The following is a 56,352-nucleotide window of genomic DNA, read 5'->3' on the forward strand; positions in this document are numbered from 1 at the left end:
TGAAGGAGCGCTATGCCCAGCAGACCTTCGGTGCGCATTTTGCGCAAGTGGCCGTCAACGGCTACACCGGCGAAATCCGCGTGCGACGCCTGCTGGCGGTCTGTGCGGCCGGACGCATTCTCAACCCGAAGACTGCCAGAAGCCAGATCATCGGCGGCATGGTGATGGGTGTCGGCGCCGCGCTGATGGAAGAGATGGCGGTCGATCGCCGCTTGGGCTTTTTCGTCAATCACGACCTGGCTGGTTATGAAGTGCCCGTGCATGCCGATATTCCGCATCTGGAGGCGCATTTCATCGACGAGGTCGATCCCACCATGTCGCCGCTCAAGGCGAAAGGCGTCGGCGAATTGGGGCTGACAGGTGTAGCGCCGGCCATCGCAAACGCCATCTACAACGCCACCGGCATTCGTGTCCGTGAGTATCCGATCACCTTGGACAAGTTGCTGGCGCAGCTTCCGCTTCCAGCGGAATGAGCGAGCTGCGGCCAGGCGATCCGCGGGCTTCATAGGCGTGTCTGCAGACTATTCACTGCGCAGCCAATGGTAACGATCCGGCCAATTGTCTCGTGCCCGCGTCCATGGATCAGCGTGTCTTACCTCTACCTCGGTTTGCAGGCTCGCCGCCCGCGCGCACTTTCTTGCGCTTTTTTCGCCAAAATAGTTCATCGGCGCATGCATCCCTTGGCGAGAATGGCAACATTCGTGTTCGCCGCATGAGACATGCCCGTGTGACCGTATGAGCATGTACTCATATGCAGCCGCTCTGTCACTGCTCTGCCATTGCGAGGCCGCACATGTCGCTCAACACGCTTTCGACCGGGAGTGCCGCCGGTCTGTTTCTACCTCTCACGGATGACGCGTCGTCGCCGGAGGCGCCCGGATCCGATTCGGCCATGAATGATTCCGATCTGTTGCTGGCGATGGACAACCTGTTCTTGCAGCAGATTTACAGCTTGATTGCCGCCACCTACGGCAACACGCCAATCAATGGGCCAGGCAACGACATTCCGGGGTTGCCCACGCCTTCAGCGGACGACATTCAAGCCAACCAGCCGATCGAGAAACGCACGTCCTGGCCGACGCTGCCGACCCCGTTCGACCCCAAGGACATCAAGGGGGCCACCGCGCCACCCGCCATGCCGGGGTCATCGGTGACCTGGGACGGCGGCACGCTCACGCAGTCGCAGCTTCAGATCGTCTCTACGCTCAATCAGCATCGCGACAAGATGCCGATCGAGTTCGCCAAGCTCGACGAAAAGATCAACGATCCATCCACCCCGCCGGACCTGAAAAAAGCGCTGCAAGGCCTGCAACAGGATCCTGGGCTGTTCTTCGCGATGGCATCGCAGGGCCACGGCAAGCACCACGGCGACGACCAGGGCAAGTGCAACGGCAAACTCATCGCAGACAACCTCTACGACTTTGCCGACCGCCATCCGCAGGTGAGTGAGCTGGGCGGGAAGAACGCGACCTACAACCCCGAAAAGTTGAAGGGATCGACTCCGCCGCCTGCGGCAGAAGGTTCATCGGTGACATGGGACGGCGGCACGCTCACGCAGTCCCAGCTTGAGATCGTCTCCACGCTCAATCAGCATCGCGACATGATGCCGATCGAGTTCGGCAAGCTCGACGAAAAGATCAACGATCCATCCACTCCACCCGACCTGAAAAAGGCGCTGCAAGGCCTGCAACAGGACCCTGGCCTGTTCTTCGCGATGGCATCGCAGGGGCACGGCAAGCACCACCACGACGACCAGGGTAAATGCAACGGCACGCTCATTGCCGCCAACCTCTATGACTTTGCCGACCGCCATCCGCAGGTGACTGAGCTGGGCGGAAAGAACGCGACCTATAATCCCGAAAAAATGAAGGGGCGCGACCTGCCACCTGCGGTGGACGGCTCGTCGGTCACCTGGAAAGACGGGACGCTCACCCAGAACGAATTGGAAATCGTCACCACGCTCGATCGCCACAAGGACCAATTGCCGGTCGCCTGGGCCGATCTCGACGCGAAGATCAACGATCCTGCGACGCCGCCGGATCTGAAGAAGGCATTGACCGAACTGCAGAAGGATCCGCGGCTGTTCTTTGCCATTGGCTCGCAGGGCGATGGCAAGTGTGGCGGCAAGATCACCGCCGGCGATCTCAGCAAGTTCTCGGCCGGCCACGCGCAGGTCGCGGAATACGCCAACAAGCAAGCCAAGGGCTACACGCAAAACTATGTGGCGTCGGACAGCCCGGACAAGACCCAGCCAACGGTCATGACCGAAAGCGACGCGATGCGCGAACTCTATCGCTACTCGGACTATCTGCCGAAGGATCTGAACCAGGACGCCTTCAAGCACTTGGTCGAAGGCGACAGCAAGACCAAGAAGTGCCCGCCGCAGGTCATCGCCGCCGCGCAGTACTTTCGTGAGCACCCGGACCAGTGGAAGGCGCTGGCGGGGGACTCGGGTTCGATGAGTACGCCGGATTTTCTCCAGAAATCCGCATCGCAGATGCACCTGACCGCCCCCGAGCTGAAAACGCTCGACACCATCAACACGCACCAGGATGCGTTCTTCGGCGACGGCAAAGAGGTGACCCGCGACAAGCTCGACACGATCGTCAAGGACGATAAAGCCGACCCCGCCGTGCGCGACGCCGCCAAACAGTTGTTGGGCGACCCGCTGCTGTTCGGCTTGTTGAACAATTCGATCACTGGCTACAAGAAGCCCCACAGCTTCTTCGGCGGTGGCCATGTCGTCGACTCAGGCAAGATCAGCAACAAGGATTTTCAGCAGTTCTACGATCATATGACGGCGGCCAACAAGGCCGTGGAGAAATCGCCCACGCACGCGGCAACATCGCCCGACCAGAAGAAGGCGGTCGCGGACATGTTGATGGGCAAAGCCGATCAACCCGAGATCAAGCAGAAGAAAAAGGACATCGGCACCTTCGGCAAGGGACTGCATGAGTTCCTCAAGTGGGACAGCAAGATCTTGGACTGGGCCTCCGTGGGACTCAGTGCACTGAACGGCATCCCCATCATCGGCGAGATTGCGGATGTAGGAGCGGTGGCATTGGAGAGCGAAGCGCAGGCAGCACAGGTTCTCGACACTGCACTGCAAGGCGGCGACATGAAACTGGCGTGGGAACTCGCCGGCATCAACATGGCTGGGGCGCTGGTGGGTGCCGCCGGTGGACCCACGGCCAGACTCGCAGCCAAGGGGGTCGCCAAAGGGGTGGCCGAGGGCGCAGCCAAGGGGGTGACCAAGGGCGCAGGCGAGGGCGCGGCCAAGGGTGCAGGCGAAGGTGCGACCAAGGGTGCAACCGAGGGCGCGACCAAGGGCGCAGGCGAGGGTGCGACCAAAGGCGCAGGCGAGGGTGCGACCAAGGGCGCAGGCGAGGGCGCAGTCAAAGGAGAAGGCAAGGGGGCAACCAAGCGGCAAAAGCGCATTGATGGGGTTAAAGGATATTTAGTAGGCAACGACATTAATCGATCGACGGACATGCTCAAGGCGCCTGTGTTGGCGGGCTTGCATTATGAAGAGGTGCGGTTGGATAAAGAGAAGAAAAACGGCGAAATCCGCCAGAAGCTGGAGGACGCGGGCGGAGTGCCGTTGGGGAAGCAGATTATCCCGAAGGACGTTGCGGACAACTTCGAGGCGGACACGAAGGAAAACCTCCGGAATTTGCGGGGCGGGCGGCGCAGGTAATGATCGCCTCTGTTCGGCATTCGCTGTGAGAGGAGCGCAGGCGATCGCCATGATCGCCTGATGCGATCCTGGTACTTTGAACGCCAATGTGCCTTGCCGGCTGCTGCTTGCGACCGGCAGGCATTACCGCAGCGGCCCCGGGCTGGGGGTGCTCGCGAGAGCTCTAGAGGTGGCGAGCGTCGCAATGACGCTGCATCGAAACGTGAGAGGCTAGCTCGCTGGGCGAATCTCCGCTTGGGTTATCCGAAAAGCGGAAAGCGGACTGCGGATCATCCCGCCTGATGGTCATAAGAGGACGAGTCGTCATGCCAGACATCTTTGTCCAGCGCGATCTACGCGCTATTGCGGGGTGATGTATGAGGAGCGGCCATGCCTATTGGTGGCATTCGGTACGCTGCATGATGCGGGCATCGGAGGCCAGGGGCGGCTCAGCGTGCGAAACCACTGTCTCCTGGTCAAGCATAAACTCGTGTATGCAAGCGCAGCGGCAATTTGATTATCGATCGATCAGCGCCACTGGCGTAGCCTGCCCGAAGGGCATTATCCTTGCCTACCTGATAAGGTGAACGGCCGGATCAATGCAGGGCTGAGCGCTTCGGCTGCAGCCCTGCAGCAGGGTGTGGCAGAGGATTTTTACCAGTTGCCTGCGAACAGCTACGGACTACTGGGGATCACTGACGGGACCACGTTTGAACACTTGACACATTATTGCTATTGAAATAATTCAATAACTCCTCTCTCGTTCGCACTTCTGTTACATGGCTGACCTGGCGATCCCAGATGACCAGCTTTTCACCTTGGCGCATCGCAGCAACCAGGTGTCCGATGCCTGAATGACGCTCCATGCCGATCGCAATCTTTTCGTAATCTGGAAGCTGATGCAGTGCACTGGCAAGGTCTTCCGGCGATCCGCGCTGGTGTTTGACACTGCCATTTTCGAATTTGCTGATTGCCCAGGTAAATTGGTCGGGCGTCATGCCATGTTGGCTAATGTATTGAATATTGTCTGGTGTCAGGCCCAGCCCGTTGACCACATGCGCCTCAGGAAGCCCGGTCAGTGCCGCAATCGTATGAAGGCCGCAATCGTTGCAGGTGCCTGCGTGGAATGGCGGCATGCCAAGTGGCCGCATTTGCTGAGCCTGTGCGGACGATTGAGCAGGCTTGGGAGCGGTGCGATATCTCTTCGGAGCGGAACGTCCCTGGAGTTGTGCAAGCGGTCCATCGGTTTTTGTGGTTGGCCTGCTTTGCCTTTCGTCGCTCGGTGAATTCACTACATGGTTATTGTAGGAACGTGCTGTCTGGGGTGCGGAAGAAACCTTCATGAATACCACTCGCTTGTATTGATGAAATAGGGTGAAGCGCAACGCTCGATAGCGAATCCACGCCTGATGTTTCGGGTGGCCGCTATGGGCGGAAACAATGCAGCACGCTGACCCATTTTTGCGACCTGCATCGCGAAGTCGAGCATATCGATGCGAATGTCAGGGGTGTAAGCGACTTAATTCCGGACCCGTGGTGTGCAACGTGATCTCGCATTGCTTCGGAGTGCGGTGCACTTGATCCAGGTCTCGGTTGCACGTTTTTCGGCAGGACATCTTCGCGCACGGCAAGAGTCTTTCGCAGGGCTTTACCCAGGTATGCGTCCCGTACCGGAGACTTTGTCCTACCGGAATGGTGTATCGGTACTCATCGCCTACTTTCTCGAGGATTTCGGACAATGTCGGAATTGGGAAAACTCCACACAGCGAACGACGCATTTTTCACCAGCCTGGCGCTCCGTCTTGGGTTGCCCGACGAGCTTGCGCAGCGACTTGGCGAGGGTGAAACCATCCTTGGGCCTGCGGGTATGCTGTGCCGTGTCCACACGCAGATGCAGCAGGGCGAAATGACGGCCTTTCCGGAAGTCATCCTGCCACTGGCCGCACGCGAGCTCGGCGGCGATGAGGTGGTAACGCTGCTGGCACTGCAGGAACAATTACTGACGCACTACGGATGGCGGCTCACGCTCTCGGATCTTGGGCTGCTGTGTGTCTGCCCGCTGTTGCTCGAGCGCACGCCCGATGCCGTGGCCACCGCGCTGGAGCGCGGGCAAGTGGTCGCCCGTGTGGTGCTGGATGCGCTGGTGACGCAGGCCGGCAACCCGGCCGAGGTGGCCTCATGAAGCTCACCAGCGACATTGGGGCCTCTTCCAGCAGCCGCGCAACCTCGCCTGCCCCCACACACCCAACGCAGGCCGAGGAGGCCGCTGCAGCACCGCAGACGCGGCCTCCAACCGGGCCGCTCGCGGGCTTACGCTCTCCGGGTCCGATGTTACGCGGTCGTCGCGCAGCGTTTCCACGTCGCGCGACGACCGACGCAAGTCATGCCGAGTCCTCGCATGGCGCATCCCATCGCTCGGAGTCCTCGCAGTCGTCGCATTCTTCGGAGCTGACGGATGCAGCGTTTTACACTCCGCCGCTAAGCCCCGGGTCCTCGGTCAGCGATGTGTCGGACGCGCCTGCCGTTGCAGTGACCTATGCGCAGCGCAGTGCGTCGACAGCCGCTGACTTGAAGGGGCAGTTACGCGCACGCCTGGATGCAGTGCCATTTGCAGCGCCGTCGGAGGAGCAGGAGGCGCTGCAGGCCGCGTATCTGGAATGGGCGGACGCGCGCGTGGATGAACGCATCACCGCGTTCGGACCGGATGCCGGATACCAGATCGTCGGCGATATGAAGACGGCAGGCGCAAAGGCAGCGTGGCCGATCGCCTACGAGTGTCTCAGGGCCTTCGTCATCGGCTCGATGCGGACTCCGTTCGGTCTTGCCGCAGGCGCCGCCTACGACAACTCGCGCCCGCCCGGATCGGAGACGCTGAGTACGTCAACGCTGTCCGGTGCGGTGGCGGGCGTGGTGTCCTATGCCAGCGATACGTTGCTGATCCCGGCAATGGATCGGCGCGCGCGCGTTGCGAACTTGCCGCGTTTTCAGACCATCGACCCGAAAATCCTGGTGCCCGATCCGCCGCCGGCCGTGCTGGAAATCACCGACGGAACCAAGCGTTTCACGCGCCCGGGCGAGGGCAACGCACCCACGCTTGCCGAGCTCAAGGCGCAGACCTACGACCTCCGCCAGGGCATCACCCAGTGGCAATCGACGTTGGACGACAAGTCCCTGGACACCTTGTTGCTCAAGCCGACGATCAACGCAGGATTCAACGCGGCGCGGCGAACCTCCGACGACCCGGGCACGCGCACGCCGGCCGGCCAACTGGGGTTGAGCGCGCTCGCCATTGGCGGGGCAGGGGTGGTGCAGAAGGCGATGCTCGAAACCGGCAAGGCGGTGGCGCGCACCGGCCAGATGAGCGTGCCCGACCTGCTTGGCGGACAGCAGCGGCTGAATCTGTTTTCGCTGGCATTGCCGGACAAGACGCGTCGGCCGGCGCAATGGTCCGACGCTGTGCGGTTCCCCCCCAATTATCTGCTGGAGACCGGGAAAGAAGGCCTGGCGTTGGCCAGGCAAGCCTTGAGCACCACCAACGCGATCACCACTGCGCTACGCGATGTGCTGGGCCGTCACATGCTCAGCAACGTGCTGGCCAATTTCGCCTCGCTCGGGGCCGGCCGCCTGATCGCTGCGCCGTTGCGCGGCGGCAACGAAAACGGCAGCGTTGTGGGCGAGGCCGCCAATTCCACCGCCACGGTCGTGCAGCAGGCGGTGCAGACCCTGTTCAACGATACGGTGTGGAATGCGCTGAAGGCCAAGAACGGCGCCAATACCACCCAGGCGACGCGACTGGATCAGGAACGTGCCGTCACCGCGGCCAATCATCAACGCACCATCGAACGCACGCTTCAGGCGCTGGCCGAGCCCATCGACGAGGCGATCGCGCTGTTTTCGGCGCCGACACCGGCGCAGATTGCGCGCGCCCTGGAAGAGGGAGAGCGGCTTGCGCCTGCACCGGGGCCGCAGGCGGGGAGGTTGCGCGAAGCCCTGGAGACATTGCGCGCGGAAATCGGCACGCAGTCCCCCTCGATTGCGACCATCGACACGGTGCGCGATGCGCTGCACACCGGGCAGAAGGCGATGTTCAGCGGAGTGCCACGCAACGACCTGACCGCGACACTGGATACCGAGTTAACGACGCTCAGGGACGCGTTGCACGAGAGCGAGAAACTGCGCCAGTGGGAAAGCGGCCGACCGTGAGCGATCGATCGCGCGGGTGATCCGCTCGCGGATTGCACGCTGCAAGGACAGACGCAGCCGCCGTTGCGTCTGTCGCTTGCTGATGCTCCCGGTGCCGGCCTGGCGCGCGGCTTACCTGCGAGCAGTGGGAGTGGAACGGGGCGCTGCGGCGCGCGGTACCGCTTCGTACGCCGGCCATTGACCGACCGTGCGCATGGCCTCGGCGATGCGGTTGCGCTGGCGCTTGACGATGAAATCCACGCCACGTTCTTCGGTCAGTTTCGCCTTCTCGCGGACCAGCAGCAAGGTCGGCTCCCACACGGCGGGCTGCTGCAGCAAGGCATCGAAGGCCGTACGCTCGGCGAGTGCACGCGCGTGGTCACCCGCGTCCTGCGCCACCAGTGCAAGTGCCCGGTGCACGTCCAGCAACGGCGCAGCGGCGCTGCGTAACGCCTCGTCGGCAAACAGTGCGGCCAGCGCGTTGCCATCGGCAAAACGCATGGCCTGCTGCATGAAATGCTCCAGTTGCAGCTCTGCCAGCACCGGTTGCAAGGTCTGGTCGACATCGTTGCCCAGTTTGACCAGGCCGTAGTCGGCCCAGCGCTCCCACTGGGTGCGGACCAGGCGTTCGAACGCTGCGAATTGCGCGAAGTCGGTTGCGCGGTCGCTGCGGGCCGCATCGATTTCGCCGCCGAACTGGAACAGCGTGCAGAACGCGGTGGCCACGTCCGCGCTCACTTCGGTGACATAGCCGGCTTCGATTGCCGAGACCGTGGTGCTGGCTGCAGGCGTCGCCGATGCACCTTCGCGGCGCTGCTGGGCAAGTGCCAGTTGTACGCCGGCCGTCAGGCGTGCGGCCGCTTCCACCCGGCGTGCGGCGGTGGTGTCGCAATACTGCGTGGTCATGTAGCCGGCCACGGTCGTCGACGTCCAGCCGAGGTCCTGGCGCGCTTTGATGCCGAGCCCGAGCGAGCCGCCCGCACGACGGCCGTGTGTATCGCCTGCGCGCAGGCCGGCGCTGACGCTGGCGCTGCATTCGGTTCCCTGGCTGACGCGTGCGGCCTGGTCGATCAGCCCGACGCTGGCCTCCGGATGCTCGGCCAGCAACGCATGCATCCAGTCCGCGCCGTGTGGCTGCTCTGGATGATCGGATGCTGCGCGGCGCACCAGATGCCCCAGCATGCGCAAAAACGCCTGCAACAGTGCCGGCTCGCGGCCCTTGCCCAGTCGGGGGATACGGATCTGCAGGCCGTCTTCCACACCGACCTCGCGCCGATAGCGCCAGTCCACGGCGGCCGACACGCCGGCTGCCGCGTAGGCACTGTCCACAGCGATGCCATAGCCGGCAGTCAGGCCCGCACCGAGCTGGCGCTGCGTCGCTGATTGGCGACTGATCTGCAGGTATAGACCGGTACGTCCCATGTAGAACTCTAGCGAGGCATCGCGATTGCACTGCATGCTGGCGATCAGTCGCGCGCCCAGGCCGAACGCAGATCCTGCAACGGCAGCTGCCGCCGAAAGCGGTGCGAGATTGGCGCCCCAGGTCCGTTGGCAGGTCATCCGCCAGCGGTCGCGCCATTCCAGATGCGAGAGCATGTCGCGCAGCAGGTCCAGCAACGCCTCGGGGTGGGCCAGGGCGCCGGCACCGGTCTGCTTCGCCAACTGCAAGGTCTTGTCGATGGCGGTGTCGAAATGCGCCAGGCAGTCATCCGCATGTGCGAGCCACACCGCGGCCTGTGGCGAGGCATTGCTCGGTTGCAGCTGGGCTGCCTGCTCTGCGTGCTCCGCCCGCACGGTAGACAGGCAGGTGCGCAACAGATCGAACGCGGCTGGCGCGGTGCAGCGGCCGCTTCGCACCTGCTCCCAGGCACGCTGCAATCCTTCCGGTGGCGCTGCCTGTACCGCTGCACCGCCCGGGGTGCAGGATGCCTGTGCCTGATGGTGGTCGTGCAGCACCGCCGCACGTTCGGCGATGCGCGCCAGGGTGGCGGCATCGAAGACCATGCCGCTGCGGTCCACGTCCTCATCGACCCACTGCAGCAACTCAGCAGCCGCCTGCCAGTGCAACTCGGCCTGCGATGGCACACAGCCCTGCAGCCGGGCGGCATGCAATGCGCCCAGGTAGCCGATCAAGGCAGCGCCGGCGTGTTCCAGGGTCAGGTTGGCGCGTCGACGCGGTGTCGGCAGTGCGGTGGCCGATGCGACCTCCAGCCCCTCCGACAAGGCATGCAGCGGATTGGGAGCGCTCGCGTGTGCGCCTGCAGGATGGGGCGAGGTGGCCGTGCGCACCGCCTCGCCGAAGGCCTGCAGGTGGGCGTTTGCGCGCGCATACGCCGAGTCGGGAGCACGCGACTCGTAGCCGTTGCGCAGCGCATGGTAGGCCGCGCGTTCGTCGCTGCTGCAGGTCTGCAGCGCCTGCGCCGGGTCGGCCGCGTGCAGGGCACTTCCGGCCGCGCGCCGTGCATCGCTCAGCCAGCACCGCGTGGCGGCATCGTCTACAGGCGTGGCGCGCAGCAGCGCATCGGCCCGTAATGCGATGCGCGCGATGTCCTGGCGGCCCGGGTCGGCGGCACGCTCGTGGCGTGCCTGGATCAACTGGCCGAGCACCTGGCGGCCGCGCGGCACGCGCGCCAGGGTCTCCAGCCAGCGCGTCGTCGCCGCCTCGATCGCTGCGCGTGGAATCCCGGCGTGCTCGCCCATCGTCGCGCCCTGTCGGGCATCGTGCTGTTGCGGATCGGCAGGGATCAGCGCGCTCCAGGTGCCGTTGTGGACATGGTCGAAGGTGGCAAGCAGTAGCGCCGCCGCGTCAGCGCGGTTGTCGCCGAGCACACCGGCCACTGCCGAGCGCAGCGCGCCAAGCGCGATGGCCACGATGCCCGCTGCAGGCACCGCCTGGTCGCCGAAACGCGTGGTGGAGAGCCCGCTCGCCCATGTCGACAAGCGGCTGCGCAATGCAGTGGCCGCAGCCGCATCGGTTGCGCTGGATGCGGTCTGCGCGATCTGCGCGGCAATCAGCGCGTCCGACGCGGCACTTAGCGCCTGGCTGGCGCGCAGATCGTCGGCCGCTGCGGTGTCGACCTCCTGCGCGAGCGAGTGCGTCAGGCCCGCCAGCGCCGGCAGCAGTGCACGCAGCTCGTCGGCGTGCGCAGCGGTCTCGAACAGGTCGCCAGCCACGATGTGCGCAGACTGCAGCGCCTGCGCCAGGGTGGTGTCGAGGCTGGCGGCGCGCACGTGCAGGCGCTGCAGCGAGGCCTGCTGTTTCTCGCGCAGGGCGGACAGATGGCGCGCGTGCTCGTGCAGCTTGCGGATGCGATCCAGCTCGGCTTCGTGCTTGAGCATGTCGCGCAGGCGCGGTCGACGATCGCTTGCCGCAGGCGCGGGCATGGCCGTCAGTTGGTCCAACTGCTGCTGCAGCTGTTGCTCGGTGTGCGCCAGGCGCTCGCTGCAATCGGCGATGTGTTTGCGTAGCAGCGCGTTCCAGGTGGCCAGCACCTGTTGGCGTTTGCGGGTCTCGTTGGCACGGTCGGCCAGGCGCGGTGCGCGTCTGGCATGTAAACCGGTGTCCTGCTCCAGGCGATCGAGATGCAGCTGCACCAGGCGCTGTAGCGCTGCGGCCTTGCGCACGGCGATCCGTGCATCGCTCAGCCGTTGCGAGGCGGAGAATGCCGCTGTCTGCAAGGGAGCCAGTGCGTGCCAGTCGCCTGGCGCTGCCCGAGCGGGTGGTGCAGGCTGCGCAGACGTGCCCTGGTAGCGCAGCAGGCGCGTGTGGTCGGGAGTGGCCTGCCCGGCGATGCCCACCGCCGTGCCGGCGAGCCGGGCGAGCCTCTGCAACGACTTGCGCACGCCGCGCAGCCTGCCTGTCTCGCGCGGCGCAGGCGTGCCCTGTCCGCTGTCGGCAGCAGCTGCGGTGTAGCGATGTACCCGTGCGGCCACATCCATTTCTGCAGCACGTGCCTCGGACTCGGCCGCGGGCCCATCCAGTTGATGCAGTCGGTGATGGGCCTGCTTGTGCGGCGCCGGCGTGCCGGCATGCGCCTCGCCATGGCTGTTGCCAGGCAGCCCGAGTGTCACGGTGGCGGAGCGGATACGGGTCAAGGTCGATCTCTCGCGTGTGGCGGTTCGCGTCCGACTGTGCTCGCTGCTGCTGTAAAGCCGCACAGGGCGAGCGGCCCGTTTGCACATGGCAGCAGTGTCTGCTTACCGCGACGCAGTGCGTGCCGCGCAGGCGTCGCAGCGATGATGGTCGGTCTGCGGTCATCGCCTACGACGGCGGGCACTGACGCCCGGCAGATGCGGCAACCATGCATCTGCCGGGCGCGATCGACGCGCGGCGACGGTGCAGCGCGCGCGATCAGCCGCTGTAGGGCTTGTGGCCGATACGTGTCGCACCTATCGCCTGGGAAGCGTCCAGCACAATCGCCTCGTTGGGCGCATCGGTCTTCAGGTTTGCCAGCGTCACCGTCGCGCCGGGCGCGTCGGTCCGGAACACCGCTTCCTTGACCTGGTTGAACTCGCAATTCTCGACCTGAAGGTGCGAGTCGATATCGGCATGCCCACCGTTGGTGCGGAAGACCTTGCTGGCACCCTCGACGGTGTCGCCCGACATCACCACGTCGGCAGCGCCGTTGTCCTGCACGACCTTGTCTGCGGCGTTCTTGAACGTGCAATTGATGATCTCGACCTTCGGCCGGCCGACGACCTCGGGGCTGCAACCGGCAATCCCCGCATCATGCTCACGGTTGCCCTGCCCATCGATGGTGACGGCATCCTCGCTGACATCCTCGTTGACGCAGTTGACCATCTTGCCGCTGGCCATGAAATGCACACCGTCGCCGCCGCCCGTCATGTGGACATTGCAGAGACTGCCGCCGTCCTCGACGATGAACAGCGGTTGCTGGTGCTCGTCCTGATCGCCTTTGCCCAGGCAAGGGCCGCCGACGTATAGCTGGTTCTTGCCGTCGAACACCTCGCCCTTGTGCACCACGATGGGCTTGTTCTGGATGCCGGGTGGCGCAGTGACGACCTTGCCGGGAGGCAGTGGCGCCTGCGTGCCGGTCGGGCCTGGCGTGCCGTGAGCACCGTCGGTGGGCGTGGGTGTGGGAGTCGCCGAGTGACCCGGGTTGCTGGGCGATGCGCCGTTGCCGGTTCCCGTTCCGGAGGTGTTGCTGCCGTTGCCACCGTTGTTGCCATTGCCATTGCCATTGCCGGCACCGCTGCCGCTGCCGTGTTGCCCGCCGGGGTTGGTGGAACACGGCGGGTTCGATGGCGGCATAGACGGTGTCGGATTGGGGGTGGTCGTTGGTTGACCATCACTGGACGGCTGATCCTGTGGCTGCATCATGTCGCTGAGCAGGCGTTGCATGCAGTACGCCAGCATGCTCATGATCACCGCGGTGAGGGCTTGCTGCTCCGAAGGGGAGAATGAGGACGGCTGTAAGCTCGCAGTGCTATGTGAGGGAATGGCGAGATTCATTGGCGAGTGTCCTTGCAAGAGATGAATGGCGGACGAAATCCTGCGGTGGGAAATAACCGCGCGACAGCGTAGCGATGCGATACGGCGCAGCGGATGCGCAAGGCGCCGGCAGCGTGCTGCGCAGTCGTGCATGTCTGGCTAACACCATCGGCATGCAAGCAACGCCGGGCACCTCACGCGCGTAGCCACAGATAGTTTCCCGTTGCGATTCCTTCGAACATTTCGTCGTGTGCAATGAAGATGTTGTTGTTCCAGTAACGGCCATGCTCGGCGTAATGGGCGAGCAGATCGCAGATCCAGGCACCGTCGACGTCGTCGTCCAGCGGAACGCGCACGACCAGCACGATCACGCCGGCATCGTTCAATCCGAGTTGCGCCTGGTCCTGCGCATATACCGACAGGTTGGCTTCCAGCAACAGCCGGAAGACCGTCAGGGTCCGTCCCGCAGGAGCAAGGCCGTAGGAGATGCGTAGGTAAAGCGCTTCTTCCTGCGCTTCCTCCTCGGACTGTGGCTCCGGCATGTGCAGATAGACCTCGAATCCGTCTATCTGGATCGTGCGGTGCTCGATCAACTCCTGCACATCCGGCAGGCCAAGCACATCGCACAGTTCCGCAGCCAGGGTTTCGAATCGTGCCGAAGCCATTGCCTAACCGCTGTCGGTTGCGCAGACCCGTCTGGGCGGGCCTGCGCAGGTGATGAACCATTTTTGTCTTAACGCGTCGCGTCTTTCATCGTCTCCCCGAATTTTCTGATTACATTGTTCAACGAGGCATTCAAGTTCAATGCGTTCATCTCGCGGCTGACATAGTTGTTGCTTTTGATGGTCGTTGAGACTGAGTCGCCCACACCGCCCATGAAGGAGTTTGCCTGGCTGGACTGACCCATGCTGCTTATTTCACTATCAAACTTGTCCTTGAACGTGTTGCTCAGAAGGTCCTTGGCTGATCCGCCTCTGTTGATGCCTTCAAGAAGTGACATGTTGATCTCCTATTTCTTTTGAGAAGCGCCGTTGGCGCGGGAAACCCTGCTTGCTTCACTAGCAGGGATTGGGTCAGGCAGCCGCCGCGATGTGCGAGACCAGCGCATGGGCGGCATTGAAGCCTTCGTGCAGTGTCGAAAGCCGGGTGCGATCTGCAGCGTCGGTTGCGGCCATCCACTGCACCTGCACCTGCTGTCTTGTGTTATCCAGCGCATCGACAATCCTTGCCAGGCGCTCGCCGCTGGCATCTTCGGATTTGACCTTGATCAAGGCACCCATGTCATGGGCGATGCTTTCAGTAATGGATTCAAACATGACCGATCCTCGTTGGATTAACTCAGTAAGTGGTGGAGGTCAGGTGCTTGGTGCCGTCCGGGGTCTCCACGTAATGCAGTCCGTCGACAAGCAAGGCGGCGTCGTAGTTGGCAGGTGTTTTCACGGACGGATCCTGCTGGGCGATGTCCACGTGCAGCTTGCGGATTTCCGGGCCCAGATCGCTGCGCAGGTCGGCGATCCGCCGGATCGCGCGCTCTGCGTTGTCGCTGCTGCCGGCAATGGAGAAAACGCCCTGGCCGTCGTAACGCACGCTCAGGTCGCGGTCGGCCAAGGTATCGCGGAGGGTTGCCAGTACCTCATCCACCACCACCACATCGACGGTGACCGCATGTTGATACCGATGCAGTTGTGCGCGCAGGCGCGCTGCATCCGCGCTGCTTGTCACCAGGCCCTCGACCCGCACGCGCGACCCGACCTGCTCCACGCGCGCTTCGCGCAAGCCAAGCTGTTTGAGCACGAATCGCACCTGATTGAGCTGGTTGTCCTGGCTGCGTGGGGGAGCCGCATCGGAGAGGAAGGCCGGGAGCAGGGAGGGCAACAGTGCCGCCGCGGCCAGCGCTAGCATGGCGCCCACCACTGCACGCAGTGCGTTGCGCCTGGACCTGCGTGGCAAAGGCGCTGCCGGCGTCGCGGCGGGCGACAGTAGCTGCTCCAGCAGCGCAACATCGTCCGGCCAATCGGCCGCAGCGTCGCCGATGCAGAGCACCAACGGACCAAAGCGCACCGGATGCAGCGCAACAAACGCTGTCGTCGGCAACGCGTCGCTGCGATAACGCACTTGACCATCTGCATCCACCTCGATGATGAGCGAACAATCAGGCCAATCTTCGATCCGGATTTCGGCTTGGGGATCGGCGCCCAACGTATAGCTGCCTGGCTGCAAATCTAATCGTGCGCCGGCATGGATTCCCGTCAGCACGCGAAGTTGCATGGTCATGCGCGAATCTCCTGAGCGGTCCGCTCCTGGTGCTCAATCAGCAGTGTGTTCAAACGTGTGATGGCGCCGACACGATCAAGGCGTTTACGTGGTTTTTCCGCGTTGAGCAGCACCAACGGAAGCAGTAGATGGAAGTTGCGCAGCGCTGGCGATGGCTCCGGTTGCGCCGCCACCAGCTCCACCAGAAGCTTCCGTAACGCCTGCAGGTTTTCCGCAGCTGTGCTCGCGGTGCCGGAGCGCAGATGCTCGCGCATCAACCTCCAGACCATGGCCGTCAACTGTGCTGCGGCAGGATGGGCAATGCCGATCGCGCGCAGTTCGACAAGCGCAACGGCAAGCGCGCGTCGCCTGACCGTCGGGTCGGCGGCGCGTGTCGTCGCGTAGCGGTCGAGAACGCCGTCGACACTCGCACGCACACTGTTGTCCAGGTGCACCGACGAAGCGCTTTGCCCTCTTCCCGCCTGCGGATCGCCGGCCTGCGCATTGCCGCCCTCGCCATGCTGATCATCCTGGCGTTGCCCCTGGCCCTGTGGCTGAGCGATTGCGATGCTGACACGGCCGCGCAGCGCCGAGACGCGTGCCGCTTCGGCTTCTTCCAGTTCGGTGGCGTCGCGTTCGTCGTCCATGCCATCCAGCGAGCGCATGCCGCGTCGCCGCTTGCGTGGCGGAGCGGGGCGCAGACGGGGGGCATGATGTGCCGAGTCCGCAGGCGACTGCACGCCAGCCTGCGGCGCATCGGCGTGGTGGTGCGGTGCGCCGGGCGCGCTCGGCAGCGACGGCGGCACAGCGCCTGGCGAAATGCGCCGGATCATGGAAAGGCCGCCTGCATCAGCGCCTGACCGAACTGCATGATCGCCGAGGCGCCCCAGGGCGCAGTGACTGCAATGGCAGCCACCACCACTACCAGCTTGAGCGCGAACGAAATCGAGGCATCCTGCAGCGACATCACTGCCTGGATGAAGGCGATCAGCAGCCCGGCCACTGCGGCCACGCCGACCACCGGCAACGACACCTTGAGGCACAGCAACAAGGCTTCGGAAGTGAATCGCACCAGATCGTCGTGGTCCATGGCGTCACCGATAACTCAGGACCAGGCCGTGGATCAGCATGGACCAGCCATCCAGCGCCACGAACAACAGCAGTTTGAACGGAATGGCCACGTTGGTCGGCGTCACCTGCGAAAGGCCCATCGCCATCAATGCATTGGCCACCACCAGATCGATCACGATGAAGACCAGATACAGCAGGAACCCGATGCGGAACGCCTCGGTCAGCTCGCTCAGCGTGAATGCCGGTGCCAGCACGAGGAGGTCGTCCGGCTTGAGCGTATCGGCCTTGTCCTTGGGCCAAATCTGCTGCGCCGAGCGGATGAAAAAGGCTTTCTCGCGCTCGCGGGTGTGCTTGAGCAGGAACTGCCGAAACGGTTCGCGGCAGGCATCGAGCAATACCACCACACGGCTGTTGTCGGCACCGGGACTGTAATTCTGCGCGGCCTTGAACGCCTCCATGCCCACCGGCGCCATCACAAAGCACGACACCAGCAACGCGACGCCGTTGAGCACCATGTTCGGCGGCACCTGCTGCACGCCGATGGCATTGCGCAGCAAGCCGAGCACGACCACGATCTTGGTGTAGGAGGTGACCACCATCGCTGCGAAGGGCAGCAGCCCCAGCATGATGACCACCAGCAGCAGCGAGCCGACATCAGGCATCTGCATGCGCAGTCTCCGACATGCTGAGGATCTGCACGCCGAGATGTTCGCCCACCGCCAGCAATCTGCCGATGCCGATGGTCTGGCCGTAGACGACCAGGCGGATGTCGGCCTGATCCACCGGCACCGACAGTTCGAGGATCTGGCCGGGCTGCAAGCCCGACAGCACTGACAGAGACAGCGCAAGCTGGTCCACTTCCAGCTGTACGGGCAGTTCCAGTGCCGCCACATCGGTGGCGGACGATGAGGAGTCGGACGCGGGCATATCGTGCTGCATGGTGGGGGCGGTCTCCAGAATCATCTGTTGCAGGGTCAGGCGTACCGGAGCGCGCAACACGGCGCCTCCAGGGATGCCCCAGAGCAGCTCGCCGCTGCGCACGGGAGCCGTGGCAAGCGCGTGCAGCAGGACATCGCCCGGGCGCAGCGATTGCAGCAACGCCGCCGTTGCCGCGCGCTGGCCGATACGCAGGCGCGTGGTCACCCGCAGTGCGCTCAGCCAGGCCGGCAGTGGCGATGGCTGAGCCAGCGCAGCGCTTGCCGTTTGCAGCGCGGCAAGCAGCAGCGGGCTGGCGGTTTCTGCGATCGCGTCGATGCCTCCCAGCGTGATGCCGATATCGAGGCGATCGACTGCATCCGCACAGCGCTCGAAGGCGACCACCTCGGCAGCGCCCAGTCCCAGTGGTGTCAGGGCGCGCAGATCATCGCTTAACAGCACACCGGCGATCGCCACGCGCAGGGCGTCATCGGCTTCGTTCAACAGCAGCGCCAGGCCGTCGCGTGCAGCGATCCGCAACTCCAGGTTGCCGCTGTCGAACTGCAACTGCAGGCGCGCGGCATCCGCAGCCCGGATGCCACGGCGTTGCGCGGTGTAGCCGCAACGCTGTGCGGCACGCGGATCGCACAGCACTCTGCCCAGCTGCGCACGCACGGCGGGCACGTGGGTCAGCGCCTGCGACAAGTCGCGTGCCGGCGACGTCAGGCTCGGCTCTGTTGACAACACGGCGTCCCTCGCTATGGCTGGTCTGCTGCAGATGCAGCGCTAGACGACCTCGATGCTGATCTGAAGCGTGTCGCTGAGCGCAGCCTTCAATGCAGTATCCAAACGTTTTCTTCCATTCAAAAGTACCTCGCGTTTCTCCGGCGAGCCGCTGTCGAAGCGAAGCGATAGCTGGTCTGGCGAAAGCCGCAAGAACAGCGTGGTCTGCGGCAGGATGTCGTGGTTGATCTCCAGCCACGCTTCCCAGATACCTGCGCCGCGTACCGGCGTGGCATTGCAAAACTCGGCCACCCGCAGCGCGATGTGGTTGATGGCCAGCTGCGCGCGTTGGGTGCGGATCCACTCGGTGGCGATCTGCCGACCCAGTGCGTCGCCGTCATCGCCTCGGGCGATCTGTCGACGATTGCCGTCATCCAGGCAGGGCGTTGCGCTTGGAGGTGCGCTTGGCAGCGGCGCAGGGCCGTGATCGTCGCTGGCAGCATCCACCACTTCCGGCAGCGTCGGATCGTCGTCGCCATCCTCCGGCAAGACCGTGTCCGGCAATCCGGCCAACACGCTGCTCAGGCGTCGGCGCAGTTGCAGGAAGCTGACACGTTGCGTGGCACGCGCCGGCGCTGCCGCTGCGTGCGGCTGCAGCGGTGCGCCGGCAATCGGCAGGATGCGCACATGGCGGACCGGTGGCTTGCGCATCAGGCCACCACTCTGCCGATCGGCTGCAGCTGCACCTCTGCGCCCAGTTCCTGGAACGAATACACCTCCAGCCAGTTCAGGCGTGCCTCGATCATGCGGCGCACATAACGCCGCACGTCCATCGAGGCGACCACTGCCAGCGGATGCCGCGCCTGATCTTCGACGATGCGTTCCACCTGTTCGAGGAGCTGATTGGCCTGCTCCGGTGGCAGGGCCAGGAAATTGCCGGCCGGCGTGGCGCGAATCGACTGCCGGATCAACTGTTCCACCGCGTGATCGAGCATCACCGCAGGCAGCTGTCCGGTGCCTGCGGTCGCGGTGTGCGCAAGATAGCGGCCGAGATCGCAGCGCACATACTCGGTCAGCATCAGCAGATCCTTTTCCTTCGGTCCCCACACCACCAGGCTCTCCAGGATGCTCTTGATGTTGCGCACCGGGATGCGTTCTTCCAGCAGCCGCCGCAACACATCGGCGATGCGCTGGGCGGGCATGGCCTTGTTGACCTCTGCAACCAGCCCGGGATAGTCCGCGCCCACCTGTTCCAGCATCCACTGCGTTTCCTGGATGCCGACGAACAGATGCGCGCGTGCATGCAACGGTGCGATGGCTTGTTGGGCCAGCGCTTTCGGCATGTCCGCCGTATCGCTCAACGCGCTGCGGGTTTCCGGCACATCGTGGATCAACACTTCGTATTGCATGTCCTGCAGTGACTCGCTCTGCCAGATCGCAATGCCCGGAAACGGCAGGCCCAACAGCTCCACCAATTGCCGGCGCTCGCTTTCGATCGCCTGATCCAGCAGTGCCGGGTCGAGCCGCGCAGCCAGTTGCGGCGACAGCCGCATCGACAGGGGCGAGGCGAAATCCGGCGCGCTCTTGCGGATATGCGGCGCATCGCCCTTGGCGCCCTTGCGGCTGGTCGATGGCAGCGTGGGCTGATCGGTACCGCTGACATCGCGCTGCTTGCGCCAGATCGTATAGCCGCCTGCGCCCACGGCCGCCGCCAGCAACAGGAACAGCAGTGCGGGAAATCCCGGAACGAACGCAAAGCAGGCCAGCAAGACGCTGGCTGCCAGCAAGGCGCGGGCATTGCTGGTGAGCTGGCGGCCGATGTCGAGCCCGAGCGAGCTGATCTTGGCCTCGTTCTCGTTGGCCACGCGGGTGATCATGACGCCGGCCGCCACCGAGATCAGCAGCGAGGCGATCTGCGACACCATTGCATCGCCGACCGACAGGATCGCAAAGCGGTTGGCCGCCTCGCCTGCGCTCATGCCGTGGTAGGTCACGCCCACCACGATGCCGGCCAGGATGTTCACCATGGTGATCACCAGGCCGGCGATGGCGTCGCCCTTGACGAATTTCATGGCGCCATCCATGCCGCCGTGCAGTTGACTCTCGATGGCCAGCCGCGCGCGTTTGCGGCGTGCTTCGTCCGCGGTCAGGTTGCCGCCACGCAGGTCGGCATCGATGCTCATCTGCTTGCCGGGCATCGCATCCAGGGTGAAGCGCGCACCGACTTCCGCCACGCGCTCGGAGCCCTTGGCGATCACGATGAACTGCACCGTGGTGATGATCAGAAACACCACCAGGCCCACCACCAGGTTGCCGCCGACCACCAGCTCGCCGAAGCTCTCGATGATGTGGCCGGCCTCGGCATGCAGCAGGATCGATTTTGTCGATGCGATGTTCAACGACAGCCGCAGCAGTGTGGTGAACAGCAGCAACGAGGGAAACGACGACAGCGAGATCGAGTCGGGCACATACATCGTGACCATCAGCAACACCACGCTCAAGGTGATGTTGATGCCCAGCAGCGTATCGATGAGCGGGGTGGGCAGCGGCAGGATCATCAAGCCGATGACCGCCACCACCAAGGCGGCGATCGCCACCTCACCGGTGTATGAGAAATACCGTGTCAGGCGCATGCCATCTCCTAGCAGGGCAGCGGACCGCTGCCGTCATCGTTGTCGCGGCCCAGCTCATCGACCCAGCGCAGCACCACTGCCACCGTTTCGAACAGCGATTCGGGAACCGCCTCGCCCAGTTCGACCGCATGCAGCGCACGCGCCAACGGCGGGTTCGCCACGATCGGGATGCCCTGGTTGTGCGCATAGGCACGCAGTTCCAGCGCACCGTCGTCCACGCCCTTGGCAACCACTTGCGGCAAACCGAAACCGTCCGGCTCGTAGGCGAGCGCGACGGCGTAATGGGTCGGGTTGACCACCATCACCTTGGCCTTGGCAACGCGCTCGCGCGGGTCGCCGAAGACCAGTTCCTTGGCGAATTCCTTGCGCTTTCCCTTCACTTCCGGGTCGCCTTCGCTCTCCTTGTGTTCGCGCTTCTGCTCGTCCTTGCTCATGCGCTTGTCGCGAATGAACAGCCAATGCTGCACGCTCCAATCCGCCGCGCCGACCAGCACGAACACCAGCACCGCCAGGGCGCACAGAACGCCCAGTGCGCGCCAGCCGATCTGGGCGATGTCGGCCGTTGGTTGGTAGGCTAGCCCGATGATGGTCGGCATGAGTGCACGAAGGCCATACCACAGCACCACGCCGATCACGGCCGCCTTGATGCCCAGCTTCAGCAGGTTGATGAGACTGCGTAACGAAAAGAGTTTTTTGACGCCGTTGACGGGGTTGAGCGAATCGAATTTGGGCGTGACCGGTTTGAGCGAGGCATTGAGCCCGGTCTGCACAAAGGTGCCGATCAATCCTGCGGCCAGGCAGGCCGCCACGAAGGGCAGCGTCAGCAACACACCCTGGATGCCGATGCGACCGAGCGCACGGTGCAAGGCGGTGGCATCGCGCGTATTGGCGGTGAAATCGAAACCGATCGACATCAATGCACGCAGGTGTTCGACAAAATAGCTGCCTGTCAGTTTCAGCACCAACAGTGCGGCCAGCAGCACCGCGGCGGCAGTGACATCCGGGCTGATCGGGACTTCCCCATCCCTGCGCGCATCCTGCAGTTTCTTTTCGGTCGGCTTCTCGGTCTTTTCATCCGACATGGCGATCTCCGGCCGCTGTTGCTGCACGCCGATTCTGGGCGAGCCGTTGCCGGACGATCCGCTTCCAAGGCGAACGTGTGCATGGGTGTACGAAGCACGATGTGTTTGTTCGCGATGGTATTCCGATGTTCGCTTCTGAAAAGTCTTCGTTGGCGCCGACGCGTACGTTACGCACGCATGCTGTCCACAGCCATTGAATGACGAGGTGCGGTATGGAAAAGATTGAATGTTCCGGTTCGGTTGTGAGTGGGCTGATCAACCTGATCACGGTGGGGCTGACCCACGAAAAACTCGAAGAGTCCGCAGCGGTACTGGCCGCCGTGCGGGTGCTGCGGCCCGAGCTGAAGGCGCTGGATACCTTCGATGCCTGGATTGCGATCAAGCGCGGCAGTTATCTGGAGGGCGCGCGCCTGCTGCGTGAGCTGGAGGCCGATGCGGGCTCCAAGCCGTTGTGCAAGGCCTTGTACGCGTGCTGCCTGTTTGCGGTGGGCGACCCGTCGTGGCATGGCATTGCAGACGGTCTGATCGAAGAGAACGCCGATGCCGACGCCGTTGGCCTGGTCAAGGCGCTGTCAGGACGCTACACCCCCGCACCCGCGCCGCTGGAAGTGGCGGCCGAATCCGCCGCGCCGATGGAAGTTCCCAACGCCCAGTATCTGCGCGCCTGACCCGGACCCCCACCCAGCCTGCGGAACATGTCATGACGCTCATTCCTCCTGTCGCACCGATCACTGCCAGTACCGGCCTGACCACGCCAGCAGCGTCGCCGACGGCGGCGCCGAACCAGACGCTTGTCAATCGCTTCCAGGCGCTGATGCAGTCCTCCAGCCCGTTGCCGCCAGCCATGCAGCGTGTCGGCGAGCCGAGCATGATGAGCCGGATGGTCGACGTGCAAAACGATGGCGTGCGCAGCATGACCGAGCATATCGATGCCTTCAGCACGCAGGCGCCGACCATGGGGCTGAATGACCTGGTTGCGCAACAGATGAAGTTGATGAATGAGGTGACGATGGTCGGCTTCAACCTCAATGTCAGCGCTGGGGTAGCGGAGTCGGGCAAGAACGCCGTGCAGACACTGTTCAAGAACCAATAGCATGCGAAAGCTCAGATATCTGGTGGTGTTGCTGCTCGCACTGCTGCTGTCTGGCTGCGACCAGCAGCTCTATTCCGGGCTGACCGAGAACGACGCCAACGACATGCTGGCCGTGCTGCTGACGGCCGGTGTGGATGCAGAAAAGCTCACGCCCGATGACGGCAAGACCTGGGCGGTCAACGCGCCGCACGATCAGGTGGCGTACGCGTTGAACGTGCTGCGCACGCATGGCATGCCGCGTGAGCGGCACGCTAATCTCGGCGAGATGTTCAAGAAAGACGGCCTGATCTCCACACCCACCGAAGAACGCGTGCGCTTCATCTACGGCGTGTCGCAGCAGCTGTCGCAGACCTTGTCGAATATCGACGGCGTGATCGCGGCCGATGTGCAGATCGTGCTTCCCAACAACGACCCGCTGTCCACCTCGGTCAAACCCTCCAGCGCTGCGGTGTTCATCAAGTTTCGCGTCGGCAGCGATCTGACCAGCCTGGTGCCCAGCATCAAGACGCTGGTGATGCACAGCGTGGAAGGACTGACCTACGAAAACGTCAGCGTCACGCTGGTGCCGGGCGGGGCGGAGAGCGATGCGCAGCTTTCTGTGGCGGCGCCTCCGCGCGCGTGGCCGTGGCCGTGGCTGGCCGGATGCGCGCTGGCGCTGTGCGTGGCGGTCGGTGCGGCAGCGCTGTATTGGTGGCCGAGCGCCGATGCACGCCGCTGGGGCGGCTGGCAGCGCCTGCGCGCGTTGTCCAGAAAACATGCTGGGTGAGGCCGGCGGATGGACAAGGCACGCATCGACAACGCGGCACTGTGGCTCCAGCGATGGACGGCGGCCGTGTCCGTGCTGGCGCAATCGCTGGATGCAGAGCGGGTGGCGCACTGGCTGGGTCCGGTCGTTGCGTTGGGTTGGGAACGGGCACCGGCGCAGCGCCGTGTGCGCGTGATCCAGGCCTGGTCGGGATGCTCGCGAATGCAGGTTTCGGCGCTGGATCCGCTGGCCAATCGGTTGGTCGTGCTCGCGCCCGATCTGCTCGCCAAGGTGTTGATGAGCCGCGCAGTGTTTTCGCGCGCACTGGCGCTGCGCCGCTGTATCGAACGCGAGCGCCTGACCTGGTTCGAGCAGCGTGTCGGACCGGCGGTGCTTGAGCATGTGCGCCATCGCGCAGTCACCGGCATGACAGTGCCGCTGTTGCCGCGCGATGCCGAGCACGCGGCATGGATCGGCGATGGCTGGCGTCGAATGGAGGCCGATGGCGCCTGGCCAGACCCCTGCATCGCCAAGGTGCTGGCGCTGTCCTTGCCATTGGGTGCTGCCAAGGTGGCGCCCATCGCGGCAGATGGCGCGAGCGCTGCGTTTCTGCAGGCGCTGCCTACCTTGTTGCCGGAGCTGCCATGCGTCTTTGGCTGAGGTCCACACCGGAGGCAGTCGGCCTGGACTGCGAGGTCATCCCACGCGAGGCCTTGGCCTGTGTGCTGGAACTGGACGCAGCGACTGCACAGGTGCGCGCGCGATGCGCGCAAACGCTGGCGGACGCCCAGACGCGGGCGCAGGCGCTGATCGACGACGCCCAACAACAGGCCGAGACGATCCTCCAGGATGCCCAGGACAAGGCCGGGCGCAGTGCACGCCTGGGCTATGCCGCCGGGCTGCGCCGTCAGCTCGACGCGTGGAACGAGCGCGGCGTGCGGCATGCCTTCGCGGCCGAGGACGCCGCGCAGCGCGCCCGCGCGCGTCTGGCCGAGATCGTCGCGCACGCCTGCGAACAGGTCCTCCACGGGCACGACCCCGCTGCGCTGTACGCGCGCGCCGCACAGGCGCTGGACGGCGCCCTGGACGAGGCGAAAGCGCTGCGGGTGAGCGTGCATCCCGATGCGCTGGACGACGCACGGCGCGCCTTCGATGCGGCCGCCGCGGCCGCAGGCTGGGCCATGCCGGTGGAACTGTGCGGCGATGCGACGCTGGCCTTGGGTGCCTGCGTGTGCGAATGGGATACCGGCGTGTTCGAGACCGATCTGCGCGATCAGCTGCGCAGCCTCCAGCGGGTCATCCGCCGCGTCCTGGCCGCGCCACAGGCGGTGCCGGATGTCTGCTGAGATGCCGGTGCTGGAGGCAACGCTCGAGCGCGAACTAGCCGCGCTGGCCTTCGGTCGTCGCTACGGCAAGGTGGTCGAGGTGATCGGCACCATGCTCAAGGTCGCCGGGGTGCAGGTCAGCCTGGGCGAGGTGTGCGAGTTGCGCCAGCGCGACGGCACGCTGTTGCAACGTGCCGAGGTGGTGGGTTTCAGCCATCATCTCGCCTTGCTGGCGCCGTTTGGCGAGCTGGTGGGCCTGTCACGCGAGACGCGCGTGATCGGATTGGGGCGCCCCTTGGCGGTGCCGGTCGGGGAGGCGCTGCTGGGACGCGTGCTTGATGGCCTGGGTGAGCCGGCGGACGGCCAGGGGCCGCTCGCCGGCGACGGCTGGGTGCAGATCCAGGCACAGGCGCCGGATCCGATGCGCCGGCGCCTGATCGAACAGCCGCTACCGACCGGTGTGCGCATCGTCGATGGCCTGATGACGCTGGGCGAAGGCCAGCGCATGGGCATTTTCGCCGCAGCCGGCGTCGGCAAGAGCACCTTGATGGGGATGTTCGCGCGCGGCACGCAGTGCGACGTCAACGTGATCGTGCTGATCGGCGAGCGCGGGCGCGAAGTGCGTGAATTCATCGAGATGATTCTTGGCCCAGACGGTCTGGCGCGCAGCGTGGTGGTGTGCGCAACCTCCGATCGCTCCTCCATCGAGCGCGCCAAGGCCGCCTATGTCGGCACCGCCATCGCCGAATATTTTCGCGATCAGGGCATGCGCGTTCTGCTGATGATGGACTCGCTGACACGCTTTGCCCGCGCGCAACGCGAGATCGGTCTGGCCGCCGGCGAGCCCCCCACACGGCGCGGCTTTCCACCGTCGGTGTTCGCCGAGCTGCCACGCCTGCTCGAACGTGCCGGCATGGGCGAGACCGGCTCGATCACCGCGTTTTACACCGTGCTGGCAGAGGACGACACCGGCAGCGATCCGATCGCCGAAGAGGTGCGCGGCATCCTGGATGGCCATCTGATTCTGTCGCGTGAGATCGCCGCCAAGAACCAGTACCCGGCCATCGATGTGCTGGGGAGCCTGAGCCGGGTGATGAGCCAGATCGTGTCTGCCGAGCAACGCCAGTACGCCGGCCAGCTGCGCCGCCTGCTGGCCAAGTACAACGAGGTGGAGACCTTGCTGCAGGTCGGCGAGTACCGCCAGGGCAGCGATGCGGTCGCCGACGAGGCGATCGCCAGGATCGATGCGATTCGCGACTTCCTCAGCCAGTCCACCGATCAGCTCAGCGACTATGACGCCACCCTGGAGCAGCTTGCCGGCGTGATCGACGATGCGTGAGCGTGCCGACACCTGGGCGACATTGCAGCAACTGAAGACGCGCCGTCATGAGCGGATGCAGGAGCACCTCAGCGACTGCAAACGGGCGCTCGAGCAGTGCGACCGCGAGCGCGCCAGTTGCAGTCATGAGGCCAACGCCTGCACCACGCGCCTGGAGGCGTTCGATACCACGCTGGCCGACAAGGCCGGCGCGGGTGAGCCGATCGGCATCGAGGCGATCCTGCAGCACCAGCGTTTCCGCGCCGTGCTGGAAGAGCGCTGCCGCGCCGCAGAGCAGGCGCTGGCCGCAGCGACGCAGGCGTTGCAGAGCGCACGCGATGAGGCCGCAACGGTGCAACAGACAGTGAGCAAGCTGCAGGCGCAGGCGCAGGTGTATGCGGAAAACGCAGCCCGCGCGCAGCGTGCCTGGCAAGCCCAGCGCGAAGCGGCCGAAGAGGAAGACGCGATCGACGCCTTGCTCGGGCTGCGGTTGCATCGTGCCGCGCGCGGAGTGGGACAATGAACGACACCGCCACCGCACTGCTGGCGCTGTCATCCCAGGGCGTGTCGCTGCTGACCCTGCTCGCGCTGTGCGGGGTGCGCGTGTTCGTGATGTTTTTCGTGCTGCCGGCAACGGCGCAGGACAGCCTTCCCGGAATGGCGCGCAACGGTGTGGTGTATGTGCTCAGTTCGTTCATTGCCTACGGACAACCGGCCGATGCGCTGGCCAGAATCGAAGCGACCGGCCTGGTCGAGCTGGTATTCAAGGAAGCCTTCCTCGGCCTGCTGATCGGGTTTGCCGCATCCACGGTGTTCTGGGTTGCCGAGAGTGTGGGCCTGCTCATCGACGATGTGTCCGGCTACAACAACGTGCAGATGACCAACCCGCTGAGCGGTGAGCAGAGCACGCCGGTCTCCACGGTGTTGATGCAGTTGGCGATCGTGTCTTTCTACGCGCTGGGCGGCATGCTGATGCTGCTCGGTGCGCTGTTCGAATCGTTTCGCTGGTGGCCGCTGAGCCAGCTCACGCCGGACATGGGCGCGGTCGCCGAGTCCTTCGTCATCCAGCAGACCGACGGCATGATGACCGCAATCGTCAAGCTGGCCGCACCGTTGATGCTGGTACTGGTGCTGGTGGATCTGGCCATCGGCTTTGTGGCGCGCGCCGCCGACAAGCTGGAACCTTCGAATCTGAGTCAACCGATCCGTGGGGTATTGGCGCTGCTGCTGCTGGCATTGTTGACCAGCGTGTTCATCGCGCAATCCGGTGACGCTCTCGGCTTCCTCCATTTCCAGCAGCAGTTGCACGATGCCGCGAACGTTGGCGGCAAGGGGGGCGCAGCGAATTGATCATTGTTGAGACATCGCCTGCCGTGCGCTGCCTACACTGAATCGCACGCGCCCTCGATGTGCTGCTCGACGCTGCGGTACGCAGCACGGCGCTGCATCCGGCACGCAATCCCCGGCTGACGCCTGCCCGCCAGACGCAGCCCTATCGACTTCTTTCACTTGCCTCGCAGAGGGAACGCCATGGCATACGCCTGTCCTCCAGTTCACCGCCATCGACGTGCGCCATTGGCCGCCGCGTTGCTATTGAGCCTGCTGCCGCTGCTGCCGCCGCATGCCGATGCTGCGCAGGTGCCGTGGCATTCGCGCAGCTTCAAATACGTCGCCGATCACAAGGATCTCAAGGAAGTGCTGCGCGACCTGTCCGCCAGCCAATCCATCACCACCTGGATTTCACCGGAAGTGACCGGCACGCTCAGTGGCAAGTTCGAGGCCAGCCCGCAGAAATTCCTTGACGATCTGTCTGCGACATTCGGCTTCGTCTGGTATTACGACGGTGCCGTGCTCAGGATCTGGGGCGCCAACGAAACCAAGAATGCAACCTTGAATCTCGGCGCTGCGTCGACCAGTGCGCTGCGCGATGCGCTTGCGCGCATGCGGCTGGACGATCCGCGCTTTCCGGTCCGTTACGACGAGGCGGCGCACGTGGCGGTGGTGTCCGGCCCGCCGGGTTATGTGGATACCGTCACCGCAATCGCCAAGCAGGTCGAGCAGGGCGCACGCCAACGCGACGCCACCGAAGTGCAGGTATTTCAGCTGCATTACGCGCAGGCGGCCGATCACAGCACCCGCATCGGTGGGCAGGATGTCCAGGTGCCGGGCATGGCCAGCCTGTTGCGCAGCATGTACGGCGTGCGTGGCGCTCCCACGGCGGCGCTGCCCGGGCCGGGCGCAAATTTCGGGCGGGTGCAACCGATCGGCGGCGGTTCGTCCAACACCTTCGGCAACACTGGTCAGGGCCAGAATGGCGGTGGCGGCAACACCGGCATTCTCGGATTGCCTGCGTCGTGGTTCGGCGGTGCCTCGCCATCCGATCGCGTGCCGGTCAGCCCGCCCTTGCCGGGCAGTGGCGCCAATGCGCCGGCCAGCGTGTGGCCGGAGATGAGCCAGGCCCGCCGCGATGCGCCGCTGGCGGTGGACGCCGGCAGCGGCGGCGAGCAGGCTTCCGACGCGCCGGTGATCGAAGCCGACCCGCGCACCAATGCCATTCTCATCCGCGACCGCCCCGAGCGCATGGCCGCCTATGGCACCTTGATCCAGCAGCTCGACAACCGCCCCAAGCTGCTGCAGATCGATGCCACCATCATCGAGATCCGCGACGGTGCCATGCAGGATCTCGGCGTGGACTGGCGGTTCCACAGCCGGCGTGTGGATGTGCAGACCGGCGACGGGCGTGGTGGCCAGCTTGGCTACGACGGCAGCTTGAGCGGTGCAGCAGCAGCGGGTGCAACCGCGCCGTTGGGCGGGACGTTGACCGCTGTCCTTGGCGATGCAGGGCGTTACCTGATGACGCGCGTCTCGGCGCTCGAGCAGACCGACAAGGCCAAGATCGTGTCCACCCCGCAGGTGGCGACCCTGGACAACGTGGAAGCGGTGATGGATCACAAGCAGCAGGCATTCGTGCGTGTCAGCGGTTACGCAGCCGCAGACCTCTACAACCTGTCTGCAGGTGTGTCGCTACGCGTATTGCCGAGTGTGGTGCCGGGCTCGCCAAACGGACAGATGCGCCTGGATGTGCGTATCGAAGACGGGCAGTTGGGCGCCAATACCGTCGATGGCATTCCCGTCATCACCTCCAGCGAGATCACCACCCAGGCATTCGTCAACGAGGGCCAGAGCCTGCTGATCGCCGGATATGCCCAGGATACCGATCAGACCGATCTGAACAAGGTCCCCGGGCTGTCCAAGATTCCACTGGTCGGCAACCTGTTCAAGCATCGCCAAAAGAGCGGCTCGCGGCTGCAGCGATTGTTCTTGCTGACCCCGCATATCGTCTCGCCCTGAGCAACGCTTCGGGGTGTAGCCGACGCTGTGACAACGTGCAGGCTGCCGCGTGGCGCGGCAGCCTGCACGCATTGCCAATCAAGCTTGGCCGGTGATGCTCGACAGGTTGGCGTTGAAACCGCCACCCACACTGTTGCCGCCCAGGCTGCTGTTAACCGAACCGCCACCGCCCATGCCGGCGCCGCCCTGGTTCTGCATCAGCTGCATCACGATCTGCATCAGCATCTGCGTCAACGGACTCAGGCCTTCCTGTTGACCGTTCTGCGGTTGTTCGTTGCCACACTCCTGATTGGCATCGCTGCCCTGGCTCTGTTGCAGCATCATCATGATGAACATGGCGAGCAACTGATCCAGCTGCTGCTCGGAGCCAGCCGAAGGCGAGTGCTGACTGGAGTCCTCGTGTTGCTGAGGCCCGATGCCCATCGTCTGCAGATTGCTGATATTCGAAAAGTTGTTCCCGATAGAGTCCATGGTGATTCCCGTCTCATGTGGTTGAACTGGATACATCGCGGATTGCCGGAAAGCTGCAACGGCAAGATCGCAACGGGGACGCTGCGCTGCCCCGAGCGCAAAGTAGAAGAGGCAACGGCGGTGCATCTGCTAGGACGCGAAGGTGCGCTTTTGCTTGCGAACGTGCCTGCGGAAAATTCAGGGAAACCCCTGGAAAACAGCTGTGTTGCAACGCTGCGTGTTGTGATTTCGTTTACGTCATAGACGCTTCGTCCAGCGTGTGCATGCGGATGCGCAGCGCCGTTATGGTGTCGCGATCGAGCGGAGCGTCGGACCAGCCGGGGGTGTGCGTCCACTCCGCTACGTTGCTGGAATGAACGACGATCAGGTGACAGACATGAAAGAGACCGATACGCCGACCACGTGTGCGTCTGTGCACGGCACGGATGTCTGGCGTCAACTGCTTTGCGCCACGCTTTCGAGAAACATGCGCGTAGGCGCGCGATGGTGCGCGCTCCAGCCCCGGCATGCTGCCGCCCCTCGGCGACGCGTGTTGATTGCGGCGGCGTTGCTGTGCGCCGCGCCGCTCGCACGCGCAGACTGTTTTGAAGAAGCCGCCGGCTATCAACATGTCAATCCATGGGTGCTGCGTGCCATTGCATGGCAGGAATCACGTGGCCGTGCCGACGCGATCCATCGCAACAACAACGGCACGATCGATTATGGAAAGATGCAGATCAATTCGATCCATCTGCGGCGTCTTTCCAGTTACGGCATCTCCAGGGACGCGTTGATGCAGCCGTGCGTCAGCGTGTATGTCGCCGCCTGGCGGCTGCGCGAGATGACCAATAAATATGGAAATACCTGGGCCGCCGTGGGCGCCTATCATTCCGAAACGCCGGCCGAGCGCGATAAATATGCGCATGCCATCCACGCGATTCTGACCAAGCGCGGCGTGGTTGCCGAGTAACGCTGCTGTGATCGCGGGAGCGCGTGTGGTGTAGCACATGGCATCAAGCCAGCCGCGCCCGCCTGGTGGCGGGTGCGGTGGTTTTGATCGCTGTGCTTACTCAACCTGCGAGCGAGGCGCCTCGGCTGCGCGAACGGCCGCTTCGGCTTGCCAGGTGGCGCCGATGGTCTTGTATTGCATGCCGGCGACCACGCCGGACACCGTATTGGAGAGCAATCCGCTGCGTGTGGGCGACAACCCGAGCCACGCGCCAATCATGTTGATGGCGGTACCAAGCGCGATATTGGAATTGATGGCGGCCGTGCGTGCGACCGAATGATCCATGACCCGCTCATAATCCTCGCGCTTGCCCTTCCACTCGGGTTCCCAGATCTGCTGCGTCCCGGCTTCGTCGGCTTCGTGCTGGGTGACGTTGATCCAGTCCAGCGTCTCCAGGCCGACATTCAAGGCGGTGTTTACCGCCGATTGACGCAAGATGACGCTGGTCGCCTCACCTTGGGTGAAAGGCGAGTGCAGGCCGGCCCAGCGCTGCCGGGCCGCTGCAAAGTCCGGCGATGCCAGCTCGTTGGATGCCAGATTGGTCAGGACGTTTGCCATGCCGTAAAACCTGCCGGCGCTGGTGATATGCGGATCGCTGATGCCGCCATTGGAGCGGTTGGGGTCGCGCATTCCCACCATCTTGAAGGTTGCCTGGATGGTGTCGCGCGCTGCGGCATAAGCGGCGATCTTCAGATCGCTGGCCAGCAGCCTGGCCGCCGTCTCCGGTTGGCCCGCTGACTTGCCGGCCGCACCCACGGCGATGTTGCTCACGATGCCGGCCAGCGCGAGCCGGGTGACCAGATCCGAGTAATGTTGCTGCTCGGTTTTCTTGTGAGTGCGTTCGTCGTCGGACAATGCATCCCACTGTTCGAGACTGAGATTGTGGAAGCCTCGCGCAGCCGCATCTGGATTGCGGTTCTCGCGGTTGCTTCGCAGCGTATGCAGCGCCATCTGCAGCGTGCCGGAGACTGCCTGCATGGCGACGACCGCTTCGGGCGGAAGCTGGCGAAGAACGGCAAACAATCCTTCGCCCAGCAACTCACGCGCGAAGGTGGTCGGTCCCACCGAGCTGGCCTGGTGCACCAGATGCCCCAGCGCAGCGCCCAGGTATTGCTTGTCGACACTGATCGGTATTACGCCGCGCGCTGCAGCCGCCACCGCGGCGGCGGTCGGTCCGAGGACGGTGCGTACGCCACGCACTGCGCCGGTTCCGATCGATGCAGCCAGCGCGCCCAGCCGCTCGGCGGTTGTGCTTGTGCTGGCTTCTGCCGCAGGTGCGGTGGTCGTTGCAGATGTGTGCACCGGCGGGGCCGGTTGTTCGTGAAAGATTGGAGGCGTATCGAACGGTTCCAGGAAATTTCTGGTGCTGTGGAAGCGCTCGCTGCTGCTCTCTTCTTCGTGCAGGATCGACGCGTCCGCGGCATGCAGTAACGGGCTCTCACCGGTGTGCTGGTTTCTGTCGGCAGCGCTGCCAGACCCTGTGTTGCGTTCCGGGTTGTCGCGTCGTCGGGACGGTCTGGGAGCCAGGCGCGACAGTGCAGGGTTCGCTGGCGGCGTCGGCGCCGCACTGTGCTGTTGTGGCTGCGGTATGTCGATCACGACGTCTGCATTCGTCGATCGCGCTGGCTGGGAAGCACTGGCTGAAGGGATCTTCGTCACGGCATGTCCTCGCTGTGGTGGGAAAGGCGGCGTGCTGCCGCCCGGGCTTGCAGGGCTGCTGACGTACGGCGTTGACGGCCGGCACATCGTTCGACGGACGCATGGCGTTGCCAGCCTCGATTGCAGCGCCGGGGTCGCTGGTGGCCGGGCGACGCGTCGATCGACGCGACAACGCGCTCCACGTGCGGCACCCAGACACGGTCTGGCGCACGTGCCGTCATCAACGGTCCGGACAAATACAGTGCGAATTACTCAGCGTGCAATCGAAGTGCTCAGGCGTGCCCTGGCATTCATGGCCACCTTGTGTGGCATACGTTGTCGTCGTCAGTGACTTGAAAATGCCATCAAGCCGGAAACGCGCAACGCTTCAATTGCGAAATGATCATTCCCCAACGGAATATGTCAGTCGTTGTGCGGATGAAATGTGTCTGTTGTTGGGCGTGTCTTCGTCTACCCGAAGACAGCGTCGTGCGCGCAGCGACGACCACACTTGAGACGCGGCTTGGTTCGGGCAAGCAGCCCAGCCAGCTCAAGCAGCGATTTGGGGATGAGGTCGTGAAGCTGGTCGGTCGAGGTCCAATCGATGCACACGGCATAACGCCCGGCCACAGGGCCGGGCATTTTCCTTTCAGCTCAGCCAGCTGCTGCACCCGCTGGTGTTCTTGCCGTCGCAACTGGCCTGCATTTTCTGCTGCAGCCGCGCCAGCACCGCGCTGCCTTCCCGATGATGCTGCGTGCTCCAAGTCTTGAGCGAAGTACCAAGTGCCTTGAGGTTTTGAAGGTTACGTCGACCGTATCGATCCGGCTGGCCTGCCAACTCGCCGATCACCTGTGCAGTGGCAGATTCGATGGCAGCGGTGTCCTGGGGGCTGAGCCGGATCACCCCATTGGCATACCGCAGCGCCGACTCCACACGCATGACGGGGCCTTGGGAACCTTCGTAGGACTTTTTCAACCACGTCAGCGCTGTCTTGGGGTCGTTGCGTTCTTCGGCCAGATCGGCGAGGAACTGCATGTAGTGATTGGGCGTCTTGCTACGCGTCAGCTCGCCCAGCAGCAGTTGTTCTGCACCGGCGGTATCACCTGTATCGTCCAGTAGTCCCGCGGCTCCGGTGATGACGGACTGTCGTTCCTCATCGGTCTTGGCCGTCTGCACCGCCCATTGCACGCGCTGGCGAACGGTGTCGAGCACCGCTGCCGGCAGCGGTAGTTGCGGCTTCTTCGGCTCGCTACCCGGGGTTTGACCCTGTGCCAGGCGAGCGAGATCGATCTGCGTGGAGGCGGTGATCATCCGGTCCACGATCGGCAGGGTGGCGTCGGCATAGACCTTCTCCAGCGCCTGATTCAGCGCCAAGGACAGCGCCGCGCGCTCGCCTGGGTCGCTGGTGGACGCCATCACCAGGCGTGGGGCAAAACGACTCAGCTCGGTGCGGTTTGCGCGCACCTCCGACGGATCGGCCAAAACCGCCTTCAGCAATGCCAGGTGCGCCGGGCTGGCAACCGGTGGCGTTGTTGCGATGGACAGCGCCAGCAGCGCGAATCTGCGCTGCAACGCAGGCTGCGGTGCCGAGGCGGCCAAATGCCCAAGCACATCGCTTGCACTGCGCGTTTTCGACGGCTCGCGCGCCATGCCCCACCACTCGTAGCCGGCCAGCAAGGTCCAGTCGTCTGCGCGCAATTCCTTCGGGGTCTTCAACGCCCGGTCGAGCAACTGCTCCGAGGTCATGGTCTGCGTGGCAGCCACCTGCAAGGCGTCGGCCAGGCGGGCATTGTCGCTGTAGCCGGCCAGGCGCGTGATCAGGCTGCGATCCGGGCGCAGCACGATGATGGTTGGATATCCCTTGACGTTGAATTGATCGCCCCACTTCTGGGCATCTGCAAGGTCCACGTCCAGATGCACCGCCACAAATTTGCGCGTCAATTCAATAAAGGCGGGATCCTTGAACAAGGTGGCCTGAAGCTGGTTGCACGGTGGGCACCAGACGGCGCCCCAATACAGCATGAGCGGCTTGCCGCTTGCCTTGGCCTCGGCGAAGGCGCCATCAACGTCGCCCTCGCGCCAGGCAATGCCGGCGCTGGCAGGAGTGGCTGCCGATTTGGTCTGTGCAGGCGGCGCTGGTGTGTCCGGCTTGCCGCAGCCGGTCAGGGTTGCCAGCACGGCCAACAGCGCGATCGAGGACGACGCAGGGCGTTGGAACGACAGCTTCATGGGAATCACCGGACAAGAGCAGAGGAAGATCGAATGACCGAACGCGCGACGTTGCGCCGACGGCGGATGACGTCACGGTCTTTGTAGCCCTGCCGCCAACCTGGCAGCATCGTTGGATGCGAAATGGTGTTGGCGCCAGCGCAGCGGCACGAATCAACGTCTCGATGTCGCCGATGAACGGCAGCGCAAGATCGGACGGCTTCAACGCATTCCCTACCCAAGACAGGCATTGCACCTGGTGGGTAAGGCTTCTCCATGGAACGACCTGCTCAATCTTTCGCTGATGCCGTGACAGCGACGCGCTACACGGAAGTTGGTTGTTACCTGAACGGCACGGCAGCCGCATCGCCCTTACCTAATTCTGGCCTCAAGAAATGCCGATCACTGCCGTTAGCGCCAGTTCCTAACCAAACGGCAGAGGTCGCCATGTTTTTCTCCGACGGTCACAAGGTCGAGGCGTTGACCAAGGCGATTGAAGCCACATTGCAGGGGGGCACCGCGCAGTGGCCGAGCAACGGTCCCGCCCTGCTTCTCAAGAAGATGGCAGAGCGCTTGTGTGCCGCCCAACAGGAGCGTGACCTGGCGAAAGTCCAGGCGGCTGATGCGGCGGCTGCACTGCGTCAACTGGAAGGACGCTTTGAACTGGTTGCCAACAGCACCACAGACGGCCTTTGGGATATCGGCGTCATCAATGGAGACCCCACGCATCCTGACAGCCCGGTGTGGTGGTCGCCCCAGATGCGCGCTCTGTTGGGCTTCTCCTCCGAGCAGGAGTTCCCCAATGTGCTGGACAGCTGGGTTGCCTGCCTGCACCCGGATGACAAGCAGCCGACGCTAGACGCCTTCGCGGCGCATCTTGCGGACAGCAGTGGCCGGACCCCCTATGACGTCGAGAACCGTCTGCGTCTGAAGTCGGGCCAATACCGCTGGTTCCGTGCATTCGGCACCACCGAGCGCGACGCGCAAGGCTTGCCGCTTCGGGTGGCGGGTGCCCTCACCGACATCACCGAGCGCCGTGACCGAGAGCAGTTTCTCGACATCACACTGACGCGCTTTGAGCTCGGCTCGCAGATGCTGAGCGATGGCTTGTGGGACATGAGTGTCATCGCCGGTGACCCGATCAATCCCAGCAACGAGTTCTGGTGGTCACAGCAGTTCCGCCACTTGCTGGGCTTTGAGTCCGAGCAAGAATTTCCCAATGTATTGGACAGCTGGGCGTCACGGCTTCATCCGGAAGACAAGACGCGGTCGTTGAACGCCTTCGCTGCGCACTTGAACGACCGCAGTGGCCGCACCAACTTCGATATCGAGTACCGCCTGCAGCTCAAGAACGGCCAGTATCGATGGTTTCGGGCACGCGGCCTGACCAAACGTGCGGCAGACGGCACCCCGCTGCGCGCGGTGGGCGCGTTGATGGACGTGGAGGCCGGACGTCAGCTGGGCGAAGTGGCAAACACACTCAGCAACGCGGCAGGAGACATCGTGCGCAGCAACGATGACCTGTCGCGGCGTACCGAGCAGCAGGCAGCCGCGCTCGAGGAGACCGCAAGCTCCATGGAAGAAATGACCAGCATCGTGCGCAAGAATGCTGACGGCGCGCGCCAGGCCAATGCGCTTGCCAGTAGCGCTGCAGAGACGGCCCTGCGTGGTGGGCAATTGGTCAATGGTGTCGTCAGCACGATGTCAGCGATCCAGACATCGTCGCGGAAGATTGGGGAAATCATCACCGTCATCGACGGCATCGCGTTCCAGACCAATATCCTCGCCTTGAATGCAGCCGTGGAAGCGGCGCGTGCGGGAGAGCAGGGGCGTGGGTTTGCGGTGGTGGCCTCCGAAGTGCGCAGCCTCGCTCAGCGCTGCACCACGGCCGCAAAGGAAATTCGCGATCTGATCGCCGATTCCGGCGCGAAGGTGGGGCAGGGGGCGGAGCAGGTCAACGTGGCGGGCAAAGCCATGGAGGAGCTGCTGGCGTCGGTGAAACAAGTCAACGACATCATGGGTGAGATCGCGGCGGCCAGCCACGAGCAAAGTGCCGGGATCGAGCAGATCAATCAAACCATTGCCCAGATGGACGCAGCGACGCAGCAGAATTCAGTGCTGGTTGACACCATGGCATCGTCCGCCCGTGCACTCGAAGATCAAGCAACCGCATTGGTGGAGAGTGTTGAGAGCAGCTCACGCAGCATCAATGGAAAACCAGCGCTCGCATTGGTGGCCTGACACCTTGTGTCGCCCCAACGCCGCCCTGCGACGTGGTGGTTTCACGAAGCAGGGCGGTGCATTGGGAAGCGGGCGTCAGACGGCGCTCGAGTGACGATCTGGTCTGCATCGGCGTATCAAGGCCGACTGCCCGCCGCGCTGGGTGCGTGGCGGGAACTCACCTATGAGCGGGGAAGCAAATCGCCCGGGAACGCAGCAGCGAGCCCGTGCGAAGATATGCTTTGGCGTTGCTCGCTTCCCAGTCGCTTGGGTACCACACAGGTTCGAGGGTGTCAGGGCGGGTATCAATGGACGGTTTCGGGCGATGTCCCGTTTAAAAACAAGAAGATAGGCCTGAAATGTTACTGATGCTCGATAACTACGACAGCTTCACCTACAACCTCGTGCAGTACCTGCAGGCCCTGGGCGCGGAGGTCACGGTGGTGCGCAACGATGCGATGAGCGTCGATCAGATCGCCGCGCTCAAGCCGGAGCGCATCGTGATCTCGCCCGGTCCGCGCACGCCCAACGAGGCCGGTGTCTCGCTGCAGCTGATCGAGCAGCTGGGCCAGACCACGCCGATCCTGGGCGTCTGTCTGGGCCACCAGAGCATCGGTCAGGTCTATGGCGGCGATGTGATCCGCGCCGGCAACATCATGCATGGCAAGACCTCGCCGATCCGCCACCAGGGCAAGGGCGTGTTCGCCGGCCTGCCGGACAGCTACGAGGCCACGCGCTACCACTCGCTGGTGGTGGACAAGACCACCTTGCCCGAAGCGCTGGAAGTCACCGCCTGGACCGAGAATCCGGATGGCTCGATGGAAGAGATCATGGGCCTGCGCCATCGCCAGTTTCCGGTCGAAGGCGTGCAGTTCCATCCCGAATCGATCCTGACCCAGCACGGTCATACCTTGCTGAAAAACTTCCTGGAGCGCTGACCGAAATGCGCACTGCGCACGTCGCCGGCGTCTATACGGCAGTTGTCGATGCAGTCTTCAGCAACGTCGATGCACCAGCTGCGCATGCATGCGATGCCCGCAATCACCTGTCCTGCATGGCAGAGATGGTTCGCCGTTTCGTTTCTTCAACGCCTGCATCCGGATCACGATGAGCACCACTGGCGACAACGTCCACTTCTACGAACCAAGTCAGGGCCACGGGCTGCCGCACGATCCGTTCAACGCCATCGTCGGCCCGCGACCGATCGGCTGGATCGGGTCGCGCAGCGCCGACGGCATCGCCAATCTGGCGCCTTACAGCTTCTTCAACGCGTTCAACTACGTGCCGCCGATCGTCGGCTTTGCCAGCATCGGTCGCAAGGACAGCCTGCGCAATATCGAGGCCACCGGTGAATTCACCTGGAATCTGGCCACGCGTCCGTTGGCCGAGGCCATGAATGCCAGCGCGGCGATGGTGCCCTCGGAGGTGGACGAGTTCGCACTGGCCGGCTTGCAGATGGCAGCTTCGCGCCTGATTGATGCGCCGCGTGTGGCGGCAAGCCCGGTGAGTTTCGAATGTCGGCTCAGCCAGTTGCTGCCGCTGCAGAGCGCAAGCGGGCAGGCCATCGAAACCTGGCTGGTCCTGGGTGAAGTGGTGGGTGTGCATCTGGCGCACGCGGCGCTGCAGGACGGCATCTACGATCCCGCTGCCGTGCAGACGATCCTGCGCGCCGGCGGTGCCGCCGATTATTTCGAAGTGCAGGCCCAGGCGCGTTTCCGCATGCGGCGTCCCGGTCAATGAGCGTCGCCTGCAACATCGCTGCGTGGCATTGCACCGACGCTGGCATGTCTCTCCACGCCTGATCGATCCACAGTCCTCTCGTAGTTCTCCCACGTTTTTCCACGGTCCTCTCCCCCATGCCGATCACCCCGCAAGAAGCCCTGCAGCGCACCATCGAACACCGCGAAATCTTCCATGACGAAATGGTCGAGTTGATGCGGCAGATCATGCGCGGCGAGGTCTCCGACATGATGGTTGCCGCCATCCTCACCGGGCTGCGGGTCAAGAAGGAAACCATCGGCGAAATCGCCGGTGCGGCCACCGTCATGCGCGAGTTCTCGCGCCGCGTGGAAGTGAGCGACCGCCAGCACATGGTCGACATTGTCGGCACCGGCGGCGATGGCTCGCACACCTTTAACATCTCCACCTGCGCGATGTTTGTGGCTGCGGCCGGCGGTGCCAAGGTCGCCAAGCACGGCAACCGCAGCGTCTCGTCCAAGTCCGGCAGTGCCGACGCGCTGGAAGCGTTGGGCGCAGTGATCGAACTGCAGCCCGAACAGGTCGCCGCCTCGTTGGCGCAGACCGGCATCGGCTTCATGTACGCGCCGGTGCATCACCCGGCGATGAAAATGGTGGCGCCGGTACGTCGCGAAATGGGTGTGCGCACCATCTTCAATATCCTCGGCCCGCTCACCAACCCGGCGGGTTCGCCGAACATCCTGATGGGCGTGTTCCATCCGGATCTGGTCGGCATCCAGGCGCGCGTGCTGCAGGAGCTCGGCGCCGAGCGCGCGCTGGTGGTGTGGGGCCGCGATGGCATGGACGAACTCTCGCTCGGGGCCGGCACCTTGGTCGGCGAGCTGCGCGATGGCCAGGTGCGCGAATACGAAGTGCATCCGGAGGATTTCGGCATCGCCATGTCGGCCAGCCGCAACCTCAAGGTGGCCGATGCTGCGCAATCGCGCACGATGCTGTTGCAGGTGCTGGACAACGTGCCCGGCCCGGCGCTGGACATCGTGGCGCTCAACGCCGGCGCGGCCCTGTATGTGGCCGGTGTGACCGACAGCATCGCCGCAGGCGTGGTGCGTGCGCGTGCGGTGCTGGCCGATGGCTCGGCGCGCGCCAAACTGGATGCCTATGTCGCCTTCACCCGTCAGGCTGCTGCGCAGTCCTGATCCATACAGTGTCCGCACTCCGCACGTCTGCGATGTCACCACGCCGGTGTTCCTGCCCCGAGAAACCGGCAATCGCTGGCCGGCATCGTCACGCTGCCGCTGGCATGCTGTGCACTGGCGTGCGGCCAGTTCAGTTGCGGCCGTGTTGACCGATAATGCCCGCCCGCCAGGACCCGATACGATGAGCGATATCCTCAACACCATCCTTGCCCGCAAGGCCGAAGAAATCGCCGAGCGCAGTGCACGCGTGCCGCTGGCCGAGCTGATCGCGCGCAGCGCCGACCTGCCGCTCACACGCGGCTTTGCTGCTGCCATGCAGGCCAGCATCGCCGCCGGCGACCCGGCCGTGATCGCCGAAGTGAAGAAGGCCAGCCCGTCCAAAGGCGTGATCCGGCCCGATTTTCATCCGGCCGACATCGCCGTCAGTTACGAGTTCGGTGGCGCCAGTTGCCTGTCGGTGCTCACCGACATGGATTTCTTCCAGGGCGCCGATGCGTATCTTCAGCAAGCGCGCGAGGCCTGCACACTGCCGGTGCTGCGCAAGGACTTCACTGTCGACCCCTATCAGGTCTACGAAGCGCGCGTGCTCGGTGCCGACTGCATCCTGCTGATCGTGTCGGCGCTGGAAGACGCGCAGCTGGCCGATCTCTCCGGCCTGGCCATGCAACTCGGTCTTGACGTATTGGTGGAAGTGCACGACATCGACGAGCTCGAGCGCGCCGTGCAGGTGCCGGTGCCGTTGGTGGGCATCAACAACCGCAACCTGCGTACCTTCGAGGTCTCGTTGCAGACCACGCTGGACATGCGCGCCGCGGTGCCGCGCGATCGCATCCTGGTCACCGAGAGCGGCATCGTCACTCCGGCCGATGTGCAGTTGATGCGCAGCCACGATGTGAACGCGTTTCTGGTCGGCGAGACCTTCATGCGCGCGCCCGAACCCGGCGAGTCGCTGCGTCAGCTATTCTTTGCGCATGACTGAGTCGTATCCCGCACCGCGCGACGACGCCCCGCTGGTGGTCTTCGATTTCGACCACACGCTGTACGACGGCGATTCCGGCAGCCATCTGTTTGCCTGGCTGATCAAACGCAACCCGTTGCGTCTGCTGGTGGCCTTGTTGGCTTCGCCAATTCTCGGCCCGATGGTGGCGATGCTGCCGACCCGCAGGCGCGGTGTCTCCGGCTATGTGTGGATCGCCACCTTCGGCCTGCATCGCACGCGCGAATTCAATCGCTTCATCGATGCGTACGTGCTCAAGCATGAAGCGCAGATCCGGCAGCGCTTGCTGCCGCATGCGTTGAAGGTGTTCACCGACCATCGCGCCGCAGGCGATCGGGTCGTGGTCGCCACCGGCGCACCGCCGGAACTGGCACGTGCGATTCTCGGCTTCGTCGCGCATCAGGACGTGCCGGTGATCGGCAGCCTGGTCGGCCCACGCCTGGGTGCGGTCACCGCGCGGCGCCACTGCCACAACGAAGAAAAGATGCGCATGCTGCGCGAGCGCGGCTATGCCGACATCGCCATCGCCTATTCGGACAGCACGGCCGATCTGCCGTTGTTGAAGGCCGCGCGCGCACCGGTGGTGGTCAACCCCAAAGCCAATCGCGAAGCACTGTTCCGTCAGGTGCTGCCTGCGGGCACACCGATCCTCAACTGGGGCTGCCGCGACCGCGGTGGCAAGGCGCTGTAGCGCCTGACACGCCCGGCAATCGACAGCGGAAAGCGCCTGACTGCATCAGTCCGCATGTCTTGCGACATGCGGCTCAAACGGCGGTCGGTGCGATGTTGCACCAACCGCGACCACAACCGCTTAGCGCGTGCCGTACAGCACGACGGTCTTGCCGCGTGCATGCAACAGACCATCGGCTTGCAGTTTCTTGAGCACGCGCCCGGCCATTTCGCGCGAGCAACCGACAAGGCGTGCCAACTCCTGCCGCGAAACGCGCAGCTGGGTGCCCTGCGGATGGCTCATCGCTTCAGGCTCCTTGGACAGATCGTGCAGCGTACGCACGATACGGTCGGTCACGTCCAGGAATGCCAGGCGACTGGCTTTCCTTGTGGTATCGAGCAATCGCTTTGAGAGCTGAACGCCAATCGCGTACAGGATGCGGGGCGCATCCGGTGACAGACTGGTCTGGAACAGTTGCTGCAGCCGCTCGTAGCTGATTTCCGCCAGTTCGCATTGGGTGCGGGTGCGCAAGATCACCTCGCGCGTATCGGATTCGATGAACAACCCCATCTCGCCGACGAACTCGCCACTGCCGAAGTAGCCCAGCACCAACTCACGATCGTCATCTTCCTCGGCGATGATGCTGACCGAGCCGCTGACAACGTAATAGAGGGTGCCGGCCGGGTCTCCTGGCCGGAACACATCGGTCCGGGTCGGATAGCGCCTGCGGTGGCTGTGCGCCAGAAAACGCTCAATCGTGCCAGCGTCCAGTGCCAGATAAGGGGTAGCGTTACGTACCGTCGTGGTGACAACCGTCGTGTTTCCTGGGCTCATGGTAGTTCCGCGTGTAATTCCTGAAGCTTAACGGCATGAGTCATGCAAGGTAAACCATTCTCAACGTCGGCATTTCGTTGCTGGGATCTTTGGCTCATAATTGACTCCTTTCCCGCCTTCCATAAGGACAGACCGACGTGGTCAAGCCGTTGCCTCGCCTGAGGCTACAGGGGTTCAACAACCTCACCAAGGCGTTGAGCTTCAACATCTACGACGTCTGTTATGCGCGTACTGAAGAGGAGCGTCAGCGCTACATCGAGTATATCGATGAGCAGTACGACGCGGACCGTCTGACGCAGATCCTGACCGACGTGGCCGAGATCATTGGCGCCAACATCCTCAATATCGCACGTCAGGACTACGATCCGCAGGGCGCGTCGGTGACGATCCTCATCTCGGAAGAGCCCGTCATCGACAAAAAGCAGGCCGGCAAGGAATTGATTCCTGAAGCCGTGGTTGCTCATATGGACAAGAGTCATATCACTGTCCATACATATCCCGAGACGCATCCGCAGGAAGGCATCGCGACATTCCGCGCCGATATCGACGTCGCCACGTGCGGTGTGATCTCGCCGTTGAAGGCGCTGAACTACCTGATCGAGAGTCTGGAATCGGACATCGTGATCATGGACTACCGTGTCCGTGGCTTCACCCGCGATGTAAAGGGCAAGAAGCACTACATCGACCACAAGATCAACTCGATCCAGCACTTCATGGCCAAGAACGTGAAGTCGCGTTACGAGATGTTCGACGTCAATGTCTATCAGGAAAATATCTTCCACACGAAGATGCACCTGAAGGATTTCGATCTCGATCAGTACCTGTTCGAAGAGCGCGCCAAGAACCTCTCGTTCAAGGAGCGCATGAAGATCGAAACGCTGTTGAAGCGTGAGATCGAAGAGCTGTTCCACGGGCGTAACCTGAGCGAATAAGCGCAGGATTCGACCTGTTGCGTGCTTGTTTGCAAGCGCGCGCAAGATGCAAGGCGGGACGGCCCGCCACGCGATGACCTCGCGTTCCACAGCCGACGGCGGCCCAGTGTGCAAACACTGGGTCGCTTTTTTTTTGCCCGTTTTCTAGTGAGGAGTGATGCGATGCCCTGGATCTATCTGTTGTTGGCCGGCCTGTTCGAAATCGGCTTTGCCATGGGCCTGAAGTACAGCGACGGTTTTACGCGCCTGTGGCCGACCGTGCTGACGGTCGGCCTGGCAGCCATCAGCCTGTGGTTGTTGACGCAGGCACTGAAGACCATCCCGGTGGGAACCGGTTACGCGATCTGGACCGGCATTGGCGCAGTGGGCGTCACCATCGCGGGCATCGCGTTGTTCGGCGATAGCGCGTCGTGGCCGCGACTGGCGTGCATCGGCCTGATCGTTGCCGGTGTGATTGGCTTGAAGCTCGCCTAAAACGAACCGCCTAAAAGCGGTAGGCGATGGTCTTCATGAGCTTGGAGGCCAGTGCCATGGCGCTGGGAATCGGCGGCGGCAGGATGCGGGCGCCGGCCTGTTCGGCCTGATCGGCGTGGCGTGCTTCGTCGATCTTCATCACGCGCAGGATGGCGCGACTGCGCTGGTCGATCGCGGGCAGGGTTTCCAGGTGCTCGTCCAGATGGGCTTCGACCTGGCGCTCGGTCTCGACCACGAAGCCCAGGCTCCAGTCGTCGCCGCGCAATCCGGCCAGTGCGCCGAGGGCGTAGCTGCCGGCGTACCAGAGCGGGTTGAACAGGCTGGGGCGGCTGTCCAGTTCGTGCAGACGGTCGGCACACCAGGCCAGATGGTCGGTTTCTTCCTGCGCCGCTTCCAGTAAGTGTTGCTGGGTGTGGGCATCGCGGGCGACCGCCGCCTGGCCGAAATACAGGCCTTGCGCGCAGACCTCGCCGACATGGTTGATGCGCATCAGCCCGGCCGCATGCCGGCGTTGGTCTGGTTCAAGCGCGATGTCGGGCGTGTCGGCGGCTGGATTGGGTCGCTCGGCGGGCGGGTTGCCGAACACCGTGTCCAGCGCGCGTTGGGCTTCGACCAGGAGCCGGTCGAGCGGGCTATGCAGTCGGAATGAAGAGGTCTGGGTCATCCGGCGATTCTGGCCCCCGGCCGGCGCGCTGCCAACCGCCCAGCGCCGGCCGGTGGGGCGACTTGCGCCGCCGCGGGGCGTCCCGTACAATCCCGCCTCTTCTGTTTCGCCTTCACAACGCGTGGCAAAGTTCCAGCGGTCATTACCGCTGCAATCCGCCCGACTACTCAAGAGCTTCCTCATGACTACGTTCACCGCCAAGTCCGAGACCGTCCAGCGCGACTGGTATCTCGTTGACGCCGCCGGCAAGACGCTTGGCCGTCTCTGCACCGAACTGGCTAGCCGCCTGCGCGGTAAGCACAAGCCGATCTATACCCCTCACGTCGATACTGGCGATTACCTCGTGGTGATCAATGCCGAAAAGATCGTGGTCACGGGCAACAAGCTGAAAGACAAGAAGTATCACCGCTTCACCGGCTACATCGGTAACTTGAAGACCGAGAGCCTGGAGCAGGCGCTGCAGCGCCACCCGGAGCGCGTGATCGAAATCGCCGTCAAGGGCATGCTGCCGAAGGGTCCCCTGGGCCGCACCATGTACCGCAAGCTCAAGGTCTATTCGGGTGCCGAGCATCCGCACGCCGCTCAGCAGCCGCAAGTTCTGGATATCTAATCATGGCTATCACGCAAAACTACGGCACCGGTCGCCGCAAGTCCTCCACCGCTCGCGTGTTCCTGCGCAAGGGTACCGGCAACATCTCGGTCAACGGCCTGCCGTTGGACAAGTTCTTCGGTCGCGAAACTGCGCGCATGATCGTGCGTCAGCCGCTTGAGCTGACCAAGAACACCGAAAGCTTCGACATCCTGGTCACCGCTTCGGGCGGCGGCACCACCGGCCAGGCCGGTGCGATCCGTCTGGGCATCGCCCGTGCGCTGGTCGAATACGACGAAACCCTGAAGTCCGAGCTGCGCAAGGCTGGCTTCATGACCCGTGACGCCCGCGAAGTCGAGCGTAAGAAGGTCGGTCTGCACAAGGCCCGTCGCGCGACCCAGTTCTCCAAGCGCTGATCCATCGCGTTTGCTGCGTCCCGGCTCGCCGGGGCGCCTGCTTCAAAAGCCCGGCCATGCCGGGCTTTTGTCGTTTTGGGGTGTGTAAATTTCGCTAGCCTGAAAATCATCAGGCAACAAAAAAGGCCCGATCTTTCGATCGGACCTTTTGTGTTTGGCTGCCCCGGATGGATTCGAACCACCGATGCCTGAGTCAGAGTCAGGTGCCTTACCGCTTGGCGACGGGGCAATAAAACGTGTTGGGCCAAGATTATCGCATGCCAGTGTGCGCATGAATACCTTGGTGGCTATGGGTGGACTCGAACCACCGACCCCAGCATTATGAGTGCTGTGCTCTAACCGGCTGAGCTACATAGCCTAGGGAGCCGGCAATTCTCACTACGTGCCCGTGTGTTGTCAAGCATTTCGTTTTCAGCTTGTGAGCTGGCCGTCGCCGTGGCAGAGTCGGTGACAGTAGATTTTCAGGAGTCCGCATCGTGATCGATCCGGACGGCTTCCGGCCAAACGTTGGCATCGTGCTGATGCGGCAAGACGGTCAGGTGTTCTGGGCACGACGTGTGCGCAGGGACGGCTGGCAGTTCCCGCAAGGTGGCATGAATACCGACGAGACACCCGTCGAAGCCATGTACCGCGAGTTGCGCGAAGAAACCGGGTTGTTGCCCGAGCATGTGTCCGTGCTCGGCGCCACCCCTGGATGGCTACGCTATCGCCTGCCCAGCCGGGCGGTGCGCCGCAACGAACGCCAGGTGTGTATCGGCCAGAAGCAGGTCTGGTTCCTGCTGCAATTCACTGGCGAAGAATCCCACCTCAAGCTCGACCATACCGATACCCCGGAGTTCGACCACTGGCGCTGGGTGGATTTCTGGTATCCGGTCGAGCATGTGGTGATGTTCAAGCGCGGCGTCTACGCGCGTGCGCTGCGCCATCTGGCGCCACTGGCGCAGAACCTGGCGGGGCCAGCCGCTGTCGGTGTGATGCCCGAGCGTGCGCTGGAGGCGTGGTTGCCAGGCAGCAGCGCAGCAGGGCACGACAGCCCACGCAAGCGTCCGCGTAAGCGCAGCGGGGCTCGCACGGTGCGGATTAATAATGATTAACGTTTGGAATTGACACCTATTCTCGTTTGCGGTGCAATCAGTCCCGGTCCTCTCCGGATCGCCAGCACCCGACCGATACCGTGTACGTCTGCATCTGTAATGGGGTCACCGACCACCAGATCCGCGAAGCGGCCCAGAGTGGCTGCGCCAGCCTGGCCGAGCTGACCATGCGCACCGGCTGTGGTTCCAACTGCGGTTCGTGCCTGGAGATGGCCAGCGACCTGCTGAGCCAGGCGCATGCGACCCGCGCGCTGCCGTTGCCCATGCTGGGGCTGGCGAGCGCAGCCTGAGGCATGCGACGTCGCGCGCTGTGACGGCCGGTAGCTCCGACCAGCGTCTCTCGAATATCTCTTCAGGCCTGCGCCGTCGACGGTTTTCCTTCGAGATCGAGCGCGAGGTCGTCGCAGCCTAAGGGCGGTACGGTGCCTCACACAGCGGTCGACCCACGCGTCCCGCAACTGATCACGATTCGCGTTCCTTCATGCGTCGCGCCAACGCGTTAGAGTGCGGCCGGCTCACTGTCTCGGAGACATCGCATGAAGGGCGATACCAAAGTCATCGAGTACCTCAACAAGGTGCTCTACAACGAACTCACTGCGATCAACCAGTACTTCTTGCACGCCAAGATGCTGAAGAACTGGGGCCTGAAAGAACTGGCCGAGCATGAGTACAAGGAATCCATCGACGAGATGAAGCATGCGGACAAGCTGTCCGACCGCATTCTGTTTCTCGAAGGGCTTCCCAATTTTCAGGCGCTGGGCAAGCTGCGTATCGGTGAGAACCCGACCGAGATGTTCCGTTGCGATCTGGCGCTGGAGCGCGAAGCGGTGGCGGTGCTGCGCGAGGCGGTGGCTTATGCGGAGACCGTCAACGACTACGTGAGCCGTCAGCTGCTGGTGGACATCCTGGAGTCGGAAGAAGAGCACATCGACTGGCTGGAGACGCAGCTGGATCTGGTAGCGCGGATTGGCGAGCCGAATTATTTGCTGACCAAGCTGGATGATTGAGGTCTGCTGAGGGAGCTGTGGGGTTGTTCTTGGGCGGCGCGTTTTGCTGGCTGCCTGGTATGACTCGGCACAGGCTCCTGATCGCTCAGCTGGCGGCGTGGGTCTTTGCTTGCAGGCGCGCGACCTGGCCGAGCAGTGCCAGGCGGGCGCGCGCGTATTCGGCGATGACCAGCGCCACCATGACCGATGGGCGTTCGACGGTGCCGGTGCGTGCGGCCAGTTCGATGCGGCGTGCTGCGTTGGAGACCGCCTGGGCGCCGACGTTGGCGCTGGACGACTTGAGCGTGTGGGCCAAGTCGCGCAGCTGCATGCTGTCGCGATTGGCTGCTGCGGTTTCCAGTCGTTCAATGATGCCCGGCGCATCTTCCAGGAACAGCTGCAGGATGGTGATGGTGTCTGCGCCCGCCACCTCATACAACTCGTCGATGACGCTGTTGTCCAGGATCGGCAGCGCACGCGCCTGAGCGGCGTTGCTGGCGCTTTCGGACTCCACGCTGGCTGCACCACTGGTCGGGCCGGGCAGCGCCGGCTGGCGTGGCAGCCAGCGCTGCAGGCAGGCATCCAATTGTTCGCGCGCGACTGGCTTGGACAGGTAGTCATCCATGCCGGCGGCCAGGCAGCGTTCGCGATCGCCGGCCATGGCGTTGGCAGTCATCGCCACGATCGGGATCGGGCGGCCGCCACTTTCGGTTTCCATCGCGCGCCAGCGCCGGGTGGCGGCATAGCCGTCCAGTACCGGCATCTGGCAATCCATGAAGACCATGTCGTAGCGGGTGGAGTCCATGCTGCTCAGCGCGGCTTCGCCATCGGTGGCGGTGTCGGCGTCGAAGCCGAGCACCGCCAGCAGCTTCTGCGCGACCAGCAAATTCACCGGGTTGTCTTCCACCAGCAGGATGCGCACCTCGCGTGCGTTGGCCAGCGGCGGCGCCAACGGCTCGGGGATCATCGCCGAGGCCAGCGTGAGCGATTGGGCCGGCTTTGGATCGGGCGGCAGCACCAGCGAGCGCAGCGTCTCGTCCGGACTCTGGCGCGGCACCAGGGTGGCGTGGTCCTGCAGTTCGGACGGCACCGGCTCGTCGCCGTAGAGCCAGATCAGGCGCGAGCCGCCGAGGTCTGCGGGCTGGGCCAACGCGCGATGCACGGCGCGGGCGCTGTAGCGCAGCGTGTCGTGGTCGGCGATGACGCAGCGGAAGCCTTCGGTGTCGCTGTGGCGGCGCACGCGCTCCAGCGCTTCCTGGGTGGTTTCCATCAGCACATTCGACACGCCCCAGCTGTCGAGCAGGCGCTTGAGGCGCTGCGACAGGCGCGTGTCGGAACTGATCACCATGACGCGTGCGGCGTCGGCGCCGGTGTTCTGTTGCAGGTCGCCGATGACCTTGAGCAGCGGGATCTCGAACCAGAAGGTGGCGCCGCGCCCGGGCTCGGATTCCACCCCGATGCGGCCGCCCATCAGGTCGATGATGCGCTTGCAGATCGCCAGCCCCAGCCCGGTGCCGCCGTACAGGCGGGTGGTGGAGGCGTCGGCCTGGGCGAAGGAGCGGAACAGGCGTGCTTGCTGGTCCTGCGCGATGCCGATCCCGGTGTCGCGGATCTGGAAGCGCAGCAGATGCTGAGCGCGGGTTTCGCCAAGGCGACGCAGCTGGATCTCCACGCTGCCGCGTTCGGTGAACTTGATCGCGTTGCCGATCAGGTTGCCCAGCACCTGGCGCAGGCGGATCGGGTCGCCGCGCACCAGGAGGCGCACCGATGGCTCGATATCCAGGCCTAGACGCAATTGGCGGTTTTCGGCGGTGCGTTGCAGCAGCTGCACGACGCCGTCGAGCAGTTCGCGCAGGTTGAAGGTGGTGATCTCCAGTTCGAGCTTGTTGGCTTCGAGTTTGGAGTAGTCGAGGATGTCGTCGACGATGCGCAGCAGTTGCAGCGAGCTGCTGGTGGCGGTCTGCAGCATGTCGCGCTGATCCAGGCTGAGCTGGCCGCTGGAGATCAGTTCCAGCATCGGAATAATGCCGTTGAGCGGGGTGCGGATTTCATGGCTCATGGTGGCCAGGAATTCGCCCTTGGCCAGCGTGGCGGCCTCGGCGGCCTGTTTGGCGCGCAGCAGTTCCTGTTCGAGTTCGCCGTGGCGTTGCAGCTCCTGCTGCAGGCGCTCGCGGGCGACCTCGGCTTCTTCCAGGCGTTGCGCCAGGCCGTGCTGCGCATGTGCACTGCGATAGGCGGCGATGGCAGCGCACACGCCCAATACCACCGCGAGCGCTGCAGATGTTGCCGTCAACGCCAGCCATGGACCATCGATGGCAGACCACTGCAGGCCTGCCCCCAGCGCTGCGGCAAGGGCGGCCAGCGTGGCCAGGCTGCTCCAGGCGCGAAGGCCTCCTGCCCGCGCTGTCACTTCACAGCACCGCGTTCGTGAAGTCGAAGTCCAGTTCCTTGCCGACCGTCTGCACCAGGTTGCCCTGGATGAAGTCCACGCCGCTCATCCACATCGCCGCGGCCGCCTGCGGATCTTCGATGCGCTGGCCGATGATCAGCAAACCGCGCTGATGGGCGATATCGATCACGCTGCGCAGTTGATCGCGCACTGTGGCATTGCCGTGGGCGTCGGCAAAGCGGTTGGCCATGCGCACGAAACTCAGCGGCAATTGGCTCAACAGCGCGTTGGCTTCGTCGCCGGGCTCGAACTGGCTGAGGCAGAACTGCACGCCGGCCGGCATCAGCTTGGCGCAGAACTGCTGCACGGTGACCGCGTGGATCAAGGCATCGTCCAGGCGCAGATCCACGATCAGCGATTGCCCGGCCACGCCGCGTTCGACCAGCGCCGTGAGCAGCCAGTCGGCGAAGGCATCGCGGGCCAGTGTGCGCGGGGACTGCGAGACGAACAGGCGCAGCGGCGGATGGGCATGCTGGTACAGATGCAGCAGGCCGAGCGCGTGGTCCATGACCTGCTGGTCCAGATCGGCGATGCGTCCGGCCGCTTCGGCGGCGGGAATCACCTGGCCGGCCGACAGCAGCGTGCCATCGGCCTGGCGCAGCCGAAGCAGCACCTGGTACTGCGCGGTGTCGCCGCCGGCCACCGCCACGATCGGCTGGTAGGCCAGTTCGAGCTGGCCTTCGACCAGGCGCAGTTGCTCCTGTTGCTCGGCCTGGCTGGGGGCCAGATAGACCTGCACGCCGTCGCTGCGCAGGCGTGCCTGCAAGGCGGTGCGTTCGACCGCTTCCAGCGCGCTGCCGGTGTCGTCGAAGCCAAGTCCCAGCGGTGCGACGCCAATGGCGCAGCGCACGTGCACGGATTCTTCTTCGCGCACCGAGAAGGCATTGGCGGACAGCCGCTGGCGGATCTCCAGCGCATGCTGTTCCAGACTGTTTTCCGGCATGTCCACGCCCAGCAGCAAAAAGCTGTTGTCGTTCAAACGCGCCAGCGGATACGGGTGCGCAGCACTGGCCAGGCGATGGCCGGCCTGGGTCATCAGGCGCTCGTAGGCGGCATAACCGTAGCGCTCACGCAGACCGAGCGCACTGGCGATTTCGATAAAGAACAAGCCGCCGGACTGCTTGCGCGCCAGCGCCTCGGCGAGCAGTCCCATCACATGGTTGCGCGTCGGCAAGCCGGTTTCCGGATTGCTGCGCACGCTGACCTGTTCGCCGGTCTGTTGCAGCGCCTGTTGGCGCGCGCGGCGAATGCGGTTGGACACTGCGGCGATCAAGTGGCGCGGGCGGATCGGCTTGGTCAGGAAATCGTCGGCGCCGCTGTCGAGCACTTCGAACTGGCGCTCCGGATCCGGGTCGCCGGTCAGGAACACGATCGGCAGCAACTGCTGGCCGGGTTGTTGGCGGATCAAGGTGGTCAGGCGGATGCCGTCCAGCTCGGGCATGTGCAGATCCATCAGGATCAGATCCGGGTGGTAGTCCTGGATCGCCTGCGGCACGCTGGCGGCGGTCATTTCCACCTGCGCATGCATGCCGGCACCGTGCAACACGCTTTGTGCGAACAAGGCTTGCGAGCGGTCGTCTTCGACGATCAGCACGCGATATGGCGCATCTGCCGCCACGCTGCCGTCGCCTTCGCGGGTTGCCGCCTGCGTTGCGGATGGCGGTGCTGCCGGCGTGGCGCGCGCAGCGCTGATCGAGGTCACCGTTTGCGCCTGAGCTCCCGGCGCGGCCACGCCCGCAGGTGCGGGAATGATTGCCGCACTCACCGGCGCAGCGCTGTCGGAAGCAGCCGTCTCGTCGCCCCAACGGCGCCAATAGTCGGCCGGCGGCGTCTCTGCGCGCAGCAGACGATTGCGCGTGGCGGTGTCGTCACGGGTGAAAGGAACCGGATCTCGGGCGGCCATCGATACTCCCTGCAGTCGCGATGATTATGCGATGAACTTCACGATAGCGGGGACCTGCGTGCAGCCGGCGTGGTGGCTGCACGCGTGGGCGCAACCAGCCGACGCATGCCCCGCCACAGCAGGCGCCATACCCACCACACCACCAGCGCGGCGAGCACGCTGGAGCCCACTGCAACACTCAGTGCCAGCCACGGATGCGCCAGTGCCAGCGCCAGTGCGGTGGTGGCGACGGCGTCTTCGGTGAGCGATGCGATCCAGTTGCTGGCCGGCTCCGGCGAGGTGTTGAGCAAGGCGCGGGTGCCGGCCTTGAGCGTGTGGCTGGTCAGCGCCACGCCTGCGCCGGCCGCCAGTGCGCCCGTGCCCAGATCGCCATCGGGCGAGAGCGTGGCTGCAGCCAGAAACGCACCGGCCGGCACGCGGGCCAGCGTCTGCAGCAGGTCCCAGCCCGAATCCACGCCGGGGATCTTGTCGGCGAAGAATTCGGCCACGGCCAGTGCGCCCGAGGTGCCCAGTACCCACCAGGACTGTGCCGGGTGCAGGGCGGGCGGCAGTTCGATCCAGCCGAGCAGGCCGGCCAGGCCGACGCCGAACACGGTGAGATAGACACGGATGCCGGCCAGCCAGGCCAGCAGGATGCCGATCACGAACAGGTGGGCTTCGCTCATGGCGTCGTCAGTCTCTGCAAACAATTGCAGAACTATCGCAGAATTTTGGCAGAACTTTGGGCTAACCGCCGGTCCAGCGCCAGCACGACGGTCGGTGGCGCTCTGGCACACTACGCCGCCCATGACTGCGCCGGCCTGTCCGGACCCGATGCCCATGCGACCAGCCGCACGCGTTCAGATCGTCCAACGTGACTCGGGTGGTGGCCGTTCCAGCGGCCGCTGGCTGTGGTTGGTGATCGCCCTGGTGTGGCTGGCATCGCTGGGCGGGGTGTGGTGGATGGCCAGCCGCACAGCCGCGCCGCGTCTGGTCGAAGCCGAGGCGGCGTTGCAGCAGGCGCAGCGTAGCCAGGCCCAGCAACGACGGCTGATCGAGCAACTACAGCAGCGCCAGGTCAATCTGGCGATGTCCGACAAGATCAGCCGCGCCGCCAATACCGAGGTGCAGGCTTCGCTTGCCGAGCGCGACGAACAGATCGCCGCACTACGCGCCGATGTGGCGTTCTACGAGCGGCTGGTGGGCTCCACCGCGCAGCGCAAGGGGCTCAACGCGCATTCGGTGCAGTTCACCGCCGAGGCCGGCGGCACCTGGAATTACAGCGTGGTGCTGACCCAGAACCTCAACCGCGGCGCGATCAGCCAGGGGCAGCTGCGCTTTGCGGTGGAAGGCGTGCGCGCCGGCAAGCTGGTGACGGTGAGCTGGAACGAGCTGCACCAGAAACCCGACGCCGCCGGGCAGCCTTACTCGTTCCGCTATTTCCAGCAATTGGACGGCAGCGTGATCCTGCCGAAGGATTTCACTCCGCAACGTGTCAAAATCTCCCTGAGCGGCGATGGGGCGCCGGTCAATCAGACATTCGACTGGAAAGTCGCCGGCAATGGCGCGGGGGAGTAGCTCTATGTTCGGAAACAAGTCCAACCGTGGTGCGCAGACCGTGGTCGACACCTTGATCGGGCCGCAAGTGATCATTCGCGGCGACCTGATGTTCAGCGGCGGGCTGTATGTGGAAGGCCGCATCCTGGGCAAGGTCATTGCCGAAGACGGCGCCAGCGCAATCCTGACGGTGGCCGAGCAGGGCAGTATCGAGGGTGAAGTGCGCGCGCCGGTGGTGATCATCAACGGCCAGCTGACCGGCGATGTGCATGCCGCCGAGCGGGTCGAACTGGCCGCCAACGCGCGCGTGGAGGGCAATGTGCATTACCAGGTGGTGGAGATGAGCGCCGGTGCGCAGCTCACCGGACGGTTGATCCACGCCGCCAGTGCAGGCGCAACTGCCGCGTTGCCGGCGCCGGACGCCAGCCGCGCCGAGCCGGTCAAGGCCCTGCAAGCCGAAACCGCCGACGCCTGAATGCCTTGTGCGCGGCTGAAGCGCGGCACGGGGTTCGGCAGCCACCGCTTGAAGTGGGGCCGCCTGGCCCCCATGCTGACGCCATGAGCACGCTCGTTTCGCTTCCCACCGCCGCCCCGGCACCGGACTATCAGTCCATCGACCGGCCACTGAACTTTTCCGTGGCCGCCGCCGCCAAGGTGCGCGAGCTGATCCAGGAAGAAGGCAATGCAGAGCTGGCATTGCGTGTGTACATCCAGGGCGGCGGCTGTTCCGGCTTCCAGTACGGCTTCGAGTTCGATGAGAACCGTGCCGAAGACGATCTGTCTGTGGCCACCGATGGCGTGACGCTGTTGGTCGACCCGCTGAGCCTGCAGTACCTGATGGGTGCCGAAGTGGACTACACCGAAAGCCTGACCGGTGCGCAGTTCGTGATCCGCAATCCCAATGCCAAGACCACCTGCGGGTGCGGTAGCAGCTTCAGCGTTTAAACCAGGCGCGGTTGCTTCAGCCTGCGCACGTGTCGTTGATGCGGTGGTCGATTTTTTAAGCGCCGGGTGATGGGATCTACGCACTGCGCGGATGATCGCCAAGGTGTCGGTGGTGCGCGATGCGCCACCAGAGCGCATGTCTAACGCGTTGCAAACATTTCCGTGCTGCGGGTTTCGCCGGGCGCGCGCAAGCTTCGTGCGCGCGAGGTGGCGCGCGCGTGGCGGCGGCCATACTGCCCGCATGCTCAATGCCGGTGCTCCGACATGCTCGCCTTATCCCTGCATCGTGTCTCGACCTGACGCGCGCTGGCGGCACTCGCTATTGCGCCGAGCGAGCGTGCCGCACACAGCACCCATCCCACGCCATGGCGTCGCGACCACATTGCCAGCTCCCGTGCGTTGATCGGACAGCTAGATGCCGATCCTGCGCGCCGTGAATCGCTGTTGCCCGTTCCGTTCCTTCACCAGAGAACATCTCATCATGTTGCAACTCACATCCCGATCGGCGTTCGGCCTGTTGACCATGCTTGGCATCGCCGGCGCGGTGTTTGCTCATAGCGCCCAGGCATCGCCTGCGCGTGGCACCTTGCTCAACAGCAATTTTCTGACCAGCTACACCCGGGATGCGATTGCGGTATCGCTTGCCTCAGAGCCAGCGGCCGAACAGCCCAAATGCAATGTGCGCGTGGCCGAGTTCACCTATGCAACGATCGGCGTCAATGGCGAACCGGCCACCGCATCGGGCGTGGTGCTGATTCCGGGTGGCGAGCGCTGCAGCGGGCCCTATCCGCTGCTGGGCTGGGGCCGGTCGACCGCGACCATTCGCAATGAGGAGCAGGCCAAGGACATCCGCGACGCCAAGGGTGACGACCCGCTGGTCACGCGTCTGGCCAGCCAAGGCTATGTGGTGGTCAGCAGCGATTATCTGGGGCTGGGGAAATCCAGCTACGGCTTCCATCCTTATTTGCATAGCGCGTCCGAGGCGAGTGCGACGGTCGATGCACTACGCGCGGCGCGCAGCGTTCTGCAGCGGTTGAACACACCGCTGTCCGGCAAGGTGATGCTGTCGGGGTATTCGCAAGGCGGCCATGCCGCACTGGCCACCCAGCGGGAGATCGAGGCGCATCTGTCCAAGGAATTTCAGTTGGTTGCCAGCGCGCCGATCTCCGGACCTTACGCGCTGGAGCAGACCTTTGTGGACAGCTGGAGCGGAAGCAACGCGGTAGGTGAAAGCAGCTTCGGCATCATTTTGGGCAGCTACGCCATCGTCGCGATGCAGCACACGTATCGCAATATCTATCTGGCCGCGGGGCAGGTGTTTCAGGATCCGTGGGCGGCCAGGGTCGAGGCGCTGTTCCCCGGCAAGCTGGGCCTGACCGATCTGGTCCTTGGCGATACGCTGCCTGGGATCGATCAGCTCAAGGCGTATTTCCAGCCCGGGTTCTACCGTGACGTTGCCAGCAACCCCAACAACCCGTTCCGCAAGGATCTGGCGCGCAACGATCTGCTGGACTGGAAACCGCAGACGCCAACGCTGCTGTGCGGTTCGTCCAACGACGCGACCATCCCGCTCAAGAACGCGGTGACCGCGATCGCCGGGTTCAAGCGTCGTGGCAGCACGCAG

54 protein-coding genes and 2 tRNA genes (2 of these 56 only partly in view) are annotated in these 56,352 nt (G+C 64.1%); 32 read left to right on the plus strand and 24 right to left on the minus strand.

The genetic code is table 11. The features are described from left to right. Both paoC and AC1PLU_RS02700 read left to right on the plus strand, forming a co-directional pair. Nucleotides 1-473: the 3' portion of an aldehyde oxidoreductase molybdenum-binding subunit PaoC gene (paoC, locus tag AC1PLU_RS02695; RefSeq protein ID WP_481094034.1), read on the plus strand. It extends 1,741 nt beyond the left edge of the window; only the last 473 of its 2,214 coding nucleotides appear in the window; its start codon lies off the left edge, out of view; its stop codon occupies nt 471-473. A gap of 320 nt (nt 474-793) precedes the next feature. Next, on the plus strand, nt 794-3,697 hold the full coding sequence (locus tag AC1PLU_RS02700; protein WP_481107631.1) for an HrpF/NolX family T3SS translocon protein: 2,904 nt from the start codon (nt 794-796) through the stop codon (nt 3,695-3,697). Between the two features lie 671 nt (nt 3,698-4,368). Here the strand turns inward: AC1PLU_RS02700 and AC1PLU_RS02705 are convergent. Next, nucleotides 4,369-5,019, minus strand: a complete 651-nt coding sequence (locus AC1PLU_RS02705) for a hypothetical protein (RefSeq protein ID WP_481107632.1) — start codon at nt 5,017-5,019, stop codon at nt 4,369-4,371. A 395-nt stretch (nt 5,020-5,414) separates the two neighbouring features. Between AC1PLU_RS02705 and hap3 the strand changes: the two genes are divergently transcribed. Next, nucleotides 5,415-5,858: an Hpa3 family type III secretion system protein gene (hap3, locus tag AC1PLU_RS02710; RefSeq protein ID WP_481107633.1), complete on the plus strand. Its 444-nt coding sequence runs from the start codon at nt 5,415-5,417 to the stop codon at nt 5,856-5,858. Beyond that, entirely contained in the window at nt 5,855-7,879 is a 2,025-nt protein-coding gene (xopF1, locus tag AC1PLU_RS02715; RefSeq protein WP_481107634.1) for a type III secretion system effector XopF1, read from the plus strand. Before hap3 ends, xopF1 begins: the two co-directional genes overlap by 4 nt. A 111-nt stretch (nt 7,880-7,990) precedes the next feature. Here xopF1 and xopZ read toward each other — a convergent pair whose 3' ends face one another. The 13 genes from xopZ to sctU form a co-directional block, all read right to left on the minus strand. After that, the gene (xopZ, locus tag AC1PLU_RS02720; protein ID WP_481107635.1) at nt 7,991-11,953 is read right to left on the minus strand and encodes a XopZ family type III secretion system effector; all 3,963 of its coding nucleotides are present in this window, start codon (nt 11,951-11,953) and stop codon (nt 7,991-7,993) included. Between the two features lie 256 nt (nt 11,954-12,209). Then, nucleotides 12,210-13,235, minus strand: a complete 1,026-nt coding sequence (locus tag AC1PLU_RS02725; RefSeq protein ID WP_115037868.1) for a pectate lyase — start codon at nt 13,233-13,235, stop codon at nt 12,210-12,212. A 269-nt stretch (nt 13,236-13,504) separates the two neighbouring features. Then, on the minus strand, nt 13,505-13,975 hold the full coding sequence (locus tag AC1PLU_RS02730; protein WP_481107636.1) for a CesT family type III secretion system chaperone: 471 nt from the start codon (nt 13,973-13,975) through the stop codon (nt 13,505-13,507). A gap of 68 nt (nt 13,976-14,043) precedes the next feature. After that, nucleotides 14,044-14,310, minus strand: coding sequence for a hypothetical protein (locus AC1PLU_RS02735; RefSeq protein ID WP_102583247.1), 267 nt, complete (start codon nt 14,308-14,310; stop codon nt 14,044-14,046). A gap of 73 nt (nt 14,311-14,383) precedes the next feature. Beyond that, on the minus strand, nt 14,384-14,626 hold the full coding sequence (gene hrpD6 / locus AC1PLU_RS02740; protein WP_104646823.1) for an HrpD6 family protein: 243 nt from the start codon (nt 14,624-14,626) through the stop codon (nt 14,384-14,386). Between the two features lie 22 nt (nt 14,627-14,648). Beyond that, nucleotides 14,649-15,584 (minus strand): HrpD5 family protein, encoded by a 936-nt coding sequence (gene hrpD5 / locus AC1PLU_RS02745; protein WP_104646824.1) that lies wholly within the window; start codon nt 15,582-15,584, stop codon nt 14,649-14,651. After that, nucleotides 15,581-16,396, minus strand: a complete 816-nt coding sequence (locus AC1PLU_RS02750; RefSeq protein WP_481107637.1) for a 4-hydroxyphenylacetate catabolism regulator HpaA — start codon at nt 16,394-16,396, stop codon at nt 15,581-15,583. Before AC1PLU_RS02750 ends, hrpD5 begins: the two co-directional genes overlap by 4 nt. Continuing rightward, the gene (gene sctS / locus AC1PLU_RS02755) at nt 16,393-16,653 is read right to left on the minus strand and encodes a type III secretion system export apparatus subunit SctS (protein WP_005994479.1); all 261 of its coding nucleotides are present in this window, start codon (nt 16,651-16,653) and stop codon (nt 16,393-16,395) included. The genes AC1PLU_RS02750 and sctS overlap by 4 nt, the downstream gene beginning before the upstream one ends. 4 nt (nt 16,654-16,657) lie before the next feature. After that, nucleotides 16,658-17,302 carry a type III secretion system export apparatus subunit SctR gene (sctR, locus tag AC1PLU_RS02760; protein ID WP_006451038.1) on the minus strand — a complete coding sequence of 215 codons (645 nt, stop codon included), beginning with the start codon at nt 17,300-17,302 and terminating at the stop codon, nt 16,658-16,660. After that, nucleotides 17,289-18,242, minus strand: coding sequence for a type III secretion system cytoplasmic ring protein SctQ (sctQ, locus tag AC1PLU_RS02765; protein ID WP_481108450.1), 954 nt, complete (start codon nt 18,240-18,242; stop codon nt 17,289-17,291). The genes sctR and sctQ overlap by 14 nt, the downstream gene beginning before the upstream one ends. A gap of 93 nt (nt 18,243-18,335) precedes the next feature. Next, a complete protein-coding gene (gene sctP / locus AC1PLU_RS02770; RefSeq protein ID WP_481107638.1) occupies nt 18,336-18,983 on the minus strand; it encodes a type III secretion system protein SctP in 648 nt (215 codons plus the stop codon). Beyond that, on the minus strand, nt 18,983-20,905 hold the full coding sequence (locus tag AC1PLU_RS02775; RefSeq protein ID WP_481107639.1) for an FHIPEP family type III secretion protein: 1,923 nt from the start codon (nt 20,903-20,905) through the stop codon (nt 18,983-18,985). The genes sctP and AC1PLU_RS02775 overlap by 1 nt, the downstream gene beginning before the upstream one ends. 8 nt (nt 20,906-20,913) lie before the next feature. Further along, on the minus strand, nt 20,914-21,987 hold the full coding sequence (gene sctU / locus AC1PLU_RS02780) for a type III secretion system export apparatus subunit SctU (protein WP_481107640.1): 1,074 nt from the start codon (nt 21,985-21,987) through the stop codon (nt 20,914-20,916). Nucleotides 21,988-22,199: 212 nt separating this feature from the next. Between sctU and AC1PLU_RS02785 the strand changes: the two genes are divergently transcribed. The 9 genes from AC1PLU_RS02785 to sctC all read left to right on the plus strand — a co-directional run bounded on the left by AC1PLU_RS02785 (nt 22,200) and on the right by sctC (nt 29,819). Then, nucleotides 22,200-22,655 carry an HrpB1 family type III secretion system apparatus protein gene (locus tag AC1PLU_RS02785; RefSeq protein WP_481107641.1) on the plus strand — a complete coding sequence of 152 codons (456 nt, stop codon included), beginning with the start codon at nt 22,200-22,202 and terminating at the stop codon, nt 22,653-22,655. A gap of 32 nt (nt 22,656-22,687) precedes the next feature. Next, the gene (locus AC1PLU_RS02790) at nt 22,688-23,080 is read left to right on the plus strand and encodes a type III secretion protein HrpB2 (RefSeq protein ID WP_481107642.1); all 393 of its coding nucleotides are present in this window, start codon (nt 22,688-22,690) and stop codon (nt 23,078-23,080) included. A gap of 1 nt (nt 23,081) precedes the next feature. After that, nucleotides 23,082-23,846, plus strand: a complete 765-nt coding sequence (sctJ, locus tag AC1PLU_RS02795) for a type III secretion system inner membrane ring lipoprotein SctJ (protein WP_228425348.1) — start codon at nt 23,082-23,084, stop codon at nt 23,844-23,846. Nucleotides 23,847-23,855: 9 nt separating this feature from the next. Further along, nucleotides 23,856-24,485: a type III secretion protein HrpB4 gene (locus AC1PLU_RS02800; RefSeq protein ID WP_481107643.1), complete on the plus strand. Its 630-nt coding sequence runs from the start codon at nt 23,856-23,858 to the stop codon at nt 24,483-24,485. Continuing rightward, nucleotides 24,470-25,171, plus strand: coding sequence for a type III secretion system stator protein SctL (sctL, locus tag AC1PLU_RS02805; protein WP_481107644.1), 702 nt, complete (start codon nt 24,470-24,472; stop codon nt 25,169-25,171). The genes AC1PLU_RS02800 and sctL overlap by 16 nt, the downstream gene beginning before the upstream one ends. After that, nucleotides 25,161-26,489 (plus strand): type III secretion system ATPase SctN, encoded by a 1,329-nt coding sequence (gene sctN, locus AC1PLU_RS02810; protein WP_481107645.1) that lies wholly within the window; start codon nt 25,161-25,163, stop codon nt 26,487-26,489. The genes sctL and sctN overlap by 11 nt, the downstream gene beginning before the upstream one ends. Then, a complete protein-coding gene (locus tag AC1PLU_RS02815; protein ID WP_481107646.1) occupies nt 26,482-26,991 on the plus strand; it encodes a type III secretion protein HrpB7 in 510 nt (169 codons plus the stop codon). Before sctN ends, AC1PLU_RS02815 begins: the two co-directional genes overlap by 8 nt. Continuing rightward, nucleotides 26,988-27,818, plus strand: coding sequence for a type III secretion system export apparatus subunit SctT (sctT, locus tag AC1PLU_RS02820; RefSeq protein ID WP_481107647.1), 831 nt, complete (start codon nt 26,988-26,990; stop codon nt 27,816-27,818). Before AC1PLU_RS02815 ends, sctT begins: the two co-directional genes overlap by 4 nt. A 180-nt stretch (nt 27,819-27,998) precedes the next feature. Beyond that, nucleotides 27,999-29,819, plus strand: coding sequence for a type III secretion system outer membrane ring subunit SctC (sctC, locus tag AC1PLU_RS02825; protein ID WP_481107648.1), 1,821 nt, complete (start codon nt 27,999-28,001; stop codon nt 29,817-29,819). 78 nt (nt 29,820-29,897) lie between these two features. Here the strand turns inward: sctC and xopA are convergent, their stop codons facing one another. Next, the gene (xopA, locus tag AC1PLU_RS02830; RefSeq protein WP_481107649.1) at nt 29,898-30,416 is read right to left on the minus strand and encodes a XopA/Hpa1 family type III secretion system protein; all 519 of its coding nucleotides are present in this window, start codon (nt 30,414-30,416) and stop codon (nt 29,898-29,900) included. A 340-nt stretch (nt 30,417-30,756) separates the two neighbouring features. Here xopA and AC1PLU_RS02835 point away from each other — a divergent pair, with 340 nt between their 5' ends. After that, entirely contained in the window at nt 30,757-31,239 is a 483-nt protein-coding gene (locus AC1PLU_RS02835) for a lytic transglycosylase domain-containing protein (RefSeq protein ID WP_225970192.1), read from the plus strand. A gap of 96 nt (nt 31,240-31,335) precedes the next feature. On the opposite strand, the gene AC1PLU_RS02840 is transcribed toward AC1PLU_RS02835, so the two are convergent. Then, nucleotides 31,336-32,877 carry a hypothetical protein gene (locus tag AC1PLU_RS02840; protein WP_481107650.1) on the minus strand — a complete coding sequence of 514 codons (1,542 nt, stop codon included), beginning with the start codon at nt 32,875-32,877 and terminating at the stop codon, nt 31,336-31,338. A 688-nt stretch (nt 32,878-33,565) separates the two neighbouring features. Then, entirely contained in the window at nt 33,566-35,146 is a 1,581-nt protein-coding gene (locus AC1PLU_RS02845; protein ID WP_481107651.1) for a thioredoxin family protein, read from the minus strand. Nucleotides 35,147-35,258: 112 nt separating this feature from the next. Here AC1PLU_RS02845 and AC1PLU_RS02850 point away from each other — a divergent pair, with 112 nt between their 5' ends. The 7 genes from AC1PLU_RS02850 (at nt 35,259) to AC1PLU_RS02880 (ending at nt 41,927) form a co-directional block, all read left to right on the plus strand. Beyond that, nucleotides 35,259-35,438, plus strand: a complete 180-nt coding sequence (locus AC1PLU_RS02850) for a hypothetical protein (protein WP_481107652.1) — start codon at nt 35,259-35,261, stop codon at nt 35,436-35,438. A gap of 134 nt (nt 35,439-35,572) precedes the next feature. Continuing rightward, on the plus strand, nt 35,573-37,366 hold the full coding sequence (locus AC1PLU_RS02855; protein WP_481107653.1) for a methyl-accepting chemotaxis protein: 1,794 nt from the start codon (nt 35,573-35,575) through the stop codon (nt 37,364-37,366). Nucleotides 37,367-37,704: 338 nt separating this feature from the next. Beyond that, complete coding sequence (locus AC1PLU_RS02860; RefSeq protein WP_104549706.1) at nt 37,705-38,283, plus strand: anthranilate synthase component II; 579 nt, start codon at nt 37,705-37,707, stop codon at nt 38,281-38,283. Nucleotides 38,284-38,452: 169 nt separating this feature from the next. After that, nucleotides 38,453-39,085 carry a flavin reductase family protein gene (locus AC1PLU_RS02865; RefSeq protein WP_115037465.1) on the plus strand — a complete coding sequence of 211 codons (633 nt, stop codon included), beginning with the start codon at nt 38,453-38,455 and terminating at the stop codon, nt 39,083-39,085. A gap of 116 nt (nt 39,086-39,201) precedes the next feature. Beyond that, nucleotides 39,202-40,239: an anthranilate phosphoribosyltransferase gene (trpD, locus tag AC1PLU_RS02870; RefSeq protein WP_023902390.1), complete on the plus strand. Its 1,038-nt coding sequence runs from the start codon at nt 39,202-39,204 to the stop codon at nt 40,237-40,239. A gap of 181 nt (nt 40,240-40,420) precedes the next feature. Continuing rightward, on the plus strand, nt 40,421-41,218 hold the full coding sequence (trpC, locus tag AC1PLU_RS02875) for an indole-3-glycerol phosphate synthase TrpC (RefSeq protein WP_481107654.1): 798 nt from the start codon (nt 40,421-40,423) through the stop codon (nt 41,216-41,218). After that, on the plus strand, nt 41,211-41,927 hold the full coding sequence (locus AC1PLU_RS02880) for a haloacid dehalogenase-like hydrolase (protein ID WP_104549709.1): 717 nt from the start codon (nt 41,211-41,213) through the stop codon (nt 41,925-41,927). The genes trpC and AC1PLU_RS02880 overlap by 8 nt, the downstream gene beginning before the upstream one ends. Before the next feature lie 120 nt (nt 41,928-42,047). Here the strand turns inward: AC1PLU_RS02880 and crp are convergent, their stop codons facing one another. Next, nucleotides 42,048-42,740 carry a cAMP-activated global transcriptional regulator CRP gene (gene crp, locus AC1PLU_RS02885; protein WP_055828153.1) on the minus strand — a complete coding sequence of 231 codons (693 nt, stop codon included), beginning with the start codon at nt 42,738-42,740 and terminating at the stop codon, nt 42,048-42,050. Between the two features lie 137 nt (nt 42,741-42,877). Between crp and speD the strand changes: the two genes are divergently transcribed. Next, on the plus strand, nt 42,878-43,672 hold the full coding sequence (gene speD, locus AC1PLU_RS02890) for an adenosylmethionine decarboxylase (RefSeq protein ID WP_006451012.1): 795 nt from the start codon (nt 42,878-42,880) through the stop codon (nt 43,670-43,672). 162 nt (nt 43,673-43,834) lie between these two features. Then, entirely contained in the window at nt 43,835-44,146 is a 312-nt protein-coding gene (locus tag AC1PLU_RS02895) for a DMT family transporter (protein WP_023902394.1), read from the plus strand. 10 nt (nt 44,147-44,156) lie between these two features. Here AC1PLU_RS02895 and coq7 read toward each other — a convergent pair whose 3' ends face one another. Next, complete coding sequence (gene coq7, locus AC1PLU_RS02900; RefSeq protein WP_176340758.1) at nt 44,157-44,810, minus strand: 2-polyprenyl-3-methyl-6-methoxy-1,4-benzoquinone monooxygenase; 654 nt, start codon at nt 44,808-44,810, stop codon at nt 44,157-44,159. 181 nt (nt 44,811-44,991) lie between these two features. Here coq7 and rplM point away from each other — a divergent pair, with 181 nt between their 5' ends. Both rplM and rpsI read left to right on the plus strand, forming a co-directional pair. Further along, nucleotides 44,992-45,420 carry a 50S ribosomal protein L13 gene (gene rplM, locus AC1PLU_RS02905; RefSeq protein WP_006451009.1) on the plus strand — a complete coding sequence of 143 codons (429 nt, stop codon included), beginning with the start codon at nt 44,992-44,994 and terminating at the stop codon, nt 45,418-45,420. A gap of 2 nt (nt 45,421-45,422) precedes the next feature. Then, on the plus strand, nt 45,423-45,815 hold the full coding sequence (rpsI, locus tag AC1PLU_RS02910) for a 30S ribosomal protein S9 (RefSeq protein WP_006451008.1): 393 nt from the start codon (nt 45,423-45,425) through the stop codon (nt 45,813-45,815). 155 nt (nt 45,816-45,970) lie between these two features. On the opposite strand, the gene AC1PLU_RS02915 is transcribed toward rpsI, so the two are convergent. Together AC1PLU_RS02915 and AC1PLU_RS02920 are read right to left on the minus strand one after the other, a co-directional pair. Further along, a tRNA-Gln gene (locus AC1PLU_RS02915) sits at nt 45,971-46,044 on the minus strand. 52 nt (nt 46,045-46,096) lie between these two features. Then, a tRNA-Met gene (locus AC1PLU_RS02920) sits at nt 46,097-46,173 on the minus strand. A gap of 118 nt (nt 46,174-46,291) precedes the next feature. Between AC1PLU_RS02920 and AC1PLU_RS02925 the strand changes: the two genes are divergently transcribed. The 3 genes from AC1PLU_RS02925 to bfr all read left to right on the plus strand — a co-directional run bounded on the left by AC1PLU_RS02925 (nt 46,292) and on the right by bfr (nt 47,916). Continuing rightward, the gene (locus AC1PLU_RS02925; RefSeq protein WP_006451007.1) at nt 46,292-46,909 is read left to right on the plus strand and encodes an RNA pyrophosphohydrolase; all 618 of its coding nucleotides are present in this window, start codon (nt 46,292-46,294) and stop codon (nt 46,907-46,909) included. A gap of 80 nt (nt 46,910-46,989) precedes the next feature. Next, on the plus strand, nt 46,990-47,199 hold the full coding sequence (locus AC1PLU_RS02930; protein WP_006451006.1) for a (2Fe-2S)-binding protein: 210 nt from the start codon (nt 46,990-46,992) through the stop codon (nt 47,197-47,199). 246 nt (nt 47,200-47,445) lie between these two features. Continuing rightward, on the plus strand, nt 47,446-47,916 hold the full coding sequence (gene bfr / locus AC1PLU_RS02935) for a bacterioferritin (protein WP_005990707.1): 471 nt from the start codon (nt 47,446-47,448) through the stop codon (nt 47,914-47,916). 85 nt (nt 47,917-48,001) lie between these two features. Here the strand turns inward: bfr and AC1PLU_RS02940 are convergent, their stop codons facing one another. Genes AC1PLU_RS02940 through AC1PLU_RS02950 form a run of 3 tightly spaced genes read right to left on the minus strand, consistent with a single transcriptional unit; the run spans nt 48,002 to nt 52,912 of the window. Then, on the minus strand, nt 48,002-50,305 hold the full coding sequence (locus tag AC1PLU_RS02940; protein ID WP_481107655.1) for an ATP-binding protein: 2,304 nt from the start codon (nt 50,303-50,305) through the stop codon (nt 48,002-48,004). Between the two features lies 1 nt (nt 50,306). Further along, nucleotides 50,307-52,247, minus strand: coding sequence for an EAL domain-containing protein (locus AC1PLU_RS02945; protein ID WP_481107656.1), 1,941 nt, complete (start codon nt 52,245-52,247; stop codon nt 50,307-50,309). A gap of 38 nt (nt 52,248-52,285) precedes the next feature. Further along, nucleotides 52,286-52,912, minus strand: a complete 627-nt coding sequence (locus tag AC1PLU_RS02950; protein ID WP_043888886.1) for a DUF4126 domain-containing protein — start codon at nt 52,910-52,912, stop codon at nt 52,286-52,288. 154 nt (nt 52,913-53,066) lie between these two features. On the opposite strand from AC1PLU_RS02950, the gene AC1PLU_RS02955 reads away from it, so the two are divergent. The 4 genes from AC1PLU_RS02955 to AC1PLU_RS02970 form a co-directional block, all read left to right on the plus strand. Continuing rightward, nucleotides 53,067-53,804, plus strand: a complete 738-nt coding sequence (locus AC1PLU_RS02955) for a DUF6776 family protein (RefSeq protein ID WP_104592422.1) — start codon at nt 53,067-53,069, stop codon at nt 53,802-53,804. Between the two features lie 4 nt (nt 53,805-53,808). Continuing rightward, nucleotides 53,809-54,258, plus strand: coding sequence for a bactofilin family protein (locus AC1PLU_RS02960; protein ID WP_154844370.1), 450 nt, complete (start codon nt 53,809-53,811; stop codon nt 54,256-54,258). A gap of 83 nt (nt 54,259-54,341) precedes the next feature. After that, the gene (gene erpA, locus AC1PLU_RS02965) at nt 54,342-54,728 is read left to right on the plus strand and encodes an iron-sulfur cluster insertion protein ErpA (protein WP_006451000.1); all 387 of its coding nucleotides are present in this window, start codon (nt 54,342-54,344) and stop codon (nt 54,726-54,728) included. A 481-nt stretch (nt 54,729-55,209) separates the two neighbouring features. Then, nucleotides 55,210-56,352, plus strand: partial view of a lipase family protein gene (locus AC1PLU_RS02970; RefSeq protein WP_481107657.1) — the 5' portion only. Its footprint extends 120 nt past the window's final position; 1,143 of the gene's 1,263 nt are visible here — the first part of the coding sequence; its start codon is at nt 55,210-55,212; its stop codon lies beyond the right edge, outside the window.

The organism is Xanthomonas sp. NCPPB 2933 (genome assembly GCF_056725225.1).

Coding starts and splice junctions, on each gene's coding strand:
- AC1PLU_RS02700 (WP_481107631.1), top strand. CDS start 794: ATGTCGCTCAACACGCTTTCGACCGGGAGTGCCGCCGGTCTGTTTCTA.
- AC1PLU_RS02705 (WP_481107632.1), bottom strand. CDS start 5,019: ATGAAGGTTTCTTCCGCACCCCAGACAGCACGTTCCTACAATAACCAT.
- hap3 (WP_481107633.1), top strand. CDS start 5,415: ATGTCGGAATTGGGAAAACTCCACACAGCGAACGACGCATTTTTCACC.
- xopF1 (WP_481107634.1), top strand. CDS start 5,855: ATGAAGCTCACCAGCGACATTGGGGCCTCTTCCAGCAGCCGCGCAACC.
- AC1PLU_RS02725 (WP_115037868.1), bottom strand. CDS start 13,235: ATGCTGGCGTACTGCATGCAACGCCTGCTCAGCGACATGATGCAGCCA.
- AC1PLU_RS02730 (WP_481107636.1), bottom strand. CDS start 13,975: ATGGCTTCGGCACGATTCGAAACCCTGGCTGCGGAACTGTGCGATGTG.
- AC1PLU_RS02735 (WP_102583247.1), bottom strand. CDS start 14,310: ATGTCACTTCTTGAAGGCATCAACAGAGGCGGATCAGCCAAGGACCTT.
- hrpD6 (WP_104646823.1), bottom strand. CDS start 14,626: ATGTTTGAATCCATTACTGAAAGCATCGCCCATGACATGGGTGCCTTG.
- hrpD5 (WP_104646824.1), bottom strand. CDS start 15,584: ATGACCATGCAACTTCGCGTGCTGACGGGAATCCATGCCGGCGCACGA.
- AC1PLU_RS02750 (WP_481107637.1), bottom strand. CDS start 16,396: ATGATCCGGCGCATTTCGCCAGGCGCTGTGCCGCCGTCGCTGCCGAGC.
- sctS (WP_005994479.1), bottom strand. CDS start 16,653: ATGGACCACGACGATCTGGTGCGATTCACTTCCGAAGCCTTGTTGCTG.
- sctR (WP_006451038.1), bottom strand. CDS start 17,302: ATGCAGATGCCTGATGTCGGCTCGCTGCTGCTGGTGGTCATCATGCTG.
- sctP (WP_481107638.1), bottom strand. CDS start 18,983: ATGCGCAAGCCACCGGTCCGCCATGTGCGCATCCTGCCGATTGCCGGC.
- AC1PLU_RS02775 (WP_481107639.1), bottom strand. CDS start 20,905: ATGCGCCTGACACGGTATTTCTCATACACCGGTGAGGTGGCGATCGCC.
- sctU (WP_481107640.1), bottom strand. CDS start 21,987: ATGTCGGATGAAAAGACCGAGAAGCCGACCGAAAAGAAACTGCAGGAT.
- AC1PLU_RS02785 (WP_481107641.1), top strand. CDS start 22,200: ATGGAAAAGATTGAATGTTCCGGTTCGGTTGTGAGTGGGCTGATCAAC.
- AC1PLU_RS02790 (WP_481107642.1), top strand. CDS start 22,688: ATGACGCTCATTCCTCCTGTCGCACCGATCACTGCCAGTACCGGCCTG.
- sctJ (WP_228425348.1), top strand. CDS start 23,082: ATGCGAAAGCTCAGATATCTGGTGGTGTTGCTGCTCGCACTGCTGCTG.
- AC1PLU_RS02800 (WP_481107643.1), top strand. CDS start 23,856: ATGGACAAGGCACGCATCGACAACGCGGCACTGTGGCTCCAGCGATGG.
- sctL (WP_481107644.1), top strand. CDS start 24,470: ATGCGTCTTTGGCTGAGGTCCACACCGGAGGCAGTCGGCCTGGACTGC.
- sctN (WP_481107645.1), top strand. CDS start 25,161: ATGTCTGCTGAGATGCCGGTGCTGGAGGCAACGCTCGAGCGCGAACTA.
- AC1PLU_RS02815 (WP_481107646.1), top strand. CDS start 26,482: ATGCGTGAGCGTGCCGACACCTGGGCGACATTGCAGCAACTGAAGACG.
- sctT (WP_481107647.1), top strand. CDS start 26,988: ATGAACGACACCGCCACCGCACTGCTGGCGCTGTCATCCCAGGGCGTG.
- sctC (WP_481107648.1), top strand. CDS start 27,999: ATGGCATACGCCTGTCCTCCAGTTCACCGCCATCGACGTGCGCCATTG.
- xopA (WP_481107649.1), bottom strand. CDS start 30,416: ATGCACCGCCGTTGCCTCTTCTACTTTGCGCTCGGGGCAGCGCAGCGT.
- AC1PLU_RS02835 (WP_225970192.1), top strand. CDS start 30,757: ATGCGCGTAGGCGCGCGATGGTGCGCGCTCCAGCCCCGGCATGCTGCC.
- AC1PLU_RS02845 (WP_481107651.1), bottom strand. CDS start 35,146: ATGAAGCTGTCGTTCCAACGCCCTGCGTCGTCCTCGATCGCGCTGTTG.
- AC1PLU_RS02855 (WP_481107653.1), top strand. CDS start 35,573: ATGTTTTTCTCCGACGGTCACAAGGTCGAGGCGTTGACCAAGGCGATT.
- AC1PLU_RS02860 (WP_104549706.1), top strand. CDS start 37,705: ATGTTACTGATGCTCGATAACTACGACAGCTTCACCTACAACCTCGTG.
- AC1PLU_RS02865 (WP_115037465.1), top strand. CDS start 38,453: ATGAGCACCACTGGCGACAACGTCCACTTCTACGAACCAAGTCAGGGC.
- trpD (WP_023902390.1), top strand. CDS start 39,202: ATGCCGATCACCCCGCAAGAAGCCCTGCAGCGCACCATCGAACACCGC.
- trpC (WP_481107654.1), top strand. CDS start 40,421: ATGAGCGATATCCTCAACACCATCCTTGCCCGCAAGGCCGAAGAAATC.
- AC1PLU_RS02880 (WP_104549709.1), top strand. CDS start 41,211: ATGACTGAGTCGTATCCCGCACCGCGCGACGACGCCCCGCTGGTGGTC.
- crp (WP_055828153.1), bottom strand. CDS start 42,740: ATGAGCCCAGGAAACACGACGGTTGTCACCACGACGGTACGTAACGCT.
- AC1PLU_RS02895 (WP_023902394.1), top strand. CDS start 43,835: ATGCCCTGGATCTATCTGTTGTTGGCCGGCCTGTTCGAAATCGGCTTT.
- coq7 (WP_176340758.1), bottom strand. CDS start 44,810: ATGACCCAGACCTCTTCATTCCGACTGCATAGCCCGCTCGACCGGCTC.
- rplM (WP_006451009.1), top strand. CDS start 44,992: ATGACTACGTTCACCGCCAAGTCCGAGACCGTCCAGCGCGACTGGTAT.
- rpsI (WP_006451008.1), top strand. CDS start 45,423: ATGGCTATCACGCAAAACTACGGCACCGGTCGCCGCAAGTCCTCCACC.
- bfr (WP_005990707.1), top strand. CDS start 47,446: ATGAAGGGCGATACCAAAGTCATCGAGTACCTCAACAAGGTGCTCTAC.
- AC1PLU_RS02945 (WP_481107656.1), bottom strand. CDS start 52,247: ATGGCCGCCCGAGATCCGGTTCCTTTCACCCGTGACGACACCGCCACG.
- AC1PLU_RS02950 (WP_043888886.1), bottom strand. CDS start 52,912: ATGAGCGAAGCCCACCTGTTCGTGATCGGCATCCTGCTGGCCTGGCTG.
- AC1PLU_RS02955 (WP_104592422.1), top strand. CDS start 53,067: ATGCGACCAGCCGCACGCGTTCAGATCGTCCAACGTGACTCGGGTGGT.
- AC1PLU_RS02960 (WP_154844370.1), top strand. CDS start 53,809: ATGTTCGGAAACAAGTCCAACCGTGGTGCGCAGACCGTGGTCGACACC.
- erpA (WP_006451000.1), top strand. CDS start 54,342: ATGAGCACGCTCGTTTCGCTTCCCACCGCCGCCCCGGCACCGGACTAT.